The organism is Thalassolituus sp. ST750PaO-4, from assembly GCF_020320405.1.
GTDB classification, from domain to species: domain Bacteria; phylum Pseudomonadota; class Gammaproteobacteria; order Pseudomonadales; family Oceanobacteraceae; genus Venatoribacter; species Venatoribacter alkanivorans.
The window spans coordinates 115,343-173,013 of record NZ_JABVCB010000007.1 but is presented as its reverse complement, the minus strand read 5'-3'; the positions used below and the strand labels follow the sequence as shown (position 1 = coordinate 173,013).

51 protein-coding genes (2 of these 51 running past the window's edge) are annotated in these 57,671 nt (G+C 53.5%); 22 read left to right on the top strand and 29 right to left on the bottom strand.

What is annotated here, in order from left to right; all coding sequences use genetic code 11:
- Nucleotides 1-1,986: the 3' portion of an alkyl/aryl-sulfatase gene (locus HUF18_RS06640; protein WP_225691590.1), read on the top strand. The gene continues 78 nt to the left of window position 1, outside the view; only the last 1,986 of its 2,064 coding nucleotides appear in the window; its start codon lies off the left edge, out of view; the stop codon is at nt 1,984-1,986.
- 308 nt (nt 1,987-2,294) lie between these two features.
- Here the strand turns inward: HUF18_RS06640 and HUF18_RS06635 are convergent, their stop codons facing one another.
- The 3 genes from HUF18_RS06635 to HUF18_RS06625 all read right to left on the bottom strand — a co-directional run bounded on the left by HUF18_RS06635 (nt 2,295) and on the right by HUF18_RS06625 (nt 5,165).
- Nucleotides 2,295-3,320, bottom strand: coding sequence for an AraC family transcriptional regulator (locus HUF18_RS06635; RefSeq protein ID WP_225691589.1), 1,026 nt, complete (start codon nt 3,318-3,320; stop codon nt 2,295-2,297).
- A gap of 36 nt (nt 3,321-3,356) precedes the next feature.
- Complete coding sequence (locus tag HUF18_RS06630; RefSeq protein WP_225691588.1) at nt 3,357-4,262, bottom strand: alpha/beta fold hydrolase; 906 nt, start codon at nt 4,260-4,262, stop codon at nt 3,357-3,359.
- 135 nt (nt 4,263-4,397) lie between these two features.
- A complete protein-coding gene (locus HUF18_RS06625) occupies nt 4,398-5,165 on the bottom strand; it encodes a class II aldolase/adducin family protein (protein ID WP_225691587.1) in 768 nt (255 codons plus the stop codon).
- A gap of 80 nt (nt 5,166-5,245) precedes the next feature.
- On the opposite strand from HUF18_RS06625, the gene HUF18_RS06620 reads away from it, so the two are divergent.
- The gene (locus HUF18_RS06620) at nt 5,246-5,959 is read left to right on the top strand and encodes a Crp/Fnr family transcriptional regulator (RefSeq protein WP_145469253.1); all 714 of its coding nucleotides are present in this window, start codon (nt 5,246-5,248) and stop codon (nt 5,957-5,959) included.
- A gap of 8 nt (nt 5,960-5,967) precedes the next feature.
- Here the strand turns inward: HUF18_RS06620 and HUF18_RS06615 are convergent, their stop codons facing one another.
- The 3 genes from HUF18_RS06615 to HUF18_RS06605 all read right to left on the bottom strand — a co-directional run bounded on the left by HUF18_RS06615 (nt 5,968) and on the right by HUF18_RS06605 (nt 9,964).
- Complete coding sequence (locus HUF18_RS06615; RefSeq protein ID WP_225691586.1) at nt 5,968-6,486, bottom strand: YbaN family protein; 519 nt, start codon at nt 6,484-6,486, stop codon at nt 5,968-5,970.
- Between the two features lie 24 nt (nt 6,487-6,510).
- On the bottom strand, nt 6,511-8,832 hold the full coding sequence (locus tag HUF18_RS06610) for a CCXG family PEP-CTERM protein (RefSeq protein WP_225691585.1): 2,322 nt from the start codon (nt 8,830-8,832) through the stop codon (nt 6,511-6,513).
- A 151-nt stretch (nt 8,833-8,983) separates the two neighbouring features.
- Nucleotides 8,984-9,964: a GlxA family transcriptional regulator gene (locus HUF18_RS06605; RefSeq protein WP_225691584.1), complete on the bottom strand. Its 981-nt coding sequence runs from the start codon at nt 9,962-9,964 to the stop codon at nt 8,984-8,986.
- Between the two features lie 204 nt (nt 9,965-10,168).
- Between HUF18_RS06605 and HUF18_RS06600 the strand changes: the two genes are divergently transcribed.
- The 4 genes from HUF18_RS06600 (at nt 10,169) to HUF18_RS06585 (ending at nt 16,385) form a co-directional block, all read left to right on the top strand.
- Nucleotides 10,169-11,959, top strand: coding sequence for an acyl-CoA dehydrogenase (locus tag HUF18_RS06600; RefSeq protein WP_225691583.1), 1,791 nt, complete (start codon nt 10,169-10,171; stop codon nt 11,957-11,959).
- Nucleotides 11,960-11,985: 26 nt separating this feature from the next.
- Nucleotides 11,986-12,768 (top strand): crotonase/enoyl-CoA hydratase family protein, encoded by a 783-nt coding sequence (locus HUF18_RS06595; RefSeq protein WP_225691582.1) that lies wholly within the window; start codon nt 11,986-11,988, stop codon nt 12,766-12,768.
- Nucleotides 12,769-12,926: 158 nt separating this feature from the next.
- Complete coding sequence (locus HUF18_RS06590) at nt 12,927-15,047, top strand: methyl-accepting chemotaxis protein (protein WP_145469247.1); 2,121 nt, start codon at nt 12,927-12,929, stop codon at nt 15,045-15,047.
- A 207-nt stretch (nt 15,048-15,254) separates the two neighbouring features.
- Complete coding sequence (locus HUF18_RS06585; RefSeq protein WP_225691581.1) at nt 15,255-16,385, top strand: CvfB family protein; 1,131 nt, start codon at nt 15,255-15,257, stop codon at nt 16,383-16,385.
- 79 nt (nt 16,386-16,464) lie between these two features.
- Here the strand turns inward: HUF18_RS06585 and HUF18_RS06580 are convergent, their stop codons facing one another.
- The 3 genes from HUF18_RS06580 to HUF18_RS06570 are packed head-to-tail and all read right to left on the bottom strand — an operon-like array spanning nt 16,465 to nt 18,592.
- Complete coding sequence (locus tag HUF18_RS06580) at nt 16,465-16,896, bottom strand: hypothetical protein (RefSeq protein WP_225691580.1); 432 nt, start codon at nt 16,894-16,896, stop codon at nt 16,465-16,467.
- Between the two features lie 11 nt (nt 16,897-16,907).
- A complete protein-coding gene (locus HUF18_RS06575; protein ID WP_145469244.1) occupies nt 16,908-17,372 on the bottom strand; it encodes a hypothetical protein in 465 nt (154 codons plus the stop codon).
- Between the two features lie 11 nt (nt 17,373-17,383).
- Complete coding sequence (locus HUF18_RS06570; RefSeq protein WP_186435925.1) at nt 17,384-18,592, bottom strand: M48 family metallopeptidase; 1,209 nt, start codon at nt 18,590-18,592, stop codon at nt 17,384-17,386.
- 883 nt (nt 18,593-19,475) lie between these two features.
- Between HUF18_RS06570 and HUF18_RS06565 the strand changes: the two genes are divergently transcribed.
- The 5 genes from HUF18_RS06565 (at nt 19,476) to HUF18_RS06545 (ending at nt 23,298) form a co-directional block, all read left to right on the top strand.
- On the top strand, nt 19,476-20,648 hold the full coding sequence (locus tag HUF18_RS06565) for an OprO/OprP family phosphate-selective porin (RefSeq protein WP_225691579.1): 1,173 nt from the start codon (nt 19,476-19,478) through the stop codon (nt 20,646-20,648).
- 10 nt (nt 20,649-20,658) lie between these two features.
- Nucleotides 20,659-21,582 (top strand): metal ABC transporter substrate-binding protein, encoded by a 924-nt coding sequence (locus HUF18_RS06560; RefSeq protein ID WP_225691578.1) that lies wholly within the window; start codon nt 20,659-20,661, stop codon nt 21,580-21,582.
- Nucleotides 21,579-22,391 (top strand): metal ABC transporter permease, encoded by an 813-nt coding sequence (locus HUF18_RS06555; RefSeq protein WP_225691577.1) that lies wholly within the window; start codon nt 21,579-21,581, stop codon nt 22,389-22,391. Before HUF18_RS06560 ends, HUF18_RS06555 begins: the two co-directional genes overlap by 4 nt.
- A 109-nt stretch (nt 22,392-22,500) precedes the next feature.
- Nucleotides 22,501-22,857 (top strand): MerR family transcriptional regulator, encoded by a 357-nt coding sequence (locus tag HUF18_RS06550; RefSeq protein WP_225691576.1) that lies wholly within the window; start codon nt 22,501-22,503, stop codon nt 22,855-22,857.
- Between the two features lie 69 nt (nt 22,858-22,926).
- Nucleotides 22,927-23,298 carry a carboxymuconolactone decarboxylase family protein gene (locus tag HUF18_RS06545; RefSeq protein ID WP_225691575.1) on the top strand — a complete coding sequence of 124 codons (372 nt, stop codon included), beginning with the start codon at nt 22,927-22,929 and terminating at the stop codon, nt 23,296-23,298.
- Between the two features lie 44 nt (nt 23,299-23,342).
- On the opposite strand, the gene def is transcribed toward HUF18_RS06545, so the two are convergent.
- The 3 genes from def to HUF18_RS06530 are packed head-to-tail and all read right to left on the bottom strand — an operon-like array spanning nt 23,343 to nt 25,019.
- Nucleotides 23,343-23,852 carry a peptide deformylase gene (gene def, locus HUF18_RS06540; RefSeq protein ID WP_145469237.1) on the bottom strand — a complete coding sequence of 170 codons (510 nt, stop codon included), beginning with the start codon at nt 23,850-23,852 and terminating at the stop codon, nt 23,343-23,345.
- Between the two features lie 18 nt (nt 23,853-23,870).
- Nucleotides 23,871-24,431, bottom strand: a complete 561-nt coding sequence (locus HUF18_RS06535) for a GNAT family N-acetyltransferase (RefSeq protein WP_225691574.1) — start codon at nt 24,429-24,431, stop codon at nt 23,871-23,873.
- Nucleotides 24,432-24,464: 33 nt separating this feature from the next.
- Complete coding sequence (locus tag HUF18_RS06530; RefSeq protein ID WP_225691573.1) at nt 24,465-25,019, bottom strand: DUF924 family protein; 555 nt, start codon at nt 25,017-25,019, stop codon at nt 24,465-24,467.
- A 180-nt stretch (nt 25,020-25,199) separates the two neighbouring features.
- Here HUF18_RS06530 and HUF18_RS06525 point away from each other — a divergent pair, with 180 nt between their 5' ends.
- A complete protein-coding gene (locus tag HUF18_RS06525; RefSeq protein WP_145469235.1) occupies nt 25,200-26,795 on the top strand; it encodes an ABC-F family ATPase in 1,596 nt (531 codons plus the stop codon).
- An 811-nt stretch (nt 26,796-27,606) separates the two neighbouring features.
- On the opposite strand, the gene HUF18_RS06520 is transcribed toward HUF18_RS06525, so the two are convergent.
- The 4 genes from HUF18_RS06520 to ffh all read right to left on the bottom strand — a co-directional run bounded on the left by HUF18_RS06520 (nt 27,607) and on the right by ffh (nt 33,755).
- Nucleotides 27,607-28,536 (bottom strand): bestrophin family protein, encoded by a 930-nt coding sequence (locus HUF18_RS06520; RefSeq protein WP_225691572.1) that lies wholly within the window; start codon nt 28,534-28,536, stop codon nt 27,607-27,609.
- A 25-nt stretch (nt 28,537-28,561) separates the two neighbouring features.
- Entirely contained in the window at nt 28,562-29,869 is a 1,308-nt protein-coding gene (locus HUF18_RS06515; protein WP_225692011.1) for a Na+/H+ antiporter NhaC family protein, read from the bottom strand.
- Nucleotides 29,870-30,208: 339 nt separating this feature from the next.
- Nucleotides 30,209-31,471, bottom strand: coding sequence for a hypothetical protein (locus HUF18_RS06510; RefSeq protein ID WP_225691571.1), 1,263 nt, complete (start codon nt 31,469-31,471; stop codon nt 30,209-30,211).
- An 877-nt stretch (nt 31,472-32,348) separates the two neighbouring features.
- Nucleotides 32,349-33,755, bottom strand: a complete 1,407-nt coding sequence (gene ffh, locus HUF18_RS06505) for a signal recognition particle protein (protein WP_145469229.1) — start codon at nt 33,753-33,755, stop codon at nt 32,349-32,351.
- Between the two features lie 171 nt (nt 33,756-33,926).
- On the opposite strand from ffh, the gene HUF18_RS06500 reads away from it, so the two are divergent.
- The 6 genes from HUF18_RS06500 (at nt 33,927) to nhaD (ending at nt 39,516) form a co-directional block, all read left to right on the top strand.
- On the top strand, nt 33,927-34,724 hold the full coding sequence (locus HUF18_RS06500) for a cytochrome C assembly family protein (RefSeq protein ID WP_225691570.1): 798 nt from the start codon (nt 33,927-33,929) through the stop codon (nt 34,722-34,724).
- A 97-nt stretch (nt 34,725-34,821) separates the two neighbouring features.
- On the top strand, nt 34,822-36,108 hold the full coding sequence (locus tag HUF18_RS06495; protein ID WP_145469227.1) for an HlyC/CorC family transporter: 1,287 nt from the start codon (nt 34,822-34,824) through the stop codon (nt 36,106-36,108).
- A gap of 176 nt (nt 36,109-36,284) precedes the next feature.
- Nucleotides 36,285-36,497 carry a ParD-like family protein gene (locus HUF18_RS06490; RefSeq protein WP_145469226.1) on the top strand — a complete coding sequence of 71 codons (213 nt, stop codon included), beginning with the start codon at nt 36,285-36,287 and terminating at the stop codon, nt 36,495-36,497.
- Nucleotides 36,487-37,266, top strand: coding sequence for a type I methionyl aminopeptidase (map, locus tag HUF18_RS06485; RefSeq protein ID WP_225691569.1), 780 nt, complete (start codon nt 36,487-36,489; stop codon nt 37,264-37,266). The genes HUF18_RS06490 and map overlap by 11 nt, the downstream gene beginning before the upstream one ends.
- A gap of 111 nt (nt 37,267-37,377) precedes the next feature.
- On the top strand, nt 37,378-38,025 hold the full coding sequence (locus HUF18_RS06480; protein WP_145469224.1) for a cyclic nucleotide-binding domain-containing protein: 648 nt from the start codon (nt 37,378-37,380) through the stop codon (nt 38,023-38,025).
- 237 nt (nt 38,026-38,262) lie between these two features.
- Entirely contained in the window at nt 38,263-39,516 is a 1,254-nt protein-coding gene (nhaD, locus tag HUF18_RS06475; protein WP_225691568.1) for a sodium:proton antiporter NhaD, read from the top strand.
- Between the two features lie 76 nt (nt 39,517-39,592).
- Here nhaD and HUF18_RS06470 read toward each other — a convergent pair whose 3' ends face one another.
- From HUF18_RS06470 to tilS, 3 genes are all read right to left on the bottom strand, one after another.
- Nucleotides 39,593-40,327, bottom strand: a complete 735-nt coding sequence (locus tag HUF18_RS06470; protein ID WP_145469222.1) for a glutathione S-transferase family protein — start codon at nt 40,325-40,327, stop codon at nt 39,593-39,595.
- Nucleotides 40,328-40,471: 144 nt separating this feature from the next.
- Nucleotides 40,472-40,912, bottom strand: a complete 441-nt coding sequence (locus tag HUF18_RS06465) for a hypothetical protein (RefSeq protein WP_225691567.1) — start codon at nt 40,910-40,912, stop codon at nt 40,472-40,474.
- Between the two features lie 201 nt (nt 40,913-41,113).
- Nucleotides 41,114-42,484 carry a tRNA lysidine(34) synthetase TilS gene (tilS, locus tag HUF18_RS06460; RefSeq protein ID WP_225691566.1) on the bottom strand — a complete coding sequence of 457 codons (1,371 nt, stop codon included), beginning with the start codon at nt 42,482-42,484 and terminating at the stop codon, nt 41,114-41,116.
- A 129-nt stretch (nt 42,485-42,613) separates the two neighbouring features.
- Here tilS and HUF18_RS06455 point away from each other — a divergent pair, with 129 nt between their 5' ends.
- A complete protein-coding gene (locus HUF18_RS06455; RefSeq protein WP_225691565.1) occupies nt 42,614-43,378 on the top strand; it encodes an EAL domain-containing protein in 765 nt (254 codons plus the stop codon).
- A 67-nt stretch (nt 43,379-43,445) separates the two neighbouring features.
- Here the strand turns inward: HUF18_RS06455 and dnaE are convergent, their stop codons facing one another.
- Nucleotides 43,446-46,940, bottom strand: coding sequence for a DNA polymerase III subunit alpha (gene dnaE, locus HUF18_RS06450; RefSeq protein WP_145469218.1), 3,495 nt, complete (start codon nt 46,938-46,940; stop codon nt 43,446-43,448).
- Nucleotides 46,941-47,041: 101 nt separating this feature from the next.
- On the bottom strand, nt 47,042-47,893 hold the full coding sequence (locus HUF18_RS06445) for an ATP-grasp domain-containing protein (protein ID WP_225691564.1): 852 nt from the start codon (nt 47,891-47,893) through the stop codon (nt 47,042-47,044).
- Between the two features lie 248 nt (nt 47,894-48,141).
- On the opposite strand from HUF18_RS06445, the gene HUF18_RS06440 reads away from it, so the two are divergent.
- From HUF18_RS06440 to HUF18_RS06430, 3 genes are all read left to right on the top strand, one after another.
- On the top strand, nt 48,142-48,438 hold the full coding sequence (locus HUF18_RS06440) for a YceK/YidQ family lipoprotein (RefSeq protein ID WP_225691563.1): 297 nt from the start codon (nt 48,142-48,144) through the stop codon (nt 48,436-48,438).
- 75 nt (nt 48,439-48,513) lie between these two features.
- The gene (locus HUF18_RS06435; protein ID WP_145469215.1) at nt 48,514-48,909 is read left to right on the top strand and encodes a GFA family protein; all 396 of its coding nucleotides are present in this window, start codon (nt 48,514-48,516) and stop codon (nt 48,907-48,909) included.
- 70 nt (nt 48,910-48,979) lie between these two features.
- A complete protein-coding gene (locus HUF18_RS06430) occupies nt 48,980-49,426 on the top strand; it encodes a GNAT family N-acetyltransferase (protein ID WP_145469214.1) in 447 nt (148 codons plus the stop codon).
- A gap of 73 nt (nt 49,427-49,499) precedes the next feature.
- Here HUF18_RS06430 and der read toward each other — a convergent pair whose 3' ends face one another.
- The 8 genes from der to ndk form a co-directional block, all read right to left on the bottom strand.
- Entirely contained in the window at nt 49,500-50,984 is a 1,485-nt protein-coding gene (gene der, locus HUF18_RS06425; RefSeq protein WP_225691562.1) for a ribosome biogenesis GTPase Der, read from the bottom strand.
- 81 nt (nt 50,985-51,065) lie between these two features.
- On the bottom strand, nt 51,066-52,304 hold the full coding sequence (gene bamB, locus HUF18_RS06420) for an outer membrane protein assembly factor BamB (RefSeq protein WP_225691561.1): 1,239 nt from the start codon (nt 52,302-52,304) through the stop codon (nt 51,066-51,068).
- The gene (locus HUF18_RS06415; RefSeq protein WP_225691560.1) at nt 52,304-52,966 is read right to left on the bottom strand and encodes a YfgM family protein; all 663 of its coding nucleotides are present in this window, start codon (nt 52,964-52,966) and stop codon (nt 52,304-52,306) included. The genes bamB and HUF18_RS06415 overlap by 1 nt, the downstream gene beginning before the upstream one ends.
- Before the next feature lie 44 nt (nt 52,967-53,010).
- On the bottom strand, nt 53,011-54,291 hold the full coding sequence (hisS, locus tag HUF18_RS06410) for a histidine--tRNA ligase (RefSeq protein WP_225691559.1): 1,281 nt from the start codon (nt 54,289-54,291) through the stop codon (nt 53,011-53,013).
- A gap of 27 nt (nt 54,292-54,318) precedes the next feature.
- Nucleotides 54,319-55,431 (bottom strand): flavodoxin-dependent (E)-4-hydroxy-3-methylbut-2-enyl-diphosphate synthase, encoded by a 1,113-nt coding sequence (gene ispG, locus HUF18_RS06405; RefSeq protein ID WP_145469523.1) that lies wholly within the window; start codon nt 55,429-55,431, stop codon nt 54,319-54,321.
- 5 nt (nt 55,432-55,436) lie between these two features.
- A complete protein-coding gene (gene pilW, locus HUF18_RS06400; RefSeq protein WP_225691558.1) occupies nt 55,437-56,237 on the bottom strand; it encodes a type IV pilus biogenesis/stability protein PilW in 801 nt (266 codons plus the stop codon).
- Nucleotides 56,238-56,253: 16 nt separating this feature from the next.
- Nucleotides 56,254-57,384 carry a 23S rRNA (adenine(2503)-C(2))-methyltransferase RlmN gene (gene rlmN / locus HUF18_RS06395; protein ID WP_145469208.1) on the bottom strand — a complete coding sequence of 377 codons (1,131 nt, stop codon included), beginning with the start codon at nt 57,382-57,384 and terminating at the stop codon, nt 56,254-56,256.
- Between the two features lie 83 nt (nt 57,385-57,467).
- Nucleotides 57,468-57,671 carry the 3' end of a nucleoside-diphosphate kinase gene (ndk, locus tag HUF18_RS06390; protein WP_225691557.1) on the bottom strand. It continues 222 nt past the right edge of the window, so 204 of the gene's 426 nt are visible here — the last part of the coding sequence; its start codon lies beyond the right edge, outside the window; the stop codon is at nt 57,468-57,470.

Below are 57,671 nucleotides of genomic sequence, written 5' to 3'. Positions count from 1 at the left end.
CTCAGCGCCGGTCTGTTACTGAGCGCCTGCGGTCAGTCCGATAACCAGATCAGCATCAGCAGCGACGAACGCGCAGCTACCGCCACCACCATTGCGACCAACCGCAAGGTGGCAGAGCAACTGAATCTGAATGATCAGCAGGATTTTAACGATGCCCGCCGTGGCCTGATTGCCAGCCCGGAAAACCTGCAGGTTACTTCGCTGGCCGACACGGCGACAAAGGTCTGGGATATGCCCGCCTACGGTTTTGTCCAGGGCGATGCGCCCGACAGCGTCAACCCCAGCCTGTGGCGTCAGGCGCAGCTGAATAATATTCATGGTTTATTTGAAGTAACGCCGGGCATTTATCAGCTGCGTGGCTTCGATTTATCCAATATGACACTGATTAAAGGTGACAGTGGCTGGATTGTAATCGACCCGATCACCGCTAAAGAAACTGCACGCACCGCCTTTAATTTTGCCATGCAACAACTGGCAGAACGTTACCCGGGTAAACAGAATATCAGCGCCATTTTATTCACCCACAGCCATATCGATCACTTTGGTGGCGTGCTCGGCATTATCAGCCAGCAGGAAATAGAGCAGGGTAATATTCCGGTGATTGCACCGGCCGGATTTATGGAAGAGGCCACCAGCGAAAATATTATTGCCGGTACCGCCATGAGTCGCCGTGCGGTGTATATGTACGGTAAAAATCTGGCCCGCGATGAATTTGGCCATGTGGATTCCGGCTTAGGTAAAAGCCCGGCCTTTGGTGAATTCAGTATTATAGAACCCAATCAGCTGGTCAGTGAAACCCCGACCGAGCTGACCATTGACGGTGTTCAGTTTCAGTTCCAGTACACGCCGGAATCCGAAGCACCGGCCGAGTTCACCTTTTATTTACCGCAATATAAAGCCTTCTGCGGTGGCGAAGTGGTATCGCGCAATATGCACAACCTCTATACCCTGCGTGGTGCCAAGGTACGCGATGCACTGAAATGGAGTGCCTATATTGAAGAAGCACGTAACCTGTTTGCCGATGCCGATATTTATTTTGCCAGCCATCACTGGCCGATGTGGGGCAAAGAGCGGATTCAGACCTTCCTGAAACAACAGCGCGATACCTATAAATTTATTCACGACCAGACCGTGCGCCGTATGAACCAGGGCATGACACCGGGTGAAATTGCCGAAGATCTGGTCCTGCCCGATTCTCTCGCCCAGGCCTTTTCCAGCCGGGGTTATTACGGCACGGTAAAACACAATGCACGTGCGGTTTACCAGGGCTATTTAGGCTGGTACGACGCCAACCCGGCCCACCTTGATCCGCTGCCCGATCCGCAACGGGCCGCCGGTTATGTTGCTCTTGCCGGTGGCGCCGGTGCCCTGCTGGAAAAAGCACAAAGTGCGTTTGATGCCGGTAATTACCGCTGGAGCGCCGAGCTGCTCAACCATCTGGTATTTGCTGAACCGGAAAACCGGGCCGCGCGTAAACTGCTGGCACGTAATTATGATCAGCTGGGTTATCAGGCCGAATCCGGTCCGTGGCGTGATGTGTATTTAACCGCGGCACTGGAATTACGTACCGGCACACCAGAAACCGGCATTAATATCGCCACCATGAAAGATATGCTGCTGCAGACACCGGTGGCCAACTTCTTCGATACTCTGGCTGTACGCTTAAAAGCCGAAGATGCCGCCGATAAAAACTGGCGCATTAAAATTAATTTCACAGATCTGAATGAAAGCCATCTGCTGTGGGTTGAAAATGCCGTACTGCATCATCATCAGCTGAGCAAAGACACGCCGCTGGAAGGCGAAATCAACGCCACCCTGAACCTGACTCACCCGCTGTTTATCAGCATGCTGATTGGTGAGGCTGGCTTAAAAGACACTCTGTTCTCCGATGACCTGAGCATTGATGGCAGCAAGATTGATCTGGTGCGTTTTTTCAGTCTGTTTGAAAAGCCTGCAACATCGTTTGCGATTGTGTTGCCGGATTAAATTTTCTTCTCGTTCCCATGCTCTGCTCTTCTCGTTCCCATGCTTCGCATGGGAATGCCCAGCGAGGGAACACCCCGCTCCGTGGAAATGCAACGGTACCGGCAAAGGCTACCACGCAGAGCGTGGGAGCCAGATGGCAAGAGACTCTCTGTTTCTTCTCATTCTTCTCGTTCCCATGCTCCGCGTGGGAACGCCCAGCGAGGGAACACCCCACTCCGTGGGGAATGCAACAGTACCGGTAAGGGCTACCACGCAGAGCGTGGGAGGCAGATGAAGCCCTGTAGAAAGAGATTCCTGCGGGGCATTTTTTACGCTCCGGCGCTTTTCTTTTCCTTACGGTATTGCCCCGGCGTCTGCTCAAACCAGCGCTGAAACGCGCGGTTAAAATTACTGCTGTCACTGAAGCCCAGCCGTAACGCGATATCCGTTACCGGCACCGCTGTCTGTAGCAGGTAATGTACCGCCATTTCACGCCGAACCTCTTCCAGTACCTGACGGAAACTGGTGCCTTCCTGTTGCAGATAACGCCGCAGTGTCCGTTCGCTCAGATTAAATACCTGTGCGGTATCGGCCAGCGTCGGTTCGCCCTGTTCCAGCACCGCCTGAATGCTGTTTTTTATCCGCTCGTGCCAGTTAAGGGCATTCATTTTTTGCAGGTATTGTTCAACCAGTGCTTCGTTGGCGGCAGCCAGTTGTGAATCACCAGGCAATGCCATTTTTATCAGCTGAGCACGCTCAAACCACAGGCAGTTGGTGGCCTGCTGAAAATTGACCGGGCACTGAAAAAACGTACTCCAGCGCTCGCCGCCTGTTGCGGGTAAAGACCGCATTAATTCAACATTCTGAACCAGCAGATTCTGTCCGGTTAATTGCCGGGCAAAGGTAACGATGGTGGCAAAAAAACCGTCAACGGCGAGGGCGCTGATCGGCACTCCAGCCAGAGGATCGATTGCAAAACCGATACGGTGTGGCTGATGAATAACGCGGATATTAACGGTGTTCGAAATCATGGCGTGATAGCGCCCGATTTTTTCGATCACCTGCTGCATATTCTGGCAACTGATCATCAGCAGACCGAGGGCACGGAAATGCATCGGCTGCACATAACGTGAAACTTCCAGGCCAAAAGCCGGATTCGCAGTAATCTGTTCCACCCGGTCCCAGAATGCAGTCATGGTGGCAATGGCAACACGGCTGTCGGGATGCTGCTCCAGCTCCTGCAGGTTAAGGCCGACGTCCTGCAGCAAAGGCACAGGGTCGCGACCGGATTCCTGCAGGGCTTTGCAGATGGCCAGCGCCCAGGCGGCAATAGTGGAATAAGAAGGCTGATTCATGGCGAACCTGTATTGGGGCCTGTTAATACGCAGTGATCAGCCGGACGACATAACTCCGGCCAGAAAAGACTGCGCAGCGGCCAATACCGTCTGGCTGTCTTCCAGTTGAGGATAATGACCAATACCCGGCAATTGCACAATGTTTTCCCCGCTCACCAGTTCACGGTAACGGGCTACCATATGCGCACCGGAAATAGGATCAGCAGAGCCATTAATCAGCGCCAGAGGTACGCTGGTGTTCTGCAAGGCACCAACCCAACGCTCACGGAATTGCCGCCGCTCACTCATATACCGAATCAGTTTATGAAAAACCCGCAGCCCCTGTTGCTGTGAAATCAATGTCCAGAAGCCCTGCAGTTCTTCATCGCTGAGTGGTTTCGCACAGATATGGGCAAAGGTTTTCTGCAGTTTTTTATAAGAATACAAACGGGCAAACAGTGGTCCCAGTGGACTGATCAGTAATTTCTGTACCAGCACCGGTTTGTGGGTTTCGGGAAACAGCCCGCCATTTAATAAAATACAGGCGCTTATGCTGCTTTTTTTGCTGCCGTTACTGGTGCCATGCTGATCAAGATCACGGGCCAGTAATTCCTGTGCCACGGTATCGCCATAATCGTGTGCCAGAATGCTGTATTGCTGAATATTCAGATGTTGAAGCAGGGCCTGCTGTAAATCCGCCTGAAAGGCGATACGGTAATCGCCATTCTGCGGTTTGGCACTGAAACCAAAACCAAGCATATCCATCGTAATAACAAAATAGTTCTCGCTCAGCGCCTGCCACTGGTAACGCCAATCCCAGGAAGCAGTAGGAAAACCATGAATCAGCAGCAATGCCGGTTTTTTTTCATCGCCGGCGGTGCAGTAGAAAATATCCTGACCCAGTAAGGAAATACGTTTCCCCTGCTGTTGCCACTGGTTTAACGACGGTGCGTTGGCGCTCATAAAAACCCTTTTTTATTCTTATAAAAACAGAGCAGAGCTTAATTTCAGCTCTGCTCTTTGTTTCAGGGCCTGTTAACACCAATTAAACAGACCCTGGCAATAACCTTTCAGCGCACAGGTTTACTGCGCACAATATTACTGCGCATAAGGTGCCTGAATACGCTCCAGTTTACGCAATAATCCGGGCCACGCCAGTTTGCCACCGGCATTGCGGGTTACCTGCTGTGCTGCTTGTTTAATACCGGCCACAATGGCATCCGGTACCATAATTAATTCGCTGCCACCGGACTGCGCCAGTAACTGCACTTCGCAGGCACGCTGCAGAATAAACATATTCAGGAAGGCATCGGCAACGTTATCGGCACAGGTCAGTAAACCGTGATTACGCAGAATCATAAACTGGGTTTCACCCAGATCCGCTACTAAGCGGACTTTTTCTTCCGGGTTTAATGCCACGCCTTCATAAGCGTGATAGCTCAGGCCAGACAACGGAAACAGCGATTGCTGGGAGATTGCCAGCAGGCCGTCTTTCTGTGCCGAAACCGCCACACCTTCTTTGGTGTGTAAATGGATCACGCACTTAGCATCATCACGGGCTTCATGTACCGCACTGTGAATGGTGAAACCGGCCGGGTTAATTTCATATTCCGACGGCATCACTTTATTGCCCTGCAGATCCACCTTAACCAGACTGGACGCCGATACTTCGTCAAACATCATTCCGTAAGGGTTAATCAAAAAATGATGCTCCGGACCGGGAACACGGGCAGAGATATGGGTAAAAATCAGATCGTCCCAGCCATAATGGGCGACCAGGTTATAACAGGCGGCCAGATCAACCCGCATCTGCCATTCTTCGGCGGATACCTGTTCACGGACGCTGACGGCGTTTTGCTTGGTCATCTTAAACTCCTCTGGTTATTATTCTCACCAGCAACATACCCCGCCTGAGCGGCAAACTCTGTAAATTTTTGGACAATCCTGTGCCTGACAATCCGCCGTTATCCGCACCCGCCGAACCCTCCGTACAGCAGCGTCTGCAACTGCTGCGGCAAAGCTGGCTGGCCGAATTGCCGGACGCGGAGCTGGAACAACTGGCCCGTGCCAGTACCATTCTGCGTCTGAGCACAGGCCAGCAGGTACATGCCCGTGGCGATCTGGCGAAAGGCTATATGGGGGTTATCAGCGGGCGGCTGGGCGTCAGCACCCTGACCGATGACGGTAAAGTGCTGACACTGGCCTATTTTTTACCCGGCGACTGGTTCGGAGAAATTTCCCTGATCGATGGACTGCCACGCACCCACGACACCAGTGCGATGGAAGACAGCGAATTATTGCTGATCGCCGCAACGGATTTTCAGTCGTTGCTGCAGCGTTATCCGCAATTATGGCCGACGCTGGCAAAACACTTATGCCAGCGTTTGCGCCTTTTGATGGATGCGGTGGAAGAAGCCACCCTGCTGCCAATGCCGGCGCGGCTGGCGCGTAAATTATTGCAGTTACACCGTATGGATACCCGCCATTCGATGTCGCAGCAGGCGCTGGCAGAAATGATGGGTGTGTCGCGGCAGTCAGTCGCGCGGGTGCTGGCTCACTGGGTAAGCGCAGGCTGGATCAGCACACACTATAACCGCATTGATATTCTCGACAGCGGCGCTCTGGAGACAATTGCCGGCCCGGCTGGCGTACCGCGCTGAGCGGACGGTCAGCGCTGCTGTTCTGAGTGCGGAGCGGAATGAGGATGGGTATCTGATAACACCAGCGTTGGCTGGCGCAGAATATAAATACTGACCAGCGCACCGATGGCAGGCAGAATAATTTTAACCGGCAGGCGATCCACCAGCACAAAAGCCGTCAGCAGCATGGTGCTCCACATCAGCAACAGCGTATAGATTTTGGCGCGCAGCGGAATACCTTTACCATCAAGGTAATAAATCACATAACGGCCCAGCTTCGGATGCCGGATCAGCCATAAGTAAAAACGTGGTGATGTGCGCAGAAAACAGGCGGCGGCCAACAACAGGAAAGGCGTTGTCGGCAACAACGGCAGAAAAATCCCCAACACTCCCAGCAATACACTGAGCCAACCGCAGCCAAGCACCAGCGCCCGCAGCAGCGGCTGACGTATCGCTTTTTTTTCTGCCAGCTGCGAATGCAGTTCTGTATCCGCGTCTGTCAGAGTGGCATCCGCTGTGTGCACGGATGGCTGCGGTTTATCCTGCATGCTTTTCCTGTGTCAGTTGTCGTATCAGTGCAAACGTACCCGGTATTGATAATCGAAGTATGGCTGAAGATTGCCCAGCGTGGGATTCATACTGCCATTCAGAATCAGACGGAAATGAGTAATCGCCGGATCAAAACCATCGGCACCTACAACAGGGGTATGGCCAAAGGTGTTACCACCATCACTGGAGAAATCCAGACTGTCTGTTGTACTGCTCAGACTGTCAAAAGTAAACGTCAGTCCGGTACGGTTATTACCGCTGCCATTAACAAAAGTGACCGGGCTGATGGTGCTGTCGGTACCCACATAAAACTCTGAGTCAGCGGCAATAGCCTGCACCAGCACGGTGCTGTCCGGATCAGAACTCAGTGTACCGGCATTACTGGCCCGTACCGAGTAATCAATCACAGCACCAGGAATGGCTTTCGGATTACTGCTGCCATTAACCGGATCAGAAATCACCTGCGCGGTGCTGTTCAGCTGCAGATCATACACGCCACTGCACTGCGAAAAACTGGCTGCCGGAATAATCTGGTAAGCTCCCGTTGTTGTGCTGCTCCAGTAGGCGCGGTACACATCGCCACCAGCATATTCCTGATGGCGGAATTCAAATTTATGATAACCACGGGCCAGACCCAGACGGACATCATTGCTGGTATTCGGGCCATTATTTGCCCCATGAGCACCGTACCAGCTAACGCGCACTGTATCGTTCAGCCGCAGTTCAACCGCATCATCACCATCCAGCGCCAGCCACCAGTCGCCATCAGTCGGCACATATAAATAACCATCAAAAATCGTCAGATAATACTCATCACCGCGGTTATCAAACGGATTGCCTGAGCCATCGACCTGACTGAATATGGTTTGCCCGTCCAGATAGGTTTCGTTGGCAAAGGTATCCACCATCGTCTGAAACTGGCTGGCGCTGGTCGGGTAATTAACGCTGCTGCTCTGGGTATTAAAAAAACGTGTCCATAATCCGGACGAGGCTGCACAGCTGCGTCCCGCTGGCAGAATCAATGTACGTACGGCAACAGAGCCTGATGCCGTGTTATTCGCCGTATTAAAATCATATGCTTTACCGTCAACTGTGGCACTGAATCCGGCATTATTGGCTGAGCCGCTTTGTGCACTGATACCCAGAACCAAATCCGGATAATGATCCCCGCTGCCCACCAGCTCCGAATAAGCACAGCTGATGCTGCCACTGCTGCCGGAACACGACCAGCTATTGCCCTGTACCTGCTCCAGCAATAAACCAGAATCCAGATTAAGCGTCAGAGCCGTATCAGACGGAGCGTTATCCGGCCCATTGTTGACAATGGACAAGATCAATTCACGGGGGCTGTTACGCACCCAAAGCGCCGGAGCTGTGGCGGTAACAGATAAATCCGCACTGCAGCTTTCATGAGCACCAAAGGTAATCGTTGGCAGAGCAACCGGGCAAGAACGTGAGCGAATATCAATATCGCTGGTGCGGAAAGTTGTCCAGCTCCCCCAAGGCTTATGGAACTGTACGGTAATACCACCATCACAACAGTCTTCGGCGCCAATAATTTCCAGTTTATGGTAGCCCTCTGACAAGCTGATGCTGCCTTCAAGAGTCTGACTGGTATTACCCCAGTTATTATTCCACCATAAGTTTGCATTCCATTGCTCTTCAAGCCTTGTGCCATTCACATATAAACCGCCGCCACGACCAAAGTCAGCACCATAACGAAAACGCCAGGTTCCGGCTTCATTAGCACGTACCTGAAAATAGCTTTCGGAATAGGCAATAAAGTTGCCATCCTGGCCACCAGGGAAGCTGCTGCTGTTACTGATATTGGTAAAATCAGTAATAAATTTACAACCATACCCACTGACATCATCACTGGCGGCGTTAAATATACTGAAAGCCTGGTTTTTACTCGAAGGGTCGGCGGTTACCCGGCGGGTATGAAATTTAATACCCGGATAAGTAAATACGGGCGGAACCTGAGTCTGATTCGATGCTGCTGCATTACCATAGTAGAGATAGACAGAACGGTTCTGACTGGCAACCAGAGATGGAAAACGAACCCAGATACTGGCGGTTTTACTGGCCTGATTCCAGCTGTCAATCCAGAAATCCAGCGCAGTATTATCATCGCTATCGATAATGCGTAAATCGTAACCATTACTGGTCCATTGATAATCAGGATGCAGATTGCTGCTGTTAATGGTCAGCAATACCTGGTAATCGGTCAGGGTTGTACCCGAGTTTTCCTGCACACTGAGTTGTGTACGGTAAGGCCAGTCGCAAAGCAGTCCGGCATAACTGCTGTTTGCCACCATCAGTAAAACCCAGAACAACCCGCGCATTGTATTTTTCCTCCATTGACATGCGCGCATTGTACTGTAAAAGACCGGTTGCGACCCCTGCCGGATTTTGTCAATGATCGCCTTTATTTGTCAGAATTTCCCTTTCAGCCGTAACCAGTTGTAACGTCCGGCATATACAGGCGTTCAGTCATCAGAAACGGCGGCTGAAACGGCGGCGATATTCGGTTGGTGTTAAGCCGGTTTTTTTGCGGAATAAACGCCGGAATGAACTGGCGTCTTCATAGCCCACATCATTCATCACCACATCCACTGTACGTTCAGTTTCTTCCAGTAATTTCTGCGCCGCTTCGATACGGATGGATTGCACATAGGTATTTGGTGGCATATCCAGCGCCGCATTAAAGCGACGGATAAGAGTACGCTTGGATACACTGAAACGGTCGGCCAGTTCATCCACGGTAAAATTACCGGCGTAGTGTTCTTCCAGCCAGGCCTGAACCTGCTTTACCAGATCATCTTTATGCGGTTTTGATAAACGCATCAGCGAATACGACAGCTGGCTGTCGCGACGATAATCGATCACAAAGGCTTTGGCAGTCTGAATGGCTGTTTCAAAACCAAAATTACGCTCAATAATATGCAGCCCCAGATCAAACCAGGCCAGACCGCCACCGGCACAATAAATATGATCATGGCGGGTAATCAGCTGATCTGCCTTAAGTTCTACCTGCGGGTAACGCTGTTCAAACAGATCTTTAAAACCCCAATGAGTGGTGGCCACTTTGCCGTTGAGAATGCCGGATTCGGCCAGTAAAAAATTACCGGTGCAATTACCGGCAATGGTCCAGCCGTGAGCATCGGCGCGGCGCAGCAGTGCCAGCAACTGTGGATTCACACCAATCACATCCTCAACCGGGCCACCGATGGTCGGCACCACAATCACATCCACATCCTGCACATCGTCGTAACTCATATGTGCCAGCAGCTGAATGCCGTTAATGCAGCGGATAGGGCCGCCATCCGGGCTGGCAATGCGCACATTAAACAGGCGCTCCGGTTCCTGTCCCTGAATGCGGTTCCAGGTTACCCCTGCCAGACCAAAAAGATCGGCGACACCGGTCATGGCCGATGACAAGGCTTTATCAAAACCCGCGATCACTACATTAAGCATGGATGGCCCCCTTTAAAGTCTCTGCTGCACTGCACTCTGATACCTGTCATCTGCGAAATCAGGCTGACGGCAGGGTTTATGTCACTATTAGCATCAAGTGTGGCTATATTGACGATTATCCGGCGGCATGACAAGCCTGATACTGGTGAAATACGTCATAGAACTCATGATTCACTTTCTATTAACCCTGCGGGGAGCCAAACCGTGTCGAAACTTATTAATCAGAAAGATCTGGAATTTCTGCTGTATCAGGTATTTCAGGCTGAGCAGCTGACCGAACTGCCACATTACAGTGAACACGACCGCACCACCTTCGATGGCATTCTGAATACCTCAAGCCGCATTGCCGAAGATTACTTTGCCCCGCATAACGCCAAAGCGGACGAACACGAGCCACAATTCGACGGTGAAAAGGTCAGCACCATCCCGGAAGTAAAAGAAGCCTGGCAACACTTTGCCGACTCCGGTCTGCTGTGCGCCCGCCATCGTTATGAAGACGGTGGCATGCAGTTACCCTCACTGCTGCATATGGCCGCCAACGCTTACTTTATGTCGGCCAATCCTTCCACCGCTGGTTACCCTTTCTTAACCAGCGCCGCCGCCAATGTGATCCATGCCTTTGGCAGCGATGAACAGAAAGCCACCTTTGTACCGCACATGTTCAGCGGCCGTTTTGCCGGCACTATGGCGCTGACCGAACCGGATGTTGGCTCATCATTGGGCGATCTGACTACCCGCGCCCTGCCAGCAGATGACGGCAGCTACCGCATTAAAGGTCAGAAGATGTATATCTCCGGCGGCGATCAGGACATCACCGAAAATATCGTGCACTTAGTGCTGGCCCGTATTCAGGGCGCGCCACAGGGTGTTAAAGGTATTTCGTTGTTTATCGTGCCGAAATTCCACACCAGCGCCGATGGTTCGCTGGGCCCGCGCAACGATGTGCAGCTGGCCGGTCTGCTGCACAAAATGGGCTACCGTGGCACGACCTCCACCGTTTTAAGCTTTGGCGAAAAAGACGACTGCCACGGCTACCTGATCGGTGAAGCCGGTAAGGGCCTGATGTACATGTTCAAGATGATGAACGAAGCGCGCATCGGCGTTGGCCTGGGGGCCGCCATGATCGGTTACCGCGGTTATCTCGAATCCCTCGACTACGCCCGTAACCGTCCGCAGGGCCGTTCTCCGGCAGAGAAAGATCCGCTCAGCAAACCGCTGAACATCATTGAACACACCGATGTAAAACGCATGTTGCTGGCCCAGAAATCCTACGTTGAAGGGTCGCTGGCGCTCTGTCTGCTGGCCGCCCGCTTAGTGGATGAACAGGAAGCCGGAGAAAACGTCGATAGCGGCATTCTGCTCGATTTATTAACGCCGGTGGTGAAATCCTTCCCATCGTTTTACGGACCACGCGCCAACGATCTGGCCATTCAGGTGTTGGGCGGCGCCGGTTATACCCGCGAATATCCGGTCGAGCAGTGCTACCGCGACAACCGCTTAAATCCGATTCACGAAGGCACCCACGGTATTCAGTCGCTGGATTTACTGGGCCGCAAACTGTGGCAGCACAATGGCAAAGGCCAGCAGCTGTTAATGGCGCGGGTACAGGCCACGCTGAAATCCGCTCAGGGCAAAGAACAGCTCAGCGAGCTGACCGCCAGCTATCAGAAGCATCTGAACACCCTGCTGCAAACCACTATGGCGCTGGGCAAAGCCCTGCAGAGCGGCCAGGTCAGCGCGGCGCTGGGCAACTCGGCGCTGTATCTCGACATGATGGGCAAGATGGTGATCGGCTGGCTGTGGCTGGAAATGGCCGACAAGGCTATCGACACCTTTGGCGCTTCGGCGGCAGAAGACGACCAGCAATTCCTCGCCGGCAAACTGCAGGCGGCACGCTACTTTATCCGCTGGGAACTGCCTGAAATTGAGCATCAGGCCAAACTGTTAGCCGGGTTTGACGATACCTGCACCGCCATGAACCCGGACTGGTTTTAATCAGCAACAGCACAGGACAACACACTATGACTGCCAAAGTACTCGTTGAAACCAGTGAGCATATCCTCACCATCACCTTTAACCGTGCCGACAAACTGAACGCCCTCGACCCGGAGAGTTACCATCTGCTGGCCCAGGCACTGTACCGCCTGCAACACGACGATGACTTACGCGTCGGTGTGATTCTGGCCGATGGCAAACACTTCACTGCCGGCCTGGAGCTGGATAAATGGGCTCCGATCTTTGCTCAGGGCGGCGCCCCGCAGATGGCCGCAGGCGAAATTGATCCCTACGGTATTTCCGGCGAAACCCTGAGTAAGCCACTGATCATTGCCGTGCATGGTCTGTGCTACACCTCCGGTCTGGAGTTGTTGCTGAATACCGATATCCGCCTCGGCACCGCCGATACCCGCTTTGCCCAGCTGGAAGTACAGCGTGGTATCTACCCCTGCGGCGGCGGTACGGTGCGCCTGCCGGAAGAAATCGGCTGGGCACGGGCACAGCGTTATCTGCTGACCGGTGATGAATTCAGCGGCCAGCAGGCCTACGACTGGGGCATGCTGACCGAACTCTGTGAATTCAGCCAGCTGCACAGCCGTGCCCGTGAACTGGCACAGAAAGTGGCCGCTGCTGCCCCGCTGGGTGTGCGCGCCGCACTGAAATCATCAAAAACCGCGCGTCTGCACGGTGATACCGCTGCACTGAGCACCGTCTTCGGCGATATGGGTAAGGTGCTGAAGAGTGACGATGCCGCCGAAGGCGTACGTTCATTTATGGAACGCCGTGCGGCAAAGTTCAGCGGTCGCTGAAACAGCAACAGCGCCACAGGAAAAACCGTGATGACGGCGGTTTTTCCTGTTTTTTCATCAGGTTAAGCAGCCCAAGAGGACAAATCGGGCAAACCGGACGCAGAGATCAGATCAGAAACTATACTGATTTGGTATGACCACGCCTTCCGGAGCCTTGCATGAAATCCTTACCCCTTAAAACCAAGCTGTTTGCCATCACGCTGTCAGCCATTCTGTTGCTGGCCGCAGCCCTGACCTGGCGCAGTTATCAGGGCATCAGTTCGCTCAGCGAACAACTGCAGGAGCACAGTGAAAAAAATCTGACCGAGGCCGTTATCACCCAACTGCAGACCAAAACCCAGGCCTATGGCGAGCAGATCAGTAACTACATCAACGCCGCCTACCGCATTCCTATGACAATGGCTGCCGCCATTAAAACCGCGATTGAAAATGGTGATGGCAGCCGCGCTCAGGTCAGCGCAATGATGGGTGCCGCACTCGCAGCCAATAAGGATGTCAGCTCCACATACGCCCAGTTCGAGCGTAACGGCTTCGATGGTCGTGACAGCGAGTTCGTCGACTCAGGCCTGATTTACAACGCCGAACGCACCGGCTCACTGGAAATCTACTGGATCCGCAATCAGTCCGGTCAGGTCGAACAGCAGAAAGTCGACGATCCGGACGAAAAATACCTCGATGCCCGTAATGAATTCGGCATCCGTCAATCCGAGTGGTATCTCTGCAGCCGCGATAAAAAAGTTCCCTGCCTGATGGAACCCTACCTGTATGAGATCAGCCCCGGCTATGAAGAACTGATGACCAGTCTCACCGCGCCGATTATCGCCAATGGTACTTTCCGCGGCATTGCCGGTGTCGACGTTAACCTGCCCATTTTCCAGAAACTGGTGGATGAACTGAGCCAGTCGCTCTACAGCGGCAAAGCCCGGGTAACATTACTCAGTGAAATAGGTCTGGTGGTCGCCTCAAGCCACTACAAAGATAAGCTGATGCGGCCTTTAAAAGAGTCTCTGCCGGAAAGAGGCGATACGCTGAGCAAACTGCATAAAGGCGACGGTCTGCTGAGCGGAAAAGATAACCTGTATGTTGCCCGTGGGCTGAAAATTCCGGCCTCCAACAGTGAGTGGTCACTGCTGATCGAACTGCCGCTGAACGTTGCCCTCGCCGATCTTGAAACCCTGAAAGCGCTGGTCGCCGATGAAAAAACCTCAGTACTCAGCAGCCAGCTGCTGTTGGCGCTGATTCTCGCCGGGGCCGCTCTGGTTGCCATAACCCTGTTGATTCAGTCCATTACCAAGCCCCTGGAAGTACTGAATAAGCAGGTCGAGCAACTGTCCAGCGCCGATGGCGATCTCTCCCAGCGTCTGCAACTTGATACCCACGCCGAACTGATCAGCCTGAGTGGCGGCTTTAACCGTTTCCTCAGCAAACTGCGCGATCTGGTACTGGCGCTGAAAGAAGTCAGTCACGAAGTGCGCAGCGAGTCAGCCGAGAACCTGAAAATCAGCCAGAAAACCCGTAAAGCCACCGATCAGCAACAAAGTGAAATGGATAACGTGGTTACCGCGACTCAGGAAATGTCGGCCACAGCGCAGGAAGTATCACGCATTGCCTCCGATGTTGCGGTACGGGCTAACGATATCCATTCGACCGTCACCGCATCGCAGCAGAACCTGTCTTCCGCGGTAGATACGGTGCTGGAGCTGAGCGAAAACATGCATACCGCAAGCGAGTCGATCACCAAAGTATCTGCCCGCTCCGACGATATTAACCGCATCCTGGTGGTTATTGGCTCCATTGCCGAACAGACCAACCTGCTGGCACTGAACGCTGCCATTGAAGCCGCCCGTGCCGGTGAACAGGGACGTGGCTTTGCTGTGGTGGCCGATGAAGTACGTACCCTCGCCTCCAAAACCCAGGAATCGACCGAAGAAATTAACAATATGATTGGCAGCCTGCAGGGCGAGGTAAAAGCCGCCGTCAGCATCATTGACAGTGGCAGCCAGAAAGCCGGGCTGGCGATGGAATCCACCCGCGAAGCCCATGGCTCTTTGCAAGAAGTAGTACAGGCGATCAGCGAAATTGCCGACCACATCCGTCAGGTGGCCACGGCAGCCGAAGAGCAAAGCTCGGTGAGCGGTGAAATTACCCGCAACCTCACTGTTATCGGTGATGCCACCACCATGCTGGCCGAGCTGGCGCAGGAAGCCAACCAGAGCAGCCATAACGTTACCGAACAGCTCGACCGTCTGGATAAACAGCTGGGCGCATTGCGTACCTGAGTGCAGACCCGCAACAGCCACAAGCCCTGCCAATCACCATTGGCGGGGCTTTTTTATCGGCCCCGCATGGATGGAAATGCCCGAACCCGGACTCTGCCTCCGCCCATGGCTGTGATAAACTGCGCGCCGCCGGCCACAGGCCAGCCTATCCTGATACAAACGACAGCATAATGCTGCCCCCGAAACACCTTGCCGCGGAATACCATCATGGCCGAACTCGGACGCTACAACACCCTGACCGTACTCGATGAACAGCCCCACGGCCTGTATCTGGATGACAACGACGGCGGCAAAATTCTGCTGCCGCGCAAACAAATTCCTGCCGGCACCCAAATCGGCGACAGTCTTAAAGTCTTTGTTTACCTTGATTCCGACGACCGTCCGATTGCCACCTGCCTGCGCCCTAAAGCACAGCTGCATCAGGTCGCCTGGCTGGAAGCCGTGGATGTAAATCAAACCGGAGCCTTTCTCGACTGGGGCCTGGCCAAAGACGTGTTTGTGCCCTTCGCCGAGCAAACCCACCGCATGGAAGCCGGTAAGTCCTATGCGGTCTATCTGTACCTCGATAACACCGACCGTATCGTTGCCAGCGCGCGCTTAAACCGTTTTATCAAAGACGAAGTCAAAGCCAACTGGCCCGGTGCTCCGGTACCGCTGGCCACCGGCGATAAAGTAAAATTACTGATCGCCCAGCGTACCGACATCGGCTACAAAGCCGTAGTCAACGACACCTATTGGGGTTTGCTGCACAACGACGATATCCGCAAAGCCATTCGTACCGGCCAGCGGGTTGAAGGCTATATCAAACGTCTGCGTGACGATCATAAACTTGATCTGATGCTGGAGCCGGTAGGCCATACCAAAGCCGACCCGCTGGCGAAAAAAATCCTGCAGAAAATGGAAGATAACCACGGCCTCTTAGGCCTCAGCGACCACTCTCCGGCAGAGCTGATCGAACTGCAGTTCGGGGTCAGCAAACGTACCTTTAAAATGGCCATCGGCAAACTGTATAAAGAACGCAAAATTGTGATCGAAGACAGTGGTATCCGTCTGGCAACAGAGGCTGACCAGAAGGCCGTGGTCAATAAAGACCTGAAAAAAGAAGCGAAAAAAGAGTCGGGTAAAGACGCCAGAAAACCGGCTAAAGAACAAAAAACATCTGCAGCAAAAACGCAGAAAACAGAAAAACCAGACACGAAGAAAACAGGTACAAAGAAAGAAGAAAGGAATCAGGATCAGGCTGATAAAAAACCGGCTGAGAAAAAATCAGCGCCTAAAGTGTACCGTAACCCAAAGACGAAAACGGAAAAAACACTGAGTCTGAAAAAGAAATCCTGAAGAACATATCCTGACAAAGCAGCAGGATAAAAAACGGCCGCGCATAACTCTGTTATCCGCGGCCGTTTTCGTTACAGCATCAGAAGTTATCAACCCCGAGTTGCTGTTCCAGATTATCCGCCATTGCGGCTACGCCATACAGCGTGGTACCGAATTCATCAGTATCCATTTCATCCAGCCACCAGTTGCCCATCGCCACCAGGTGACATCCGCCAACCTTGTCGATGGCCCAGGATGCACAGAGTGTACTGTCATTTTCACGCAACAATTTCAGTGCCATAGAAGCACCCACTTGCTGATCCGGCATACCACTTAAATCCAGTACCGCCGAGGCAATTTCAACAATGTCTTTAGTACCGTCTTCGCTTGGGTGATGCAGCACCAGAACACGCTGTGAGCGCCCTTCGCCCATATCAAACATCGCGCTGATCATGCGCTCATTATCAATTTTCAGATTAATGCCAAGTTTGTCGGCGTGACCTGCAATGATTTCATGAAATTTGTTCGACATTTTAATCTCCTTTAAAACTCGTCCACGCCAAAACGACTTTCCATACGGTCTGCAACGGTTGATACGGCAGATACTGCCATCGCCATTTCTTTCAGATCCATAGTATCCAGCAGCATATCCACAACAGCGATCAGCAGCTCATCTTCTTCACTGATGCGGGTAAATGCCCAGCGATAGTTAGCGGAGCGGCCATTCAGCTCCAGCAATTCGTTGAAGAAAGCTTTCTGATCGATATCAGATTCCTGGATGGTACTCAGGCGAACAACCGGCGAAGAAATACATACAACTTCACTGCCATTACCCGCCTGCTGACGGTTAAAAAAGACCAGCTGCGAACGCCCGTCATCTTCAACAAACAGCATTTTAACCGAGGTTTCAGAGCGGACTTCAAAGTTCCAGCCAATCTCTTCACAGTAAGCAACAATCTTACTGGTGAACGGGTTTGGATATGGATTTGTGCTTCCATTCGATGTCATCAAGATTCTCCTTATTCGAGAAACATTAAAATTTGCTGAACAAAAGAAGGTTCAACATTCATAATTTTTGCCATTTCCGTGAGGGCATCCAGTTCGCGATCATCAATATTCTGATCGGCTCTGGCGACCACAACCAGACGCTGAATAAAGGCGCAGCGGTTTGAAGCTCCCAGGGATAGCAGCGGCTTTGAGCTCTCAATAAACTGTTCACGGGCAAGACCGATAGGATCTTCAGCCTGTTCCAGCAGCTGAATACCTTCGCGGTATATTTCTTCACCGGCCTGCTCGATCAGGTTTTCTGCTTCAGCATCGGCCAGATGTCCGTCCGCATAAGCCACCCAGGCGCCGCCCCAGAACATTGCCCGGTTATGCAGGGCCTGTTTCTCTTCATCGCTGACAGGCTCCATATACTCGAGTACTTTATGAATACCGTCATCAACATCGGCCAGCGTTTTATTCCCTGTTCCCTGTCCGGTTAAACGCTGAAACTCATCCGACTGGCTGTATAAATCAACGGCCATAATACGGATAGGGTTAAACGGATGGCTGGAATAACAATGGGATGTGTCTTCTGTGTTTTTTGACAACTCAGATAAATCCTGAATTTGCGCCGAGTACTCTTTCAGATCAAATTCAATAATCGGATGAGCAACACCACAGGACAGCTTCAGGAAAGAACTGATGGCAGCTTCCGGGCTTTTACAGACAAACAGACCAGCGCGGTCAGCAGAGATTTCTGCGCGCCGGCTCCAGGACATCAGCTTCATGGCATCACTGGCATTCAGCGTGCCTTCTTCAAGAATCGCATGGGTCGGTAAGGCATAATGGCTGAATAAAGCATGACCCAGTTCATGGCCAACGACAAAGTTGATTTCGTCTTCATTCATTGAGGTTAACAGACCGGAACTGAAGGTCAGAATAATGTCATCGCCACCGGAGTAACTGCAGCTGGCATTAGGCTCAGGGCTGTTATAGATGTAGACCTCAACATTTTTATCGCCCAGATTCAGGGCTTCCTGTGCATTACGCACATACTTAAAAAGATCGGGCGCCAGTCTGGCCGTAACCCTCAGGCTGTGGCCAAGAAGACTGCGGCGATAGGAATCACGGCGGGCCTCTTTAATACGTTTTTCAGCCAGCACCTGAATTTTTTTATCAGCCAGCAGTTCATTAAAAAAACTGAGGTCAGACTGAAAGCGGATCGCATCCTCGACGTTCACTGATTGCACCTGCTTAACGTTCCAAGTTGTCAGAAAATCAGCCTGCAAAACTCACATCAACAACAGATTATTATTCCCGGCCGCTATCAGCGCACAGAGCAACCAGAAAAAGACAAACTGCTTATTGATGATATGGTTTATAAAACAGACTGAGCAGTAAGCGGCCATTCTAGACAGCCGATCCTTTCACATCAATTGATAAAGCGGTTAGAAACAATATGTTTTATTGTCAGAATCAGACTTACGTATCAAAACGACAATTCATATGTGCCGGTGGGATCCGCAGAAAAATACGCGCTAAGCCTGATCAGGCTGCCTCCTCTGCCCGGTTTTATCACAACAGAAGCTGCCCATATCTGTTCCGGCCTCGTCCGGAAGGATGAGACAGCGTCCGGGAAATGGCGCAAATCAACATGTCATTTTCTGTGTGGCGGCAAATAAGACTGGCTCCGATTGCCGGTTGACCCACTTTGACGGCGTGTTAGTCTGAGCGCGCCTGTCTCTGGTGCCGATGCTGTGAAACGAACCCTGCTTTCTCTGAACCATGTCCTGTTACTGACGATGCTGTTGCTTATCGGTCAGTCGGCTGCGCTATGGCATCAGACTCACTCAGAACAGCATCCCGCCGGTGAGCTCTGCAGTTACTGCCTGCAGGCATCCGACCTCAGCACACCCGGCCTGTCCGGCGTCAGTCCTGAAGCCCCCTGCATTCCTGGCCAGCACAGCACCATCTGTCCACCAGCGCCTGGCACTGCAACGACCGTTTTAACAGCTTCACAGGCACGCGCCCCACCCCGTTTTTCCTGAATCCGTTAAACCCAGAATCGTTACCGGTATGTATTAGCGCATACCGGTAATGCGTGTATTTTTTCAGGAGAACACCATGTCTGTATCCCGTACCGGCATTTTGCCTTGCTGTGCCCTGCTTAGCCTGTCCGCTATTCTGCCCGCTCCACTGTGGGCCGCCGATTCTGCCAATGCATTTAATCCGGCTATTGGCCTGATTCTGAATGGCACACTCGGCCATTTTTCCCGTGAACCCGATGACTACGCCATCGCCGGTCTGCCCTTAGGCGGAGAAAGCGAACCCGGCAGCCAGGGCTTTGCGCTGGGCGAGTCGGAATTAAACATCAGCGCCAATATTGACCCCGACTGGTTCGGTGCCATTACCGTCGCGCTCGGTGATGAAACCGAAGTAGAAAACGCCTACGTGCAAACCAGCCCGGCAGACGGCCTGACCTTCCGCGGCGGACGCTTCTTCTCCGGTATCGGTTATCTCAACGAACAGCATGCCCACACCTGGGATTTTGCCGATACTGCGCTGGCGTACCGTGCCTTGCTGGGTACGCAATATAAAGACGACGGCGTACAGTTACGCTGGCTGGCACCGACCGAGCTGTACACCGAAGTCGGCGCGGAATGGTTTAACGGCAGCGCTTATCCGGCCGGCGGCAGTGCCAGCAAGGGTCAGGGAGCCTGGTCGGTGTTTGTGCACAGCGGTGGCGATATTGGCCAGAGCAGCAGCTGGCGCGCCGGTCTGTCGTACCTGAATGCCAATGCCGATGCACGTGAAAGCGGCGACGAAGATAACCCGGATCTGTTCAGCGGCAGCAGTAAGGTCGCCATTGCTGATTTCGTGTGGAAATGGTCTCCGGGCGGCAATGCTTACAACCGCAGCCTGAAACTGCAGGGCGAGTACCTGCTGAGTAAAAACGACGGTGACTTTACCCCCGCCGGCGGCAGCGAACTGCCCTACTCGGCCACACCCAAGGGCTGGTATCTGCAGGCAATTTATCAGTTTACCCACGGCTGGCGTGCCGGTGTGCGCCACGATCAGCTCGACGCTGGCCAGAATGATGCCGCCTTTGCCGGCACCATGCTCGACGCGCAAAACCATACCCCACAACGCAACAGCCTGATGCTGGATTACAGCAACAGCGAGTTCAGCCGCCTGCGTCTGCAATACAACCGCGATGAGTCGCAGCCACAGATCGATCACCAGTGGCTGCTGCAATACACCATGAGCCTCGGCGCCCACGGCGCACACCGTTTTTAAGGAGAGCGTGATGAAAAAAATATTACACAAAGCACGCGCTGTTCTGCTGCCGTTGCTGCTGGTTGGTGGCTGTACCACTGCACAGGCTGCAGCGCTGAATATCTTCGCCTGCGAGCCGGAATGGGGCGCACTGGCGCAGGAGCTGGGCGGTGATAACGTTGAGGTGTTCACCGCTACCACCGCATTACAGGACCCGCATCATATTCAGGCACGACCGAGTCTGATTGCGAAGATGCGCAAAGCCGACCTGCTGATCTGCACCGGCTCCGAGCTGGAAAGCGGCTGGCTGCCTCTGCTGCTGCGCCAGTCCGGCAACAGCAAGGTGCAACCGGGCAAACCCGGCTATTTTGAAGCCAGCCGTTTTGTCGAAACCCTGGATAAACCGCAGATTATCGACCGCTCACAGGGCGATGTGCATCCGGGTGGCAATCCTCACATTCAGACCAGCCCGCACAATATCAGCAAGGTTGCCGCAGCCCTGCTGCCACTGTTGCAACAGCTGGATGCTGACAACAGCGCCGCCTATCAACAGCGCGCCGATGATTTCGGCCAACGCTGGCAAGCCGCCATGCAGCGCTGGGAAACAAAAGCAGCACCCTTGCGCGGTGTTGCCGTTGTGGTGCATCACCGCAGCTGGAGTTATCTGCAACAGTGGCTGGGGCTGAACGAAGTAGCCACGCTGGAGCCGAAACCCGGCGTTCCTGCCAGCGCCGGACATCTGGCGGAGGTATTGCAGCAGCTGGATGCCCAACCGGCCAGAATGATCATTCGCGCGGCCTATCAGGATGGCCGTGCTGACGAATGGCTGGCGGATAAAACCGGCCTTCCGGCCATTGCTTTGCCCTTTACCGTGGGTGGCAGCGAGCAGGCGCAGGATCTGTTCAGCCTCTACGACGACACCATTTCACGCCTGTTAGACGGACTCGCACCATGAGTCTGTTCAGCAATCTGGAGTTATCCATTATTGCCCCGGCGTTTCTCGCCGGGTTGCTGGTGCTGACCACCCACATACCACTGGGCCGTCAGGTACTCAGCCGCGGTATTATTTTTCTCGATCTGGCCATTGCCCAGATTGCCGGACTCGGGGTCATCATTGCCTACAGTCTGGGTTGGGAAGCCGGTGGCTGGCAGGTACAGCTGATCGCCATGGCTGCCGCCTTAGCCGGTGCACTGTTGTTGTATGCCACCGAGACGCTGTGGGAAGACAATCAGGAAGCCATTATCGGCTGCGTGTTTGTGCTTGCCGCCAGCGGTGGCCTGCTGGTATTGAGCAGCAACCCGCACGGCGGTGAAGCGTTAAAAGACCTGCTCGCCGGGCAGATTCTGTGGGTCAGCTACGGCCAGTTAATTCCGGTTGCCATTATTTATGCGGCGGTACTGGCGCTGTGGTTCGGGCTTGGGGCTGGCCTGAGAGTTGGCCGTGGCAAACAACAGAGCCCGCTGCTGTTTTATTCCCTGTTTGCCATCAGTGTGACCACCTCGGTGCAGCTGGTTGGTGTCTATCTGGTGTTTGCCAGCCTGATTATGCCGGCACTTGCCGTACAGAAAGTCCGCCAGCATCCGCTGCTGCGTGCTTACGTTACCGGGGCCTGTGCTTATGCCGCCGGGCTGATGCTGTCGGCGCTGTGGGATCTGCCGTCAGGAGCAACCATTGTCTGCACCATGGCACTGGTTTGTGGTCTCAGCGCTGCCGTGGCAAATGGTAAACTTAAGGCATCGCAGGATGCCGCCGTTCCATTGTAAAAAGCCGTTCCATTGTAAAAAGTTGCTCTGGCCGCCGGCAAACCATGCGGTGGCCTTGCTGGTCAGTCACAACCAGCCAAACATTCACTCAGACACCCCTCTTCCGCTTATGAATATCAAAGCCTTTGCCGAACAAACCGGGGTTTCTGCCCATACCCTGCGCTATTACGAAAAAATCGGTTTGTTGCAGGTACAGCGTAACCAGAGTGGCCACCGGGTATTCAGCAATAAAGATCTGGAATGGATTACCTTTATTCTGCGCCTCAAAGACACCGGCATGCCGCTGCAGCACATTATTAAATACGCAGAATTCCGTACACAGGGCGACAGCACAATGGCTGAACGCCAGCAGTTACTGCAACAGCACCGCGATATTCTGCAGGCAAGAATTGCCCGTGAACTGGAGCATCTGCAGATTCTGGATAACAAAATCGGTTATTACCGTCAGCTGACCGGCAAGGTCTGAAATCCGCTTGACTTAGAGTTAACTCAAAGCCCTAACCTGCTTTCTCTTTAATTAACAGGAAGCAGGAATATGACCAGCGTACGCTTTGAACAGGGACTGAAAAAACTCAGCGAAATTGATGGTGAAGCCGGGCATAAGGTGATCGACAGCCTTCAGGATATTTGTCCGGATCTGGCGCGCTACACCATCGAATACCCTTTTGCAGATATCTACTCCCGTCCGGGGCTGGATCTTAAATCACGCGAAATAGCCACCGTTGCCGCGCTCACGGCGCTCGGTAACTGCCAGCCGCAATTGAAGGTGCACTTACAGGCCGCACTGAATGTTGGTTGCAGCGCCGATGAAATAAAAGAAGTGATTTTACAGATGTCGGTTTATGCCGGCTTTCCGGCGGCACTGAATGCCATGTTAGCTTTTAAAGAGGTGCTGCAGGAAAAATAATACATATCGGCCGTCAGCGTCCTGCTGACGGCGAATCCAATCAATCAACCGCGAACACTTTCCCGCTGCTGTTTTTTCACCTTTTTCAACGCCATCTGTTGTTTAACCGGCGACAGATAATCAATGAATAATTTGCCTTTTAAATGATCCATTTCGTGCTGTATGACAACCGCCAGAAAATCATCGCTTTCAATCGTGATGGCCTTACCATCACGATCCAGCGCCGACACCGTTACCGAGGTGAAACGCTCAACATCGGCATAATAGCCAGGCACCGATAAACAACCTTCCTGACCGGCTTCTTTATGTTCGCCACGGATAATTTCCGGATTAATCAGCACCAGCGGCTCATTACGTTCTTCAGAAAGATCAATCACCAGCAAGGCTTCACGACGGCCCACCTGAGTCGCGGCCAGACCAATGCCATCGTCAGTGGCGTACAGGGTGTCGAACATATCGTCGATCAGCGTCTGTACGCTGCGGATATCGGTTACCGGACGGGCAACTTCCCGCAGGCGGGGGTCAGGTGCTTGTAATACGGTTAAAACAGCCATAAAAAATAGGGGTTCCTGTCAGGTTTCAGCGGCCGTTAAGGCCAGCCATTGCGCGGATTGTATCCCGTAGATGGCATGATCCACTACCCGGCCATTAAGGTTTTCACTGTTGCGGATAATGCCTTCAAGGGTCATATGCAGACGTTCACATAATGCACGGCTCGGTTCATTCTCTGCGGCAGCCGATATCTGCACCTTATGCAGCTTCAGCCGATTAAAAGCATCATCAATAAGATAGCGGACCGCCGTTGTCATAATTCCCCGCCCCTGATATTCCTTGCTCAGCCAGTAGCCGATTTCTGCTTTACCAAGGTTTCGGCAAATGCTGTTGTAGCTGACATTGCCCACCACAACGCCCTGATACAACACCGCGCATGTCATCGATTTACCATCGGCATAATCATGCAGAGCACCACGGATAAAGCGCAGGAAAAACTCTTCCGAATCGGCGTGGGGCGGCCAGGCAAGCCACTCTGAAAGATAGTCGCGCTCAGCCTCAACAATCGCCAGATAGCGGCCGGCGAACGACGGCTGAACCAGAGCCAGGCTGACTGACTCATTAATATCAAGCGTAAACATAACGATTCCCTGTACCTGTATTCTGAACAAATCCTAAAATGACGACCCCGGCTGCTGTAAAAACGCCAGTTCTTCTGCCGTCGATTCGCGCCCCAGCAAGGCATTGCGGTGCGGATAGCGGCCAAAGCGCTCAATAATATCGCGGTGGCGGTGTTCAAAGTTAAGGTTATCTTCCAGCCCCGGACGGGCAAACAGACGCAGCGCTTCATCATGAATCAGCAACGATTCACTGTGCATATAAGGCATATACAGAAACAGGCATTCGCTCACCGCCAGACCCGCATCAGCATCTGCCGCCACCGCTTCCTGTGCCAGCACCAGTGCTAACGGATCAGCGGCAAAGGCACGCCCGCTGTCGCGGTAGATATTGCGTGAAAACTGGTCGAGCACAATGATTTCAGCCAGCCGTCCGCGCGCACTGACACGCCAGTGATACAGCTCAGCGGCACAGGCCGCGGCATGCACTGCGCCAAAGCGGCGCTCAATCTCCCGGTCCAGCTGCGGGTCTTTCACCCACCACTGTTTGGGGCTCAGTTCGCTGAACCAGAAGTCCAGTACGGTCTGTTCATTGATATTGTCTGTATCCATGATTTTTCTCCTGAATGTCCGGGCGGCTGGCGGACTCTCCCCTGGCTTTCACCCAGCCTCAAACCAGACGGTGAAATCATCCCAATGCGGCGCAAAAACGCCTCAGATGCTCGTTTTTTGCACGAAAAACACGTATAGTCGCGCCCTTTCGTAAAACCCTTCTTCTATCAGGATTGACCCGTGATCTCCACCGCTAATATCACCATGCAGTTTGGTGCCAAGCCTCTGTTTGAAAACATCTCCGTCAAGTTTGGTGACGGTAATCGCTATGGCCTGATCGGCGCCAACGGCTGCGGTAAATCCACCTTTATGAAAATTCTGGACGGTTCTCTGGAGCCGACCGCCGGTAATGTCAGCATTACGCCGAACGAGCGTCTGGGCAAGCTGAGCCAGGATCAGTTCGCCTTTGAACAGTATCGCGTTATCGACACCGTGATGATGGGTAACAAAGAGCTGTGGGCCGTTAAGGAAGAGCGTGATGCGATCTACGCCAACCTGGAAGCGACCGAAGACGACTATATGCGTGCCGCCGAGCTGGAAGGTGAATTCGCTGAAATGGGTGGCTACACCGCCGAATCCCGTGCCGGTGAGCTGCTGCTGGGCGCCGGTATCGCAACCGAACTGCATGAAGGTCCGATGAGCGAAGTGGCTCCGGGCTGGAAGCTGCGTGTATTGCTGGCTCAGGCGCTGTTCTCTAACCCGGACATCCTGCTGCTCGACGAACCGACCAACAACCTGGATATCAACACCATCCGCTGGCTGGAAGGTATCCTCAATGACATGAAGTGCACCATCATCATCATCTCGCACGACCGTCACTTCCTGAACTCCGTCTGTACCCATATGGCCGACATTGACTACGGCGATATCCGCATTTATCCGGGTACCTACGATGACTTTATGATTGCCTCCACCGCCGCGCGCGAGCGCATGCAATCAGAAAACGCCAAGAAGAAAGCCCAGATTGCTGAACTGCAGCAGTTCGTATCGCGCTTCTCGGCCAACGCCTCCAAAGCCAAGCAGGCCACCAGCCGTGCTAAGCAGATGGACAAGATCAAGCTGGACGATATCAAGCCGTCTACCCGTCAGAACCCGTTTATCCGCTTTACTCAGGAAAAGAAACTGCACCGTCTGGCGCTGGAAGTGGAAGGCCTGAGCCACGGTTATGAAGGCGATGAGCTGCTGTTCAAAAACACCAACCTGATGGTTGAAGCCGGCGAGAAGATTGCGGTTATCGGTGCTAACGGCGCGGGTAAAACCACCTTCCTCAAGTGTCTGGTGAGCGACCTGACACCGAAGTCCGGCACGATTAAGTGGGCGGAAAACGCGAACCTGGGTTACTACGCTCAGGATCACGAATACGAATTCGCCGAAAACATGGATCTGTTTGCCTGGATGGAACGCTGGAAGACCACCGAGCACGATGATCAGGCGGTACGTGCAACTCTGGGTCGTCTGCTGTTTAACCAGGACGACATCAAGAAATCAGTGAAAGTCTGCTCCGGTGGTGAAAAAGGCCGTCTGCTGTTCGGTAAGCTGATGATGCACAACCACAACGTGCTGATTATGGACGAACCGACCAACCACATGGATATGGAATCCATCGAGTCGCTGAATGCGGCGCTGGAAATGTTCGAAGGTACGCTGATTTTCGTGTCCCACGACCGTGAGTTCGTATCCTCGCTGGCGACCCGTATTATCGAAATCCGCGATCACGAGATCGTCGACTTCCACGGTACTTATGATGAGTACCTGAAGTCTCAGGGCGTGGAATAAGCGCCGGTTTTACCACGCGATACGCTGCATCAGTTCTGATGCAGCGTCATCAGACGTTCAGGAAATAACCGCTCTGGTGCTTTCCTGAATGCTCCCGCCAGATGCAGTTATTCCCGACACCCCTCAATAATTCCCTTTCACAGCCTCTCAATAATCTCCGCTGATCAGCCGCTACCCACTACTGTCCAACAGCTTGGAGCTGTCACTCCAAACTGCAAATCGACTACTGTTTTTCAATCTGAACCGCCTTTCCGGGGCTACGCCCCTGGCCCCCTGCAAGGAGAGGTATCTCCTTCCGATCCTTTCTTTTCGGCGCGTCCGGCTTCATCCAGCCAACTGCAATGATTATGCGGCACGCAAAACAATTCGCCCCGGAACGACGTTTTAAAATACCAATAAGTTGTATCGTTCCAGGGCAGGGTTTTGCTCTGAAGGCCGCAGAATCATCTGGTTGTCTGGCGCCGCACGATCGCCGGTTACAGTAATCCGCTCAGCCGTATTTCAAAATGACTGACTTTGAAGTGTGAAATTTCAGATCAATTGTTTGCTATGAAAAACAGCATCGCGGCGATGGTTGTCTGCGCCTCTGGGCCCGCCGCAGAAACCGCTGATATGTCTGGTCTGTCCGCAGGGTCGGTTAATGCTCCTGCCAAACCGACATTTCCGCCATCCCTGGCGGTCAGATGCGTAAGCGGTCCGGCTCCACAAATTGGGGCGCAGGGGCCTGCCCCGCAAAGGGGTTTCAGACTGAAATAGAGTAATCGATTAATGTCACTCCAAACTATGGGAAGCAGTGATTGATCAGCCCTAATTACTGCAACACATGCCTAACCGGCTGCAGTAATGGTGGCGGTGTTTCACCCAGCGACTCAGCAATGGATATCTCGTTAATCCGGCACAGGGCATCCAGCGGCAGGTCATTGGCGGCGCAGCCAAAAGGCTCTTCCATTTCTTCGGACAGCACATCCAGACCAAAAAACGTGTACGCCACAATCACCGTAAATAACGCCGCATACCATCCCAGTGATGGCACCAAACCAAAGGGCAGTAAATAACAGTACAGGTAAGCGGTACGGTGGGTCAGCAGCGTGTAGGCAAACGGCAGCGGCGTGGTGGCAATGCGCTCACTGGCGGCCTGCACGGCAGCTAAGCGGGTTAAATGCTCGTCCAGAATCCGCAGACCCACCGCATCGATATGCTGCTGGCGGTACAGTTCACCAATAATCCGCCCAGCGCGGCGCAGGCAGTACTCCGCCGGATTCTGGTGGCTGAATACGCGCTCAATATCTTCATCACTTAACCAGGGTTTCAGCTCTTTGCGGCTGTCCTGCTTACGCAATGAACCGCGCAGCGCATGGCAATGTGCAGCACACCAGTGCAGTAAATCGTGGCGCAATTGTCCGGCCGCCGAATGTTCCGCCTGCAGATCCAGCAACGTCTCGCTGGAGCGTGCCAGACTGCGGATTTCGTACACCATCGCGCCCCACTGCTTGCGCGCTTCCCACCAGCGCTCATAAGAGGCGTTATTACGGAAACCGAGAAAAATCGACAGCGCCACACCGAGCAGAGTAAATGGCGCAAGAGAAAACTCAGGAACACTCAGCCAGCGCAGTTCATGCAGCGCACTGACCGCGGCGGCAAATAATCCAACCGCCAGCAGGTGCGGAAAAATACGCGGCACAACCGAACCACGAATCACAAACAGCAGCGCAATGGCATTGGGACGTGGACGGACAATCATAAAACAGCCTTTTTAAAGGCAGGACTTAACGTCCTGCGGGTTTACCAATAACAACAGAGATCAGAGCAACAGCGCCCAACGCCCAGCAATAGGTAACGGCACTGACCAGCTGCAGCGGTGACAGTGCCGCCAGCGAGGCGGCCAGCAGCATCTGCGCACCGTAAGGAATAATGCCCTGCACCACACAGGAGGCAATATCCATCAGGCTGGCGCTGCGCTTGGGGTCTACGCCGTAGCGCTCGGCAATATCTTTCGCCAGGCTGCCGGAAATAATAATGGCTACTGTATTGTTGGCGGTACAGAGGTTGGCCAGCGCCACCGACGAGATAATACTGAATTCACCGGCGCGGCGGTGATCTTTCGGAGCACTGCCTTTACGGCTCAGGCGATCAATAAAAGCACCGATCCAGGCAAGGCCGCCACCGGCTTTCATCAGTGCCGCCAGGCCACCGATAAAAATCGACAGAATCATAATTTCCTGCATGCTGCCGTAACCGGCGTAAATATCCTTCGCCCAGTTCGCCAGATGATAATCCTCTACCCGGACCAGGCCGATCACACCGGCCAGAACAATACCGGCGAACAGCACCAGTAAAACATTCAGACCGCTGAGCGCTAACCCCAGCACGGCGATATAAGGCAGCACCAGCCAGAGGTCATAACCCCTCACCTGCTGCGCCTCGCTGGCCGCGCCCTGATAAGCCAGCCATAACAGGGTGATGATCGCCGCCGGTAAGGCAATCTTGAAATTCATGCGGAATTTATCGCGCATTTCACAACCCTGGGTGCGGGTTGCGGCAATGGTGGTATCGGAAATAATCGACAGGTTATCGCCAAACATCGCACCGCCCATCACCGTACCGATGGTCAGTACCGTCGATAATTCCGTGGCCTCGCTGATGCCCACCGCAATGGGGGCAATGGCTGCAATGGTACCCATAGAGGTACCCATGGAAGTGGCGATAAAAGCGGTCATCACAAACAGACCGGGCAACACCAGTGGCGCCGGAATCAGGCTGAGACCAAAATTCACCGTCGCATCCACACCGCCAATGGCCTTGGCCACACTGGCAAAACCACCGGCCAGCAGGAAAATCAGCACCATGGTAATCAGGGTGTTATCGGCACAGCCGCGAATCAGGGCATCGACGCGCTGGTTCAGCGTGCCACGGGCCAGCAACAGTGCCAGCAGAATGGCCGGCAGAATCGCCACCGGGGCCGGCACCTGATAAAAGGCGAAGTCCACCCCGGCCTGCTGGTAATACAGACCGCCACCAATAAACAGCGCCAGAAACAAACCAATAGGCAACAATGCCAGCGCAGATGGGGCCACAGCAGCCGCTGAAGAAGTGGCCGATGAAGAAGACGCCACAGCGCCAGGTTCAGAAGAAGTGTTAAGACTCACGGGAGCAGTCCTGCCAGCAGATGAAAGCCGGGCATTGTAAAGGAAGCACCCGCTATCCCTAAGAACAAATAATTATGAGGGCATAACTGACCGGATTCGCTCCGGATGCCTGAGCAAATAAGCAGCGCTCAGACGCCCTGCAGAGTCACCAGTAAGCGCCACGGTCGCGACTGGCCAGACCCCGTTGCGTGAATAGATGCAGAAGGCTGTATTCGGCTTTAGCTGCGAAATCAACACAATCATTGATTTCGCAATTTAATACGGTATCTATTTGCCCACTCTCTTAGCCAGTTCTTCACCGGAGTCAAAAAGTGTCAAACCGTCCGCCGAAATGGTTAACGTGCCTGTAATAGAATTGTTCCCCTGTGTTATGCCGCCATCATCATCACTTTCATTAATAAGCGTCGCTTGGAATGCACCCGTTGATGCATTCCAGCTGTAGGTACCATATTCACCTGAGGCAACAATAGAGCCGGATTGCTTGGTATGGCCATTAAAATAGCGACCATCTGCTGTAAACACGATGACGTTATAGTCATTTGGATCATCAGATGGCTCATGCAGCCACCCGCCCACGATCCCTGAGGTCGCTGACCTAACTTTAGAAACTTCGAAGCGTTCGTCTTCGTCAGTTAAAATGATGCTATCGCCATTTAGCTTCAGAGGGACTTCTTTAACTTTAGGTGCTTCGCCCGTTATTCCCCCTTCACCATCGCTATCGTCGATGGTTGTAACCGTTATACTGCCTGCTGCCAGGTCCCAGGTGTAGGTTCCGTATTCACCAGAAACGGGATAGGTAATCTGATCTGCTTCTGCAGCGTAGGGATTGATTGGCTCACTATTTTTGGTGTGACCGACATAATAGCGACCGTCCTCCATATACCATACGACGTTATAATCCGTGTTATCGTCGGGATTACCGAGCAACCAGGCGCCGGCCAGGTCATTACTCAACTGATCTTCAAAATGTTCGGTCGCGGCCTCTACCGAAACCAGCCCTGTAACGGGAACAGCCTGACCACCGTCGGTGACCAACGCCACGACCGCATCATTTTGTGCAAAATCGTCTGTTGGCACAGAAAAATCCACCGCTTGAGTAGCCGCAGCCGTAGCGTCTGCTGAAATGGTAATGCCGTTTTCTGGATTACCGTCTGCATCCAGGGTTTGCAGTAAACGAAGCATGTTTGTTACTTCATTCTCTTTCTGCTCGGGCGTTGCTGCATCTGCTGCTAAATCGATTGGCGTTACCGTTTTACTCGCCGGACCGGAAGGGAGTTGTACTTGGCCAATGCTAAACGTGATGGTTTCACCCTCAACGAAGCGAAACTCACCGTCCGCATTGGTGGTGCCAGTTTGAGTCTCTGTGTTGTAGGTCATGCCAGCCACAGGACTATCCAGGAAAACACCAGTCAGTACCGTTGGCGTACGCGAGTCACCATCATCTGAGCCGCCACCAGACCCTCCACCGCATGCAGCTAATGCCGCCACACACACGAACACAACTATTTTGTTTATAGGCAGGTTTTTCATAAGTAGCCCTTACTTCCTCATTGTTTGTTCCGTCAATACCACTTTACGGGCTCTAGGTTACGCCAACAATACATGTTAAACAGAAGATTGATGCACTGGATAGCACTGCAACTCTCCCCAGATCGATACCACCCATTACTAGCCTCTGGCAATATGAGCAAGTACGAATAATCAGCGCGCCTGATTTGCGTATAACACGGAAATATACGGTATATCGTTCGACCGATTCTTTATATACGGGGCTTCGTGGACGAATCGCTGATACCTGCAAAAAAGCCGCCACTCATTGCTGAGTAGCGGCTTTCTTCACAGGCCATTTGGTGGGCAGTGCCCACCCTACATATCAGAGTGAATGTGGGGCTCGTCGCGGATAAGATCCGCCCCCACAATTCGGCGTTTGGTTTATATCCGGCATTGCGGCTGAATTCATGCGCCTGCGGCCTGCTTAATCGAGCGGTATCGCGGGCATGGCCCGCTCCTACAATTCGGTGTTTGGTTTATATCCGGCGTTGCGGCTGAATTCATGCGCACGAGGCCCGGCGCAGGGCCGATTGCGTGCTCCTGTACAATCGGCATTTCCGCCATCCATGGCGGTCAGGCAGCCCCGCATTGGCTTCAATTTAACCAAAAAGCCAGCCCGCGCAGCGGCTACAACTCTGAACACAACGCCTTTCAACACCAACAAAAACGGCTGCCGAAGCAGCCGTCTTATATCCTCTCAGGCGGCAGGCACGACTACGCAGAGCGTAGTAGCGAGTCAACGCCTTCCAACACCCCCAAAAAAAACGACTGCCGGAGCAGTCGTCTTATATCCTCTCAGGCAGCAGGCACGACTACGCAGTACGTAGCAGCGGGCCTGTCAGCACCTTACCGGCACTCAACGCATCGGCGGCATACCACCACCGAACGGACCACCGCCACCCATCGGGCCGCCTGGTCCACCCATACCGCCCATGGCACGCATCATTTTGCGCATGCCACCTTTGGCGGTCACTTTTTTCATCATTTTCTGCATCTGTGAGTGCTGTTTCAGTACGCGGTTAACATCCTGAATCTGGGTGCCGGAACCGGCGGCAATACGCTTTTTACGCGAGCCGTTGATTTTGTCCGGAAAACGGCGCTCTTCACGGGTCATGGAATAGATAATGGATTCCATCTGTTTGAAGGACTTTTCTGCCGCATCGGTCTGCTTGGCCATCTGCCCCATATTGCCCATGCCCGGTAATTTATCGAGCATGGAGGTCAGGCCGCCCATGTTTTTCATCTGCTGAATCTGGTCGAGGAAATCTTCCAAATCAAAGCCTTTACCGGTTTTTATCTTTTTCGCCAGTTTTTCGGCTTTCTGTTTATCGATGGTGCGTTCGGCTTCTTCCACCAGGGTGAGGATGTCACCCAGGTCGAGAATACGGGAGGCCACACGATCCGGATGGAAAGGCTCCAGTGCATCGGTTTTCTCGCCCATACCCATAAACTTGATCGGCTTACCGGTAATATGACGCACCGACAGCGCAGCACCACCACGGGCATCACCGTCAGCCTTGGTCAGAATCACACCGGTTAACGGCAGCGCTTCGTTAAAGGCTTTGGCGGTATTGGCAGCATCCTGACCGGTCATGGCGTCAACCACAAAGAGGGTCTCCACCGGATTAATACCGGCGTGCAGCGCCTTGATTTCGGCCATCATCTCTTCGTCAACGGCGAGACGACCAGCGGTATCCACCAGCAGCACATCGGCATGGGCACGCTTTGCGGCATCGATAGCACCACGGGCAATATCCAGCGGTTTCTGATCCGGTGACGACGGGTGGAACAGCGCCCCTACATCGTTGGCCAGGGTTTCCAGCTGTTTGATCGCCGCCGGACGGTAAACGTCGGCCGAAACCACCATTACCTTTTTCTTTTCGCGCTCAGCCAAAAATTTGGCCAGCTTGCCCACGGTAGTGGTTTTACCGGCACCCTGCAGACCCGCCATCAGCACGATTGCTGGCGGCTGAACCGACAGATTCAGCTTTTCGTTGGCATCGCCCATGACCTTCTGTAATTCGTCATGAACAATTTTCAGGAACACCTGGCCCGGATTCAGGCTCTTAAGCACTTCGGTGCCGATGGCGCGCTCTTTTACCTGTTCGGTAAAGGCTTTGACCACCGGCAGCGCTACGTCGGCTTCCAGCAGCGCCATACGCACTTCGCGTACGGTGCTTTTAATATTTTCTTCCGTCAGCTTGGCCTGGCCGGTAATGCTTTTAAGGGCATTCCCCAGGCGGTCGGTAAGGCTCTCAAACATCGTGATGACTCGTACCCAGATACAAAACAGCCGGCAGTATACCCCGGCAAAGCGCAGGCCCCAAACTCCGTACCTGCCGGCACCGACGGATTCTGCCGGATACGGTGACACAGTACTCTTTTACCCGTTTGCGGCATGTGCGAAACTGCCGCCCTCTGAAGAGGATTTTTCATGTCAGGATTAGTATTGGCGCTGCCCGCCGCCGGGTTTTATCTGTTTGCCGCATGGCGCCAGTGGCAGACCGTCAGCGGCCAGAAAACCGCCAGCCGCATGCCGGTGCTGATGAGCACCATGATCGCCGCCCTGCTGCACCTGGGCTATATCGGCATGGAGATGCTGGGACGCGATCACATCAACTTCGCCATGTTCGAAGTCGGCTCACTGATCTGCTGGGTCATCACCCTGCTGCTGCTGTTCTCCGGCTGGAAGAAACCGGTCGACAACCTGTTTATCGGCCTGCTGCCAATGGCCGCCGTAATTCTGCTGCTGGCGGCGGTTTCCGGTCAGCAAATGCCACTTGAGCATCTGAGTTATGGCCTGGCCTGGCATATTCTGCTGTCGATACTGGCCTATTCCGTCTTTACCATCGCCGCAGTACAGTCGGTGTTGTTGTATCTGCAGGATCTGGCACTTAAAAAACGCCAGACACGGGGACTGGTACAGGCGCTGCCGCCACTGCAAACCATGGATTTACTGCTGTTCGAAATGGTCTGGCTGGGCATGATCCTGCTGACCGCCGCTTTTGCCATCGGCTGGCCTTATGTGTTCGATCTGAAAGCCCAGCATCTGCTGCATAAAGTGGTGTTCGCCAGCCTCGGCTGGATCGTGTTCGCCATTTTACTGGTTGGCCGCTACCGTTTTGGCTGGCGTGGCGTGATTGCCAGCCGCTGGACCCTGATTGGCACAGGCTTTCTGGTGCTGTCGTATTTCGGCACCAAGTTTGTGCTGGAAATGGTGTTGCAGCGCTGATTCAGCCGCTTTCTGCGCCAGCAAGCCTGCTGGCGCAGTTGACAGCCCAACATCCGCCCCTATGATGGCGGGATCTTAATGTTAAAAGGATCCCGTCTTGAGTGACGTTCCCTTAAGTGTGCTCTTCGGCATACTGGTTCTGTTAATCATCTTATCTGGATTTTTCTCAAGTTCCGAAACCGGCATGATGTCGCTTAACCGTTACCGGTTACGCCATCTGGCCAAAAGTAAGCATAAGGGGGCATTGCGTGCCACCAAACTGCTGGAAAAGCCCGATCGTCTGATTGGTACCATCCTTACCGGTAATAACCTGGTCAACTTTGCTGCCGCCGCTCTGGCAACCATCATCAGCCAGCGCCTGTGGCCGGATAACCCCGATCTCGCCGTCTTTGTTAACACCATTCTGTTTACTCTGGTGGTGCTGATCTTTGCCGAGCTGACGCCAAAAACCCTCGCCGCCATCGCGCCGGAAAAAATTGCCTTTCCTGCCTCGCGCGCATTGCTGGCGATTCAGTGGCTGCTGCAGCCTTTTGTCTGGTTTGTAAACACCATTGCCAACGCCCTGCTGCGTCTGGTTCGGGTGGACGTCAACAACACCACGCCGGATAACCTCAGTACCGAAGAACTGCGCACCATCGTGCGTGAAGCCGGCTCCATGATTCCCAAGCGTCACCAGCATATGCTGATCAGTATTCTTGATCTGGAGAAGATGACGGTAAACGACATCATGGTGCCGCGTACCGAACTGGTGGGCATCGACCTCAACGATGACCTCGACACCGTGCTGCAACAACTGCGCACCACCCAGCACACCCGTTTGCCGGTGTTTCGTGGTGATATCAACAATGTGGTTGGCATACTGCACACCCGTAATATCAGCCGCTTTTTAACCTCCGGCGAATTCCTCAAAGAAGATCTGGAAAAAATCTGCCGTGAGCCTTATTTCATTCCGGAAAGCACACCGCTGCATACCCAGCTGTTTAACTTTCAGAAGAATAAGCGCCGTATTGCTCTGGTCGTCGATGAATACGGAGATGTGCAGGGCATCTGTACACTGGAAGATATTCTTGAGGAAATCGTCGGCGAATTTACCACCGACGTGGTCTCCGCCGCCTCTCCGGACGTACATCCGCAGGAAGACGGCAGTTATATCGTCGATGGTGCTGCCTATGTGCGCGATGTGAACAAAGCGCTGAAATGGGATCTGCCGACCGATGGCCCGAAAACCATCAGCGGCCTGATTGTCGAAATTCTCGAGCATATTCCCGATGCGCCGGTCTGCCTGCGCATTGGTTATTACCGCGTAGAAATTCTGCAGATCAAAGACAACACCATCCGCGCCGCCAAGATGACCACCGACCGCAAGATCAAGCTGCCGGATTAAGGCTTGCCAGCAGGCTGACGACTGCACGTCAGCCTGTTTCGTACTTCAGTTATTCCCCCCTCCCAGATACTCCTGCACACAGTGCAAACACTCTGTTGCAAAAAAGCAGTATGTTCATTGCTGCCCGAAATATACGAAACGTATATACTTCGTGTAATTCAACCGGGAGCCTGCTGATGGGTATTGTTAAAATTTCTGACGATCTGCACGAAGAGATCCGTGACGCCAGCGCGTCTATGTCGCGCTCAATTAATGCCCAGGCTGAGTTCTGGATCAAAATCGGCATGCTGGCCGAATTCTATCCTGACCTCACTTACCCACAGCTGACACGCAAGCTGCTGAGCAGTAAAGAACTGCCACTGAAGGAGTTACTGCAACATGCTGGTTAAAATCAAAACCGCGGAAGAGCTGGCACTGATGCGTGAATCAGGACGCTTGCTGGCGCAGGTGTTTGCCATGCTTGATGACTACGTCAAAGCCGGCATCAGCACCATGGATATCAACAACCGGGTCGAAGACTTTATCGTCAACGACCTGCAGGCGCGACCGGCCAGCAAGGGGCAGTACGATTTTCCCTATGTACTGAATCCATCGGTAAATCATGTGGTTTGCCACGGCATGCCCAAAGCCAGCCAGCTGCTGCGCAACGGTGATATTGTCAATCTCGATATCACCCTGGAAAAAAACGGCTTTATTGCCGACTCCAGCAAAATGTACTGCGTCGGCCAGATTAACCCACAGGCCCGGCGTCTGGTGGATACCACCTATCAGGCGATGTGGGCCGGCATTCGTCAGGTACGTCCCGGCGCCCGTCTGGGCGACATCGGCCAGGCCATTCAACAGGTTGCCGAACGCGCAGGCTTCAGCGTGGTACGCGAATATACCGGCCACGGTATTGGCCGCGAAATGCACGAAGAACCGCAGGTACTGCACTACGGTAAAGCCGGCAGTGGCATGAAGCTGGAAGAAGGTATGACCTTCACCATCGAACCCATGATCAATCAGGGCGATCACCGTTTAAAACATATGAAAGACGGCTGGACGGTCATTACCCGCGACAAAAAACTGTCGGCTCAGTGGGAACACACCATCGCTGTTACGGCGACAGGTTATGAAGTACTTACTCTGCGCGATGAAGAAAAAACCGCAGCGATTTAACCATCGCTGCGAACTGACCCTGATCATGCCAACCCATGGTTTTGCCCTTTATTCACCCGGCGGGCATGCTATATTGCGCCACTGACATCCTTGCCAGTTTTTGGAGCAAACATGCGTCGTATCACCCGTGAAGAGTATCCCATTGACACCCTGCAACGTATTGTCAATGGCGTCACCTTCTTCAAGGACCTGATTCACAGCGACCCGACTCAGTTTGAATTACTGATGAGTGTTACTCAGTTTGTGACCGCCGATCAGGACGAAATCATCCTGCACCACGGCGATGACGCCAACGTGCTGTATTTTTTGCTGAAGGGTCAGCTTGCAGTGTTAGCCGATGATGACAGCGGTGAAGTGATCAACGAAATCAATGCCGGCGAAATGTTCGGCGTGATGGCCATGGTGCTGAACTTCAAACGTTCAGCCTCGATTAAAGTGAATGGCCGTACTGCCTTACTGGCCGGTATTGACTACCAGCACTTCAGCGACCTTGATGATTTCACCCTGTTTACGCTGCGCACCAAAATCAGTTTCTTCCGCATGCTGACCAACAATATCCGCTGGAATCTGGAGCGCAATAAAATGCAGCTGCCCGATCACCCGCTGGTCGGCAAAGTACGCACACTGCCCCTCTATACCGGCGAAAAAAACACCCTGGAAGAATTGCACGCCCTTCATCACCAGGCGCATGCCCTGTCCGAACTGCTGTGCGAATGGAACGATGCAATGAATGACGGCGGAGAATGGAAGGAGTACTGATACCCAGCGGTGGTACTCATTAATTTCTGGTAGTGCACAGATTTCCTGCCCGCAACAGTCTGATCCGTGGCTGCACCAGAGTCTGACCGGACACCACCGGCAATGCCCGGCTAAGGTCTTAACCCTGCGGTAAAAAAGCACTTTGCAGCGTTCTTTTACAGTCCTACAATGCCTGCGCTTTATGACCCATGTCTTTCCCTTCCGGACACTCCGTCCGGGCGACAACGAGGTTACCTGATGCCCGATTTTTTGCCCTACCTGCTGATCGCACTGGCCTTTCTTGGTCTGCTCGCCGTTGTACTTGAAGAAGTTATCCACGTAAACAAAGCTCAGGTTGTACTGTTTTTAGGTGCACTGTCCTGGGTTCTGCTGTTTGCGTTTTCCTCAGACACCCACACCCATGAGCTGGTCCAGGAAGGATTGCAGGAAAATATCGGAGAAATTGCCAGCCTCTGGCTGTTCCTGCTGGCCGCTATGACCTTTGTTGCCTACCTCAACAAAAAAGGGCTGATTGAAAGTCTGATTTATCGTTTCCTGCCCAGGCAGGTATCCGAACGCAAACTGCTGATTATGGCTGGTCTGTTCAGCTTTGTATTTTCGTCGCTGGCCGACAACATTACGGCGACGTTAATTTCTGTTGCATTGATTTTATCGCTGAATTTATCCGCCGCTAAAACCCTGCGCTTTGCCACCGTGGTGGTGTTTGCAGTGAACTCTGGTGGTGTTGCCATGATCACCGGTGACGTTACCACGCTGATGATTTTCCTCGCCGGTAAAGTCAGCATTACCAATCTGCTTTTGTTATCACTGCCAGCCCTGACCGCAGTACTGTTACTCGCCGCCATGCTGTCCTGGTCGCTGCGTGATCATGCCATTATTCAGCATAAAGAAAACGATCTGGCGCGGGTCGATCTGGCCATCGCCGCTATTTTTATTCTGACTATTCTTGCCACGATTGCCGGCAATGTCATGTTTGATATTCCGCCTGTACTGAGCTTCCTGACTGGGCTGTCGGTAATGTTTCTGGTAGCCCGGGCTTACGGCGAAGATACTGAAAACCATCCGATCCTTAACTATATCCGCCAGATCGAGTTCGACACTTTGCTGTTCTTCCTCGGTATCCTGTTGATTGTCGGCTCACTGAAAGAAATCCATGCGCTCGACAGCTTTGTGGCGCTGTACCAGCATATGCCAGCCTGGGCCGCCAATTATCTGATGGGACTGCTGTCTGCCGTGATTGATAACGTTCCGCTGACGGCCGCTCTGCTGAAAGCCGATGTAACGATGACGCTGCAGGAATGGATGGCACTGACCTATGCCGTCGGCGTAGGCGGTTCGTTGCTGATTATCGGTTCTGCCGCTGGCATTGTGGCCATGAGCAAAATTGATGAGCTGACTTTTGGCAGCTACCTGAAGTTTTTTATTGCTCTGATTATCGCCTACAGCGTCGGCTATAGCAGTGTGCTGCTGCTTGGCCACTATGTACTTTAAACAGCCATTACAGACTGTATAAAAAATGCCCGGTATTTACCGGGCATTTTTTATTTAATCGGTTTACTGTCAGACATCAGCGATATTGAGCATAACGCAGCCGCAGCGGCTCAATAATATCCTGATGTTGCTCAATCCATTCACGCATCGTCGCTGGTGCATACTCCACCCCCGGCCAGGGCACCGGATACTGAAACGGCTGAAATAGCGGTGCAAATAACGCACAGGCCGTAAGATCGGCACGGGTGAAATGTTCGCCAACCAGAAAATGCGACTGGCTGTAGGCCAGGCGTAAATCGGTTAATACACTTTCCATACGCAGCTGCGCTTTAGCGGCATTATCCGGTGTGATTTTCATCCAGCGACGCATTCCGTTTTCCAGCTTAGGAAAAATTGAACGCAATAACCAACGATAAAAGAACGGTTTACGTGCCCCCAGCAAAGGAATGACCTGAGCTGGTTGTTGCAATAAATGATGGTAACTCCAGAGACGGACATCCGGCCCGGCTTCGGCATCCAGACGACGCTCCCACTCCAGTACCTGAGCACGCAGTTCCGGATTTTTTGGCAGCAGTGGTTTTTGCGGGAAAACCTGATCAAGATAATCCAGAATCGCTGATGAACCATGCACAACCTGTCTGCCGTGTTTCAACACAGGCACCGACGTCTGGCCACTGAGTTTTTGCATCAACGCAATATGACGGCCCGGGACAAGATTAACCGTTTTATAGCGGATACCTTTATAGTCCAGTGCCCAGCGGATTTTTTCGCAGTAGTGAGAAATCGGGAATTGATACAGCGTAATACGCATCACAAAACCTCTTTATATTTTTTATGGGCGGACTTTAACAGGCCTGACGACTTTAAAAAAGCAGCCGGCTATTTTTGGTACTGAAGAACTGTTTTATGACTATAATGATTCAGGAAGGGAAGCAGACAAAACACGGCAGCGCTGTCAGGGCAGCTTAAGCTGCAGTTCCAGTTCTGCGCCGAGGATGGTTTCATTCAGCGGTTTGGCTTTTGCCTCTTCCGACTCATCCAGATGCAGACGACCGGACCAGTGCACGGCAGATTCGCTTGGTTGCTTGCCAAATACATTCGGAAAAGCATCACTGTTACCGTAACTGTAATCATCCCATTCCATATCCGGCAATTTGAGATTAAGCCGCACAGGTTCTTTTGTTTTTTCACCCATGTTGTTGTCATAACCGTCAGAAACGACGGCCTTCTCTGCCGGTGCCTGCGGAGTATTTACTTCGACCTGAACGGAAGCGTCCCCCTGATTAAACAATTGTGCCGGGGTTCTGCTGCCACGCAGAATACGGTTGTCAGTTTCATTCAGAGTGACCAGTACCAAAGTGGCGGCCAGTGTTGCAAATACGATCGGATAACGCATAAAGACTAAAAGCTGCTCCCGCAGATAAATTTCAAAACCGCCCAAAAGCAAGCACACACAACAGGCTGAGTGTCAGTAAACCACAGGCGATTCCGGATAACGCTCGGCTGGTGCGCAAAATAGCCTCTAATAACGCTGAAGAACAGCGCCGGATAAGCCATTTGCAAAGCGCACAGCTGACCTTTTAAGATCCTTCAAAGCCTAAAAGATTCCCTGCCAGCGCAGAAACCTGCCCTCTTCCTCACGTCGCTCAGCAGGCGGCTGTGCCGATTCAGCTACATACAGCCCGGTCAGAGCACAAAGTTCACCATCGCGCAGCAGGGCTGGCCAGCATTCCCGCAACCAGGGAGGAACGCCGGCCTCCTGCCAGAGATGTTTCAGTGTTTTACGTGGCCTGCCGGCTATTTTCAGCGTCATGCCCTGACAGGTCCCTGCCGGCACTAAGTGGTAGTTCCCAGGCTGCACAAGCACGTCATGCCTGCTCTCTGCCGCAGGTGCAGTGACAAGCGCACCTCCGTACCATGGAATGTGGCAGTCGTCCGCAATAACCACGTCACGGGGATCAGCACTGAACGGTGGTATTTCAGCCACCAGATACAACTGCTGCTGATAACGGCGGATGGTTAAATCTCCGAGCTGCAGCCGCGGCTGACGGTCGGGAGCGGCGGCAATTACCTCCTGTTCGACCCGTTGCAGAAATTCAGCGCCCGGCATACCGCCATTCAGACCACAGCGTGCCAGCCAGCCGCGCAACAGATAAGGCCGGTGATGCGCCGGGGCGGCCAGTAAAGCCGTAACCGAACAGGTATAGGCTGCAGCAAAAGGCCAGTGGCAGGAACACAGGCAGGCCTCTACCACTGGCTGCAATAATTCCTCTAACAACTGCTGATCCTGTTGCAGCTGCGCAATAGAGCGCTGCAGTGCGGCGTCTTTGCCCGGCAAACGGGCAAATATCTGCGGCAGCAGCGTTTGTCGCCACCAGTTGCGTTCAAACCTCTCATCACCGTTGGATTCATCTTCAACCCAGCTCAGCTGCTGTGCTGCGGCATAGTCTTCCAGCTGTGCGCGGTGGATGTTTAATAAAGGCCTTAACAGCCAGATGCCAGACCCCGGCTGCAGCTCACGCACGGCAGCCATTGCCGCCAGACCGGTCAGGCCACTGCCGCGCAGTAAACGCATAAAAAAGGTTTCTGCCTGATCATCAGCATGATGAGCCAGCAGCAGCGTATCGCCAGGCTGACAGTGGCGGGCGAAGGCCTGATAACGGGCCTCCCGGGCCGCCTGCTCAATACCGGCGCCATGGTTGCTGACCACCACCCGCTCGCAGACAAAAGGAACCTGTAATTGCGCGCACTGCTGCCCACAGTGAGCCGCCCAGGCATCAGCATTAGCCGATAAACCATGGTGTACGTGCAGCGCCAGCAAACGGTCTTTAAGCGCAGCGTTCTGTGCCAGCAGATGCAGCAACACTGTGGAATCCAGCCCGCCACTGTAGCCAACCAGCAGTCGTCCCTGACTTGCGGACAATGATGCCAGTGCCTGATTCAGGGTGTTCAGCAAAGCTTCGGACATAGCGCTGTTTCAGAAGAATAAAGCAGGGATTGTAGGCAGCCTGCGCAGCCAAGACCAGCGGGTTATGCATTGCGGCAATGTCATCCACTGACTAGGCTTAGCGGACGATGCTGAACACAGGAAAGAGTAATGGCAGATAAAAACGCCGATTGTGAACGATTACTTTGCAATCAATGCGCTGATGCCGCCAATCTGGGTTTTGATTTCACTATGGCTTTTCAGCCCATTGTGAATTGTACGACACAGCGCATTTTTGGTTATGAGGCGCTGGTGCGCGGGCTGAATAATGAATCAGCGTACTCAGTCATTTCCCGCGTTAATGACGATAACCGTTATACCTTTGATCAGTTCTGCCGCATCAAGGCCATCGCACTGGCGGCCAGGCTGGGTATTGATTCCATGCTGAGCATCAATTTTTTACCCAATGCGATTTATCAGCCCGAACGCTGTATCCGCACCACTCTGGAAGCCGCCCGGAAATATGGCTTTCCCACCGATAAAATCATGTTCGAATTCACCGAAGTCGAAAAAATCTCAGACAGCGGTCATATAAAACGCATTGTTGAATATTACCATGATCTGGGTTTCAAAACCGCGACAGACGACTTTGGTTCCGGTTATTCCGGGCTGAATCTGCTGGCAGACTTTCAGACCGATATCATAAAACTGGATATGGAATTAATCCGTAATATTCATCGGAGCAGCGCACGACAAACGATCGTACGTAACTGTCTGGCGATGTTCAGCGAGCTGAATATCACCGCATTAGCAGAAGGAATTGAAACCGCTGAAGAATATGACTGGCTGCGGGATGCCGGTATTGAACTGATGCAGGGCTACCTGTTTGCCAGCCCCGGCTTTGAAACCCTGCCTGAGGTCAGTTTTCCCGTTTAGCCAGCCGCATATTGGTTATCGGGGCAACAGCGGTATTTTTCACACCCACGTTGTCGCCCCCACAAGCTTATGCAAATAATAATTCCACCGCATCATCGCCATAGGCATAACGCAGTTCCTGCAGTTGCTCATCGCTGGGATTAATGCGCCAGCTGTCACCCAGCTGAATATCACAGCGCGCAACCGAGTTATAGAAATCCAGCACCACCGGGCAGCCGTTATCCATACGCTGCAGCAGGCGTTTTAAATCATTGCAGAATTCATCTTCCGAACGTTCACCATCGACACGGATACGCAGCGCTTTGGCAAAGGTCAGACGCGCCTGACTGATTTCCATGGCCGCCCGCCCGGTGGCTTTTAATCCGCCGGAATAATCATCGTGGGAAACCAGTGCTTCGACCACCAGCACACGGTCTTTCGCCACGACTTCGCGCACCTGTTCATAAATATCCGAGAACAGCGCTACTTCAACCCGGCCGGTACGGTCATCGAGGGTCACAAAGCACATATTGTCGCCGCGTTTATTTTTCATCACGCGCATATCCACCACCAGCCCCGCCAGTTTTTGCGGCGCCTTGGCTTCCTGTAAATGCGACAATTTATTCGGCACCAGCTTGCGTACTTCGTGCTCGTATTCATCGAACGGGTGGCCGGTAACAAATAAACCCAAGGTATCTTTTTCGCCCTGCAAACGTTCTTTCAAAGACCAGTCGCGCAGATGGCGGTAACGTTCGTAAGGGTCGGCACCAACGGCTTCTTCCTCCTGCACTTCACCGAATAAATCCATCATACCGGCCGCTTCGTTAGCGGCTGTCTGGCCTGCACTCTTAATCGCATCTTCCAGGCTGGCCATTAATACAGAACGTGGCGCTGTACTTTCCAGACGGTCAAAGGCACCGCAGCGCACCAGAGCTTCCAGCACACGCTTATTAATTTTTTTGCCGTCGACACGCTGGCAGAAATCGAATAAATCTTTAAAAGGGCCTTCGCTGCGGGCAGCAATAATGGCCGCTATCGGGCCTTCACCCACGCCTTTTACCGCGCCCAGACCATAAACGATGGCACCATCATCATTTACGGTAAAACCAAACTGGCTCTGGTTAACATCCGGCAGTACCAGCTCCAGTTCCATCTCACGGCATTCTTCGATAAAGGTCACAACCTTATCGGTATTCTGCATATCGGAGGTCAGAACCGCGGCCATAAACGGCGCCGGGTAATGCTGCTTTAACCACAGTGTCTGGTAGGACACCACCGCATAAGCCGCGGAGTGCGATTTGTTAAAACCGTAACCGGCGAATTTTTCCACCAGATCGAAAATCTTCATCGCCAGATCAGGATCAACGCCCTGCGAAGCCGCGCCGTCACGGAAGGTGTCGCGCTGCTTGGCCATTTCTTCCGGCTTTTTCTTACCCATCGCCCGACGCAGCATATCCGCGCCGCCGAGGGTATAACCGGCCAGAATCTGGGCGATCTGCATAACCTGTTCCTGATAAACGATAACGCCGTAGGTCGGTTCCAGCGTTTCTTTCAGGCTTTCGTGTTCAAAATCAGGATGCGGATAGGCCACCTTGGCGCGGCCATGTTTACGGTTAATAAAGTCGTCCACCATGCCCGACTCCAGCGGCCCCGGACGAAACAGGGCCACCAGTGCGATCATATCTTCGATATTATCCGGCTGCAGGCGGCGGATAAGATCTTTCATCCCGCGTGATTCCAGCTGGAATACCGCGGTGGTCTGGGCGGCTTTTAATAATTTATACGACGGCTCATCGTCGAGCGGAATCTGACTGATGTCGACCGGTGGCAGATTTTCTTTGGCGCGCTTGCTGTTAATAGTTTTCAGCGCCCAGTCGATAATGGTCAGGGTGCGCAGACCGAGGAAGTCGAACTTCACCAGGCCGGCTTCTTCCACATCGTTTTTATCGAATTGCGTCACCAGACCGGTACCGTCAGGTTCACAGGCGGTGGCCGAAAAATCGGTTAATTTGGTTGGCGCAATCACCACACCACCGGCGTGCTTACCGGTCTGACGGGCAATACCTTCGAGCTTCAGCGCCATTTCCCAGATTTCCTGGGCTTCTTCGTCTTCGTCGAGGAATTCTTTTAACAGGGCTTCAGACGCCAGCGCTTTTTCCAGCGTCATGCCCGGATCGCCGGGAATTAATTTGGATAATTTATCGGCCAGACCGAAGGATTTTCCCTGTGCCCGCGCCACATCGCGCACCACCGCTTTTGCCGCCATAGTACCGAAGGTCACAATCTGCGATACCGCTTCACGGCCATAGGTGTCGGCTACGTAAGCAATTACCTGCTCACGGTTTTCCATACAGAAGTCGATATCGAAATCGGGCATGGATACCCGTTCCGGGTTCAGAAATCGTTCGAACAGCAGATCGTATTCAAGCGGATCAAGATCGGTAATTTTCTGCGCATAAGCCACCAGCGAGCCGGCACCGGAACCACGGCCCGGACCGACCGGAATATCGTGGTCTTTCGCCCACTGAATAAAGTCCATTACGATCAGGAAGTAACCGGGGAACCCCATCTGAATAATAATATCCAGCTCAAAGTTCAGACGGTCATCATAGGGTTTACGCTTCTCGGCATATTCCGCTGAGTCTTTCGGAATACCGGCCAGCACCACGTCCAGTCGTTCTTCCAGACCCACCTGAGAAATCTTACGGAAAAAGTCTGCTTCGCTCATGCCCTCCGGAATCGGGTAATCCGGCAGGAAATATTTACCCAGTAACACTTCCACCGTACAGCGTTTGGCAATTTCGACGGTATTGTCGATGGCCGATGGAATATCGTTAAACAGTTCCGCCATTTCTTCTGCACTGCGGAAATACTGCTGCTCGGTATATTCGCGCGGCCGGCGTTTATCTTCCAGCGCATAGCCCTGACCGATCGCAACACGGGTTTCGTGCGCTTCAAAATCCTCGGCAGCTAAGAAGCGTACATCGTTAGTGGCAACCAGAGGCACACCGCAGCGCGCTGACATGGCGATACCGGCGCGGATAACCGCTTCTTCACCGGGACGGCCGGTACGCTGTAATTCAAAATAAAAACGGTCGGGAAAGTGCTGCAGATATTCGCGCACCAGAATTTCGGCGTCAGAAACTTTGCCTTTAATAACCCGCTGGCCGACATCACCGTCGCGCCCGCCGGATAGAATAATCAGTCCGGCATTTTTCTCGAACAGCCACTCTTTTTTAACAATGGCTTTATCGTAATGCTGGTTTTTGGCGTAAGCACGGGAGATCAGTTCGCGCAGCCCCAGATAACCATCGGGGTTCAGACAGAGTGCGGTGATGCGGAACGGCTGGGTGTTGTCATCCGGGTTTTCCAGCCACAGGTCAGCGCCCAGTACCGGCTTAACCCCGGCGTCCATGGCACTTTTATAGAACTTAACCAGGGCGTACATGTTCGCCTGATCGGTCAGCGCGACCGCCGGCATACCCAGCTCCGCGACTTTACCGATCAGCTTTTTAACGCGGATGGTGCTGTCGTACAGCGAAAATTCGGAGTGAACCCGGAGGTGTACAAAGCCCTGTGACATGAACGGACGCCCTGACCAGCAAAAGGGAGCATTGTAACGGATTTTGCGCCCATTGGATTCAGTTGTGCGCCGGATTCAGCACAGCTCCATAGAGCTGCGGCTTACACCACCTGAGGTAAGTCCGGCCCGCCCATGCCGGGAGGCTGATCCGGGTTTTTGAAAGGGTCAGGAGAGTCCGGCTCGCCGTCGTGCCAGATGCGCCCCAGATAGTCGTGGATAGCGTCATCAATCCTGCCCTGCAGGCCGCTGAGGCCCTGATTACCAAACAGGCGGTTGAATTCGAACACATAGGGATAATGGCCGACCATGGCAATATCGAACCCGCCGTGGTCAATGCCAAGCCCCAGAGCCAGCTTCTCAACCAGCGCACAGGCTTCCGGCGGCAGAATACCGGCTTCGATCTGGCCGCCCTTGGCGACATTGTTATAAAAACCACGATCGGCCTGAATCCGCCAGTAACCGCCAATAATGCGATCGCCCACCCAGACGATGCGCAGGTCGCGGTCAATGGGCAGATATTCCTGCGCATAAATTACCGGTGACAGTGCCAGATAGCGGTTCCAGTCGGCCTGGGTTTCAATCAGGAATACACCATCTCCCATACTGCTTTTGGGAATTTTGGCGACGAAAGGCAAAGGTAAGGTATCCCGTACCCGTTCGGCATTGGCCGGGGTATTGGCTTCGATCAGGGTCCAGGGCACATGCTGCGGCGCGATGGTCTGAAAGCAGCGTGTCATTTCGACCTTATCATGGCCGATGTAGTAACTCGCCGGACTGGGAAATATGCGCTTTTTTAAGCCATACAGCAGCGCGTTCACCTGCCAGTATTGCGGAAACAGAATGCCATCAGCCGCGATCAGCAGATCGAGATGATGATTCATCAGTTCCGGTTTCAGATACTGGGTTTGGGCAAAATGAAGGGTGCGGTAAGGATCAAAAGAGATCAGCTGCATGGATCACACTGGCGCAGTCGGAGCCTGAGTAAAGGGGCAGCGATATTAGCAATGGCCGGATTCCGGCTCAGCGAAATTTTTTGCTGCTGACGATAAAGCTTTTACTCGGCCATTTATTCTGCCCCCGCGCGGAATTCGCTCTGAACAACAAAGCACTCTATGATCAGCCTTCCGAAAACTGCAGGGATACACATGTAATGCACCGGTTCGCCACTAAGGGCTGCGGCCTGCGAAGCAGAATCCTGACCATGGTGATGCTTATCAGCCTGGCGTTGTTAAATGGTTGCGGCACACTCATTGCCCGCTCGGACAGCAGCCCGGTTGATGCCCGCTACTATCCGGGTACTCAGGGAAGTCTGCTGTTGCTTGGCCTGGACGGCCATACAGGCGAAGCCAGCGGCGAAATGGTGTTTTGCTGGATGTCTGTTGTTTGCCCGCTGTTCACCCTGATTGCTCTGCCGGTTGATATAACCCTTGATACTCTCCTGCTGCCTTACGATGCCCTGAAGCCGGAAAACAGCAGCATGGCAGACAAGGCTGAATAAAGTCTCCCTGCCCCTTGCAATAAGGACTGTATATAAATACAGTACAAGCCTTATTCATAACCGAGGGATCACATTATGTTGCATGGTAGCTGCTGCTGCGGAGCCGTAAAATTCACCCTGTCCAGCCCACCGACCATGATGGGAACCTGCCACTGCACCCGCTGCCGCAAAGTCGGGGCCAGTGCTCTGGTATTTGTTAAGCGCGATGCTTTTCAGCTGACCTCCGGCGCTGATGTAATCAGCACCTACAAACCGGAAGCGCCCTATATGTACAACCGTTGCTTTTGCTCAAAATGCGGTACATCGCTGGGCGAGGTAACCTCCGACAACGAAACCTTTCCGGTATCTGCGAACTGCTTTGACGATGAACTGAATCTCAGTAACAGCTTTCATGAGTTCGTTAAAGAAAAGCCGCACTGGTATAAGATAGGCGATGAAGCAAAACAATTTCAGGAGCATCCGCACAGCTGAAAAAGCCGTGTTATTCTCCGGCATCAGGGTGACGATAAGCGCCGCCCTGTTACCACACAGCAGAAAGAAAATGGATATTCAGAAAGCAACAAGCGCCGATACCGAAACTATTCAGGCATTAATTTCAGCGATCTCCGAGATTGATGTACTGCCCTTATTCAGCGCCGACGGTCAGCGTGAATATAAACAGCGCGTTCTGCCGGATATAGCAACAACCATGGATGAAAGCCGTTTCGTCACACTGAAGGCGCTGAACGCTCATCAACTGGTTGGCTTTGCAGCCCTGCGTGATGGCAATTATCTGACCCACCTGTTCGTGGCGAAACAGACTCAGGGCTGCGGGCTCGGAAAGCAACTGCTGGACGCCGTACTGGCATCCACCAGCGCTAAAGAAATCAGCCTGCGCTCGTCACTGAATGCGGCCGGCTTCTACCGCCGCTATGGTTTTAAGGCGACGGGCGAGGAAGCAGCATTCAATGGCATCCGCTTTATACCCATGACGCTGATACGCGACTGACCAAAAACTTCCATAACATACACACAATAAAAAAGGAGCCGAAGCTCCTTTTTTTGGCAAAAACCGCTCTTTATCAGGTCGGTTTTTTATAGCTTTTACGTAATTGCTTACGTGCTTTTTCAATTTTAATCTTACGTTTATTTTCTGTCCGTTCCACCGCATCCGCACGCTTTTTACTGCTGTGACGGATTTCTTTTTCTTTGCCGGAATACGGGTTATCGCCCTGACGGAATTCCATACGGATCGGCGTACCTTTAATTTCCAGCACGCGGCGGAAGGTATTGGCCAGATAGCGTTTGTAGTCTTCCGGCAGTTCTTTCGCCAGATTACCGTGCACCACAATAATGGGCGGGTTAGAGCCACCCTGGTGGGCATAACGCAGTTTTGGCCGGCGGTTGCGTACAACCGGTGGCTGATGGCTGGCCGTGGCATCTTCCAGAATACGGGTCAGCATATTGGTCTGCCATTTCGCCATGGACGACTGGTAAGCCTGATCAACCGAATCGTACAGATTACCCACGCCGGTACCGTGCAATGCCGAAATAAAATGCATTTCGGCAAAGGTTAAGAAATCGAAACGACGGTCAATTTCTGTTTTTACCCGCTCTTTGGCGTCCGCTTCCATGCCATCCCATTTATTGATGGCAATCACCAGCGCCCGGCCGGAGTTCAGTACGAAGCTGAGCATATGTAAGTCCTGCTCGACGATACCGGTACGGGCATCGAGCACCAGAATACATACATGACAGTCCTGAATGGCCTGCAGGGTTTTAATAATGGAGAATTTTTCCGCGGCTTCGGAAATATTCTTACGGCGGCGTACACCGGCGGTGTCAATCAGGGTGTATTCCTGACCGTGACGCTCGTAGGGAATATAAATACTGTCGCGCGTGGTGCCGGCTTCATCGAATACCACCACCCGGTCTTCACCGAGAAAACGGTTAACCAGAGTCGATTTCCCCACGTTCGGGCGGCCTACCACGGCAATTTTAATACCTTTAACGTCGAGCTCTTCGTGTACCGGGGCTTCTTCGCCGGCCAGTTCACGGAAGTAGTCGTCATCGTCCTGCGGCAGTTCGCCCAGCACGTATTCGATCAATGCGCTGATGCCACGGTTATGCGCCGCAGCAATCGGCAGCGGTTCACCCATACCCAGTTCAAAGAATTCACCCAGCACCAGATCGGGGTTTTTACCGTCAATCTTGTTGGCCACCAGATAGGCGTCTTTACCGCTGCGGCGCAGATATTCGGCAATCATACGGTCACCGTTGGTAATACCGGCGCCAACATCGACCATAAAGAAAACGATATCCGCGTCTTTAATGGCCTGAAAGCTTTGCGCGGCCATGGCCTCGTCGATGCCCTCTTCCTGGCCGCTGATACCACCGGTATCAATCACGATGAATGGCACATCACCAACCTTGCCCTCACCGTACTTACGGTCACGGGTCAGGCCGGCAATTTCAGCCACCAGCGCATCACGGCTTTTGGTCAGACGGTTAAACAGCGTGGACTTGCCCACGTTGGGACGTCCGACCAGAGCAATCACAGGGACCATGATCAGAAAACCTCATTTAAGAAATAAAACAGGCGTCGCTATACGACGCCCGGTAAAAAACATTGGCTGATACCGCCAGCGTCAGTCGGTCTGAACGCTCAGCAGCAACAGTTCACCGGCATTGGTATACACCAGCAGACCTTTATCAGTGGCAACTAACGGACTGCGGATGCCCATATCGCGGCCACGCAGCGCACGCCAGTTGGTGCCTTCAGTCTGATTAGGATAGTTGACGTGCAGTGGTTTAGGGCGCAACAGTTTACGTCCCACCAACTCGCCATCCACCTGATTCATAATGTGCAGATAACCTTCACCATCAGCGACTGCCAACCAGCTGCCATAAGCACTGGTCTGCCCGAGGCGGCGACCATGCAGTGCTTTCTGAGTCCAGACCGGCGCGCCACTGGCCATGTCATAGGACTGGATGTGATCACTGTCGAGGGTCAGGTACAGGTTGCCCAGCGCCAGTTCAGGACTGGTGTAGGTTGAACCTTCTTCTTCCCAGCGGGTTTCGCCATTGAGCGAAACGGCTGCCAGTTTGCCGTGGTAGCTGGCCGCATAAATAATGCCGTTATCCCAGATCGGCGCGCCATCAACATCCACCAGACGCTCCAGTTCAGAGCGGCCATCCGGCGTTGCCAGGCGCACATCCCAGCGCGGAATACCGAGAGTCTTATCCAGTGCCACCAGTTTGCCGGTAGCAAAACCGGTGATCACCAGCTGATCCAGCACCAGCGGCGTGCCGGTGCCGCGCACGGTCAGTACCGGCATCGCAGTTTCGTAAGACCAGGCCTGCTTGCCATCGGCCCGTTCAAAGGCTGTAACACGACCGTCAACGGTGTGTACAAACACCCGCTTAGCGTCAGTACCCGCCGGCGCGACAGACTCACTGGTCATGCGTGAACGCCAGATTTCAGAGCCGTCGGCACTGTTCAGGCAATGCAGAAAACCGTCACGGGTAGCAACAAACAACTGACCGTTGTCTTGCGCCACACCTGCCGTTACCGCCTGCTCCAGGTCCACATTCCACTGTTCGCTGCCATCGGCCAGATCCAGCGCGTAGACCTCACCGGAGGTGTCAGCCATAAACACGGTATCGCCGCTCACCACCGGGCGCAGACGGGTATAAGCCGTACCAGCCCCCACACCAAGCTGCTTACGCCACTCGATGGAGATATCGGTTTCATCGTTGTAATCAGGCAGCCCTGTCTCGTCGGCAGCGTCAGCCGCTTCTGCCTGATTGGCTGGCTGACTGGCACAACCACTCAGCTGCACAGCCAGCAGAGCACTCAACAGGACGACAACAGGACTCAGGCGCATCAGGCGTCTCCGCTCGCAGCCAGATTATCAATCTTACGCTGCAGCTGCTGGGTGTTCAGACCCAGATTCGCAGCGGCTTCCTGCGCACGGACATAAGCCGCACGGGCTTCGCTCAGTTCGCCTTTACGGAACAGGGCATCGCCTTTGGCTTCTTCAAACTGCGCGGCATAGGCAGCGTCCGGTACAGTCGCAACCAGCGCCAGCGCTTCGTCCATTTTTTCCTGCTGAATCAGGACATTGGCCAGACGCGCCTGAGCGGTAAATTTGATCGGACCTTCGTCAGCCGTAGCAATGATGCTGTTCAGTTCTGCCGCAGCGGTATCAAAGTCACCGGCATCGGCAGCAAAGCGCGCCAGGAACAGAGCACCAAACTGGCCATAACTGGTATTGCCGAAGTCTTTTTTCAGTTGAGTCGCCAGTGCTTCCATTTCGGCTTTAGCCGCTTCATCCTGCTGCGCTGCCGGCTGTGCGACTTTGTCGACCAGCTGTGAGTACAGCATGGAAGCTGCTTCGGCTGTTGCCTGCTGATTAGCCTGATAGCTGTTCCAGCCAAACCAGCCACCGGCAACAATCACGATGGTCGCCAGCAGGCTTTTACCGTTCTCTGCCCACCATTTTTTCAGCAGTTCTGCCTGTTCTTCATCCGTACGATATTCAGTCATGCGTCCACTTCCCCAAAAAAACGAATATTGTGAGTTATTGGTTATTAAAAAGTTTCTTGTGCCAGCCATTCGCCCACGTCGTTCAGCGCCAGCGTCTGCTGCCCACCTTCACCACGCAGATCTTTAACGGTCACAGTACCGTTGGCAATTTCGTCTTCGCCCAGCAACAGTGCCAGATGTGCACCGCTCTTGTCGGCTTTTTTCATCTGGCTCTTGAAGCTGCCACCACCGCAGTGGGTCTGAATGCGTAACCAGCTGTGCTCGTCGCGCAGACGGTCTGCCAGCAGCAGCGCCACCTGAGCACTGCCCTCACCGACCGGACAGATGTATACATCGATGGTCTGCAGCACTTCGGCCGGAATCAGCTCCAGCGTTTCCAGCAGCAGAATCAGACGCTCAACGCCCATGGCAAAACCAACCGCCGGGGTTGGCTTACCACCCAGCTGCTCGACCAGGCCGTCGTAACGGCCGCCGGCACAGACGGTGCCCTGCGAACCGAGTTTGTCGGTGACCCACTCGAACACGGTTTTACAGTAATAATCGAGACCGCGCACCAGACGCTGGTTGATTTCGTACTTCACCCCGGCGGCATCAAGGATGCTGCGCAGCAGAGCAAAGTGCTCGCGGCTTTCGTCGTCGAGGTAATCGTGCAGCTGTGGCGCATCGGCCAGCAGTGCCTGGGTGTTCTGATCTTTGCTGTCGAGCACGCGCAGCGGATTGGTTTCCAGACGGCGCTGGCTGTCTTCATCCAGCTGGTCTTTGCGCTCGCTCAGATAAGCTACCAATGCATCGCGGTAATTGGCACGCGCTTCGTTGGAGCCCAGGGTGTTCAGCTGCAGGGTAACCGCATCGGTCAGACCCAGCTGCTGCCACAGACGCGCGGTCATCAGGATAACTTCGGCATCGATATCGGCGGTAGCCATGCCAAAGGTTTCCACACCAATCTGGTAGAACTGACGGTAACGGCCTTTCTGCGGCTTTTCATATCGGAACATCGGGCCGGTGTACCACAGACGCTGAGTCGCGTTGTACAACAAACCATTTTCCTCGCAGGCGCGCACACAGCTGGCAGTGCCTTCCGGACGCAGGGTCAGACTCTCGCCATTGCGGTCGTCGAAGGTGTACATCTCTTTTTCGACGATGTCGGTGACTTCGCCGATAGAGCGTTTGAACAGCGCGGTCTGCTCCACAATCGGCATGCGGATTTCGTCATAACCGTAAGAAGCCAGCAGGTCTTTCACTGTGCCTTCGAGATACTGCCATACCGGGCTCTGAGCCGGCAGGATGTCGTTCATGCCACGAATGGCCTGGATTTTCGTTGCCATAATGTCCGTTCTTGTCTGGGTCAGCGCTCAGCTGTCGCTGGCAATCAGATTTTTGCGTTCTTCATCGAGGCTGGCGGCGCGTTCGCGGATCATACGCTCAAGGTCATCCACCAGAGTCTCGTTACTCAGTTTGCCGGCTGGTTTACCGTCGATATACACCAGATTCGGCTGGCCACCGGCCAGACCAATATCGGTTTCCTTGGATTCGCCGGGGCCATTCACCACACAGCCAATCACCGCCACACTCATATCAGTGCGGATATCATCAACGCGCATTTCCAGCTCGTTCATGGTTTTGATCACGTCGAAGTTCTGACGTGAACAGCTCGGACAGGCAATAAAGTTGATGCCGCGCGAACGCAGCTTCAGCGATTTGAGCATGTCCCAGCCCACTTTGACTTCTTCAATCGGATCGGCCGCCAGCGATACGCGGATGGTGTCACCGATGCCTTCCCACAGCAGCAGGCCAAGACCAATAGACGATTTAACCGTACCACCACGCAGGCCACCGGCTTCGGTGATGCCGAGGTGCAGCGGCTGCTCAATCTGGCTGGCAATCTGCTTGTAAGCCGCCACGGTCATAAAGATGTCGGAGGCTTTCAGGCTGAGTTTGAAATCCGGGAAGTTCAGGCGATCGAGAATATCGATATGGCGCATGGCCGATTCCACCAGCGCGGCTGGGGTCGGCTCGCCGTATTTCTTCTGCAGGTCTTTTTCCAGTGATCCGGCATTCACCCCGATACGGATCGGAATGCCGTTATGACGCGCCGCATCCACCACCGCGCGCACACGGTCTTCACGGCCGATATTGCCGGGATTGATACGCAGACAGTCAACACCCAGATCAGCGACGCGCAGGGCGATTTTGTAGTCAAAGTGAATATCTGCCACCAGCGGAATATTCACTTCTTTGCGGATTTTGCCAAAGGCTTCCGCCGCGTCCATGGTCGGCACAGAAACGCGCACGATATCGGCACCAGCATCCTGAGCGCGCTGAATCTGCGCCACAGTGGCCGCCACATCGGTGGTTTCGGTATTGGTCATGGTCTGAATGGCAATCGGCGCATCACCGCCGACCGGCACATCACCAACCCAGATTTTGCGGCTTTGACGACGCTTAATGGGATTTTCGAAATGCATGCTCATTATTTGGCTCCGGACAGGGAGTCCTGATACAGACGGTATTCAACCGATTCCGGGAAGTTACGCTTCAGGTCGGTCGCCAGCGCAATTGCCCTCTGAGTGTTCTGCTGCAGCGTTGCCAGCTTAATGCCCAGCCAGAGGCTGTGTGCGGTCTGACGGGTCTGCTCACGTTGCACCAGACGCTCAAAGCGATCGTAGTATTTCAGTGACTCATCGTAACGCTGCGCTTCAAACAGCAGGGTCGATATGTTAACCAACCCATCAACGTTATAAGGCGCAATACGCAGGGTCTGGCCGTAGCTGTCGATTGCCTGCTCAGTGTTGCCCTGGCGGTAAGCATTCAGCGCCAGATCGTTATAAGCCGAAGCACGATTATCGTAATAGCGGTCGGTGGCGGCTTTATTCAAATACTCGTCAGCTTCGTCATAACGCTTCAGCTGTGAATACAGGCGGCCTAAGTGGTGGCGTGCCAGAGTAAAGCTGCTGTCGTTGCTCAGCGCTTTCTGAAAATATTCTTCCGCCAGATCCATCTCGCCTTCGGTCTGCCAGACCAGCCCCATGGCGTCGTTGGCCGGTGCATGATCAGGATCAATCGCCAGTGCTTTTTGCAGACGCTGACGCGCCCAGTCCGGACGGCCTTTCTGCAGGTAGCCCAAACCTAACTGGGTATAATTCTCCACCGCTTTTTCCGGTGATTTTTTCTTGGTAAAACGACTTTCAGTGACGGTAACGCAGGAAGCCAGCGTCAGGCTCAGCAGCACTATCAACAGGCTCGCTGCGCGTGTGGTGATTAATTTTTTCATGCCCATCCCGGTCATTTTATTGGTTGCCCTGTGAAGACTCGTCGATCTGCACCGCATTGATATAACGCTCACTGCGGCGCGTGCGGTCCTGAACTTTGCCTACCAGCTGACCACAGGCGGCGTCGATGTCATCGCCACGGGTCGAGCGGATGGTGACAATATGCCCCTGATTCACCAGATAATCGCGGAAGCGGTACACACGATTGTTACTCGGGCGTTTGTAGCCGGAGTTAGGGAACGGGTTAAACGGAATCAGGTTGATTTTGCACGGCACCTGTTTCATCAGCACAGACAACTGTTCGGCGTGCTCCATCTCATCGTTAACGCCTTCCATCATGGTGTATTCGATGGTGGCCTTTCGACGGTCCGGCAGTTTCGCCAGATAACGGTTAGTGGCCGCAATCAGCTCTTTAATCGGATATTTTTTATTGATTGGCACCAGCTGGTTACGCAGCTCGTCATTCGGTGCGTGCAGCGATACCGCCAGTGATACATCGGTAACATCGCCAAGCTTATCCATCATCGGCACGACGCCGGAGGTGCTCAGGGTGACACGACGCTTGGACAAGCCATAGGCGTTGTCGTCCATCATCAGGTTCATCGCATCGACCACGTTGTCGAAGTTCAGCAGCGGCTCGCCCATGCCCATCATCACCACGTTGGTAATACGGCGTTCGCGACGCTCGCCCGGTGCATGGAAGCTCATAGCCGCCACGTATACCTGACCAATAATTTCCGCCACGCTGAGGTCGCGGTTAAAACCCTGTTTACCGGTGGAGCAGAAACTGCAGTCGAGCGAACAGCCGATCTGCGAGCTCACACACAGGGTACCCCGGTCTTTTTCCGGGATATAAACGGTTTCGACGGCACTGCCGCCATCCATACGCATCACCCACTTACGGGTGCCGTCTTTGGAAAAATCTTCGTAAATCACTTCCGGCAGGCGGATCTCACACACTTCGGCCATGCGCGCACGCAAGGGCTTACCCATGTTGGTCATGTTGTCGAAGTTGGCTTCGCCATATTGATGAATCCATTTCAGCATTTGCTGAGCACGGAATTTCTTCTCGCCCATATCCGCGAAGAAGGCTTCCATTTTGGCGGGCGATAAGCCCAACAGATTAATTTTTTCTGGTGTTTCGGACATCAATTGGTTACCTGAGGCCTGTTGGCACTGGTGCATCCCGGAGGATTGATCAGAGGGCATTCCTGCCCTCTGAGTTCCGCTCATTAACGTGAGCAGATTTCGTCTTGCGCGAAGAAGTAAGCGATTTCGCGCTCAGCAGAAGCTGCAGAGTCAGAACCGTGTACTGCGTTAGCATCGATGCTTTCAGCGAAGTCAGCGCGGATAGTACCGGCAGCCGCTTCTTTAGGGTTGGTAGCACCCATCAGTTCGCGGTTAGCAGCGATAGCGTTTTCGCCTTCCAGAACCTG

Coding starts and splice junctions, on each gene's coding strand:
- HUF18_RS06635 (WP_225691589.1), bottom strand. CDS start 3,320: ATGAATCAGCCTTCTTATTCCACTATTGCCGCCTGGGCGCTGGCCATC.
- HUF18_RS06630 (WP_225691588.1), bottom strand. CDS start 4,262: ATGAGCGCCAACGCACCGTCGTTAAACCAGTGGCAACAGCAGGGGAAA.
- HUF18_RS06625 (WP_225691587.1), bottom strand. CDS start 5,165: ATGACCAAGCAAAACGCCGTCAGCGTCCGTGAACAGGTATCCGCCGAA.
- HUF18_RS06615 (WP_225691586.1), bottom strand. CDS start 6,486: ATGCAGGATAAACCGCAGCCATCCGTGCACACAGCGGATGCCACTCTG.
- HUF18_RS06610 (WP_225691585.1), bottom strand. CDS start 8,832: ATGCGCGGGTTGTTCTGGGTTTTACTGATGGTGGCAAACAGCAGTTAT.
- HUF18_RS06605 (WP_225691584.1), bottom strand. CDS start 9,964: ATGCTTAATGTAGTGATCGCGGGTTTTGATAAAGCCTTGTCATCGGCC.
- HUF18_RS06595 (WP_225691582.1), top strand. CDS start 11,986: ATGACTGCCAAAGTACTCGTTGAAACCAGTGAGCATATCCTCACCATC.
- HUF18_RS06590 (WP_145469247.1), top strand. CDS start 12,927: ATGAAATCCTTACCCCTTAAAACCAAGCTGTTTGCCATCACGCTGTCA.
- HUF18_RS06585 (WP_225691581.1), top strand. CDS start 15,255: ATGGCCGAACTCGGACGCTACAACACCCTGACCGTACTCGATGAACAG.
- HUF18_RS06580 (WP_225691580.1), bottom strand. CDS start 16,896: ATGTCGAACAAATTTCATGAAATCATTGCAGGTCACGCCGACAAACTT.
- HUF18_RS06575 (WP_145469244.1), bottom strand. CDS start 17,372: ATGACATCGAATGGAAGCACAAATCCATATCCAAACCCGTTCACCAGT.
- HUF18_RS06565 (WP_225691579.1), top strand. CDS start 19,476: ATGTCTGTATCCCGTACCGGCATTTTGCCTTGCTGTGCCCTGCTTAGC.
- HUF18_RS06560 (WP_225691578.1), top strand. CDS start 20,659: ATGAAAAAAATATTACACAAAGCACGCGCTGTTCTGCTGCCGTTGCTG.
- HUF18_RS06555 (WP_225691577.1), top strand. CDS start 21,579: ATGAGTCTGTTCAGCAATCTGGAGTTATCCATTATTGCCCCGGCGTTT.
- HUF18_RS06550 (WP_225691576.1), top strand. CDS start 22,501: ATGAATATCAAAGCCTTTGCCGAACAAACCGGGGTTTCTGCCCATACC.
- HUF18_RS06545 (WP_225691575.1), top strand. CDS start 22,927: ATGACCAGCGTACGCTTTGAACAGGGACTGAAAAAACTCAGCGAAATT.
- def (WP_145469237.1), bottom strand. CDS start 23,852: ATGGCTGTTTTAACCGTATTACAAGCACCTGACCCCCGCCTGCGGGAA.
- HUF18_RS06535 (WP_225691574.1), bottom strand. CDS start 24,431: ATGTTTACGCTTGATATTAATGAGTCAGTCAGCCTGGCTCTGGTTCAG.
- HUF18_RS06530 (WP_225691573.1), bottom strand. CDS start 25,019: ATGGATACAGACAATATCAATGAACAGACCGTACTGGACTTCTGGTTC.
- HUF18_RS06520 (WP_225691572.1), bottom strand. CDS start 28,536: ATGATTGTCCGTCCACGTCCCAATGCCATTGCGCTGCTGTTTGTGATT.
- HUF18_RS06510 (WP_225691571.1), bottom strand. CDS start 31,471: ATGAAAAACCTGCCTATAAACAAAATAGTTGTGTTCGTGTGTGTGGCG.
- ffh (WP_145469229.1), bottom strand. CDS start 33,755: ATGTTTGAGAGCCTTACCGACCGCCTGGGGAATGCCCTTAAAAGCATT.
- HUF18_RS06500 (WP_225691570.1), top strand. CDS start 33,927: ATGTCAGGATTAGTATTGGCGCTGCCCGCCGCCGGGTTTTATCTGTTT.
- HUF18_RS06490 (WP_145469226.1), top strand. CDS start 36,285: ATGGGTATTGTTAAAATTTCTGACGATCTGCACGAAGAGATCCGTGAC.
- map (WP_225691569.1), top strand. CDS start 36,487: ATGCTGGTTAAAATCAAAACCGCGGAAGAGCTGGCACTGATGCGTGAA.
- HUF18_RS06480 (WP_145469224.1), top strand. CDS start 37,378: ATGCGTCGTATCACCCGTGAAGAGTATCCCATTGACACCCTGCAACGT.
- nhaD (WP_225691568.1), top strand. CDS start 38,263: ATGCCCGATTTTTTGCCCTACCTGCTGATCGCACTGGCCTTTCTTGGT.
- HUF18_RS06470 (WP_145469222.1), bottom strand. CDS start 40,327: ATGCGTATTACGCTGTATCAATTCCCGATTTCTCACTACTGCGAAAAA.
- HUF18_RS06465 (WP_225691567.1), bottom strand. CDS start 40,912: ATGCGTTATCCGATCGTATTTGCAACACTGGCCGCCACTTTGGTACTG.
- tilS (WP_225691566.1), bottom strand. CDS start 42,484: ATGTCCGAAGCTTTGCTGAACACCCTGAATCAGGCACTGGCATCATTG.
- HUF18_RS06455 (WP_225691565.1), top strand. CDS start 42,614: ATGGCAGATAAAAACGCCGATTGTGAACGATTACTTTGCAATCAATGC.
- dnaE (WP_145469218.1), bottom strand. CDS start 46,940: ATGTCACAGGGCTTTGTACACCTCCGGGTTCACTCCGAATTTTCGCTG.
- HUF18_RS06445 (WP_225691564.1), bottom strand. CDS start 47,893: ATGCAGCTGATCTCTTTTGATCCTTACCGCACCCTTCATTTTGCCCAA.
- HUF18_RS06440 (WP_225691563.1), top strand. CDS start 48,142: ATGGTGATGCTTATCAGCCTGGCGTTGTTAAATGGTTGCGGCACACTC.
- HUF18_RS06435 (WP_145469215.1), top strand. CDS start 48,514: ATGTTGCATGGTAGCTGCTGCTGCGGAGCCGTAAAATTCACCCTGTCC.
- HUF18_RS06430 (WP_145469214.1), top strand. CDS start 48,980: ATGGATATTCAGAAAGCAACAAGCGCCGATACCGAAACTATTCAGGCA.
- der (WP_225691562.1), bottom strand. CDS start 50,984: ATGGTCCCTGTGATTGCTCTGGTCGGACGTCCCAACGTGGGCAAGTCC.
- bamB (WP_225691561.1), bottom strand. CDS start 52,304: ATGCGCCTGAGTCCTGTTGTCGTCCTGTTGAGTGCTCTGCTGGCTGTG.
- HUF18_RS06415 (WP_225691560.1), bottom strand. CDS start 52,966: ATGACTGAATATCGTACGGATGAAGAACAGGCAGAACTGCTGAAAAAA.
- hisS (WP_225691559.1), bottom strand. CDS start 54,291: ATGGCAACGAAAATCCAGGCCATTCGTGGCATGAACGACATCCTGCCG.
- ispG (WP_145469523.1), bottom strand. CDS start 55,431: ATGCATTTCGAAAATCCCATTAAGCGTCGTCAAAGCCGCAAAATCTGG.
- pilW (WP_225691558.1), bottom strand. CDS start 56,237: ATGAAAAAATTAATCACCACACGCGCAGCGAGCCTGTTGATAGTGCTG.
- rlmN (WP_145469208.1), bottom strand. CDS start 57,384: ATGTCCGAAACACCAGAAAAAATTAATCTGTTGGGCTTATCGCCCGCC.